Annotated in this window: 53 protein-coding genes and 1 tRNA gene (1 of these 54 only partly in view); 28 read left to right on the top strand and 26 right to left on the bottom strand. The window is 62.7% G+C overall.

Annotation, left to right across the window (positions count from 1 at the left end):
- On the bottom strand, positions 1 to 326 hold the 5' end (the start) of the coding sequence (locus ACFPFW_RS06560) for a diflavin oxidoreductase (RefSeq protein WP_379769930.1). The gene continues 1,429 nt to the left of window position 1, outside the view; the window shows 326 of its 1,755 coding nt (coding positions 1-326); it begins with the start codon at positions 324 to 326; its stop codon lies off the left edge, out of view.
- 209 nt (positions 327 to 535) lie between these two features.
- On the opposite strand from ACFPFW_RS06560, the gene mobB reads away from it, so the two are divergent.
- Positions 536 to 1,060 carry a molybdopterin-guanine dinucleotide biosynthesis protein B gene (gene mobB / locus ACFPFW_RS06565; protein ID WP_114958132.1) on the top strand — a complete coding sequence of 175 codons (525 nt, stop codon included), beginning with the start codon at positions 536 to 538 and terminating at the stop codon, positions 1,058 to 1,060.
- 86 nt (positions 1,061 to 1,146) lie between these two features.
- Positions 1,147 to 2,151 carry a serine hydrolase domain-containing protein gene (locus ACFPFW_RS06570; protein WP_114958133.1) on the top strand — a complete coding sequence of 335 codons (1,005 nt, stop codon included), beginning with the start codon at positions 1,147 to 1,149 and terminating at the stop codon, positions 2,149 to 2,151.
- 6 nt (positions 2,152 to 2,157) lie between these two features.
- Here ACFPFW_RS06570 and mobA read toward each other — a convergent pair whose 3' ends face one another.
- A complete protein-coding gene (gene mobA, locus ACFPFW_RS06575; RefSeq protein ID WP_114958134.1) occupies positions 2,158 to 2,787 on the bottom strand; it encodes a molybdenum cofactor guanylyltransferase MobA in 630 nt (209 codons plus the stop codon).
- A 118-nt stretch (positions 2,788 to 2,905) separates the two neighbouring features.
- On the opposite strand from mobA, the gene ACFPFW_RS06580 reads away from it, so the two are divergent.
- A complete protein-coding gene (locus ACFPFW_RS06580; RefSeq protein WP_162799755.1) occupies positions 2,906 to 3,292 on the top strand; it encodes a response regulator in 387 nt (128 codons plus the stop codon).
- Here ACFPFW_RS06580 and ACFPFW_RS06585 read toward each other — a convergent pair.
- Positions 3,282 to 4,259 (bottom strand): 5-oxoprolinase subunit C family protein, encoded by a 978-nt coding sequence (locus tag ACFPFW_RS06585; protein ID WP_114958136.1) that lies wholly within the window; start codon positions 4,257 to 4,259, stop codon positions 3,282 to 3,284. The genes ACFPFW_RS06580 and ACFPFW_RS06585 overlap by 11 nt on opposite strands.
- The gene (gene pxpB, locus ACFPFW_RS06590) at positions 4,256 to 4,987 is read right to left on the bottom strand and encodes a 5-oxoprolinase subunit PxpB (protein ID WP_379769936.1); all 732 of its coding nucleotides are present in this window, start codon (positions 4,985 to 4,987) and stop codon (positions 4,256 to 4,258) included. Before pxpB ends, ACFPFW_RS06585 begins: the two co-directional genes overlap by 4 nt.
- Before the next feature lie 43 nt (positions 4,988 to 5,030).
- On the opposite strand from pxpB, the gene ACFPFW_RS06595 reads away from it, so the two are divergent.
- Complete coding sequence (locus ACFPFW_RS06595; RefSeq protein ID WP_114958137.1) at positions 5,031 to 5,834, top strand: 5-oxoprolinase subunit PxpA; 804 nt, start codon at positions 5,031 to 5,033, stop codon at positions 5,832 to 5,834.
- On the opposite strand, the gene ACFPFW_RS06600 is transcribed toward ACFPFW_RS06595, so the two are convergent.
- From ACFPFW_RS06600 to cysP, 4 genes are all read right to left on the bottom strand, one after another.
- The gene (locus ACFPFW_RS06600) at positions 5,824 to 6,468 is read right to left on the bottom strand and encodes a lytic transglycosylase domain-containing protein (protein ID WP_379769940.1); all 645 of its coding nucleotides are present in this window, start codon (positions 6,466 to 6,468) and stop codon (positions 5,824 to 5,826) included. The genes ACFPFW_RS06595 and ACFPFW_RS06600 overlap by 11 nt on opposite strands.
- Positions 6,469 to 6,589: 121 nt before the next feature.
- Entirely contained in the window at positions 6,590 to 7,477 is an 888-nt protein-coding gene (cysW, locus tag ACFPFW_RS06605; RefSeq protein ID WP_114958139.1) for a sulfate ABC transporter permease subunit CysW, read from the bottom strand.
- Positions 7,477 to 8,310: a sulfate ABC transporter permease subunit CysT gene (gene cysT, locus ACFPFW_RS06610; protein WP_114958140.1), complete on the bottom strand. Its 834-nt coding sequence runs from the start codon at positions 8,308 to 8,310 to the stop codon at positions 7,477 to 7,479. The genes cysW and cysT overlap by 1 nt, the downstream gene beginning before the upstream one ends.
- Before the next feature lie 177 nt (positions 8,311 to 8,487).
- Positions 8,488 to 9,489, bottom strand: coding sequence for a thiosulfate ABC transporter substrate-binding protein CysP (gene cysP, locus ACFPFW_RS06615; RefSeq protein WP_114958191.1), 1,002 nt, complete (start codon positions 9,487 to 9,489; stop codon positions 8,488 to 8,490).
- Positions 9,490 to 9,668: 179 nt separating this feature from the next.
- Here cysP and ACFPFW_RS06620 point away from each other — a divergent pair, with 179 nt between their 5' ends.
- On the top strand, positions 9,669 to 10,913 hold the full coding sequence (locus ACFPFW_RS06620; RefSeq protein ID WP_114958141.1) for an efflux RND transporter periplasmic adaptor subunit: 1,245 nt from the start codon (positions 9,669 to 9,671) through the stop codon (positions 10,911 to 10,913).
- Complete coding sequence (locus ACFPFW_RS06625; protein WP_114958142.1) at positions 10,910 to 12,880, top strand: MacB family efflux pump subunit; 1,971 nt, start codon at positions 10,910 to 10,912, stop codon at positions 12,878 to 12,880. Before ACFPFW_RS06620 ends, ACFPFW_RS06625 begins: the two co-directional genes overlap by 4 nt.
- Positions 12,881 to 12,885: 5 nt before the next feature.
- On the opposite strand, the gene ACFPFW_RS06630 is transcribed toward ACFPFW_RS06625, so the two are convergent.
- From ACFPFW_RS06630 to ACFPFW_RS06650, 5 genes are all read right to left on the bottom strand, one after another.
- Positions 12,886 to 14,094, bottom strand: coding sequence for an MFS transporter (locus ACFPFW_RS06630; RefSeq protein ID WP_114958143.1), 1,209 nt, complete (start codon positions 14,092 to 14,094; stop codon positions 12,886 to 12,888).
- Positions 14,095 to 14,265: 171 nt separating this feature from the next.
- Positions 14,266 to 14,850 carry a fasciclin domain-containing protein gene (locus ACFPFW_RS06635; protein WP_114958144.1) on the bottom strand — a complete coding sequence of 195 codons (585 nt, stop codon included), beginning with the start codon at positions 14,848 to 14,850 and terminating at the stop codon, positions 14,266 to 14,268.
- A gap of 97 nt (positions 14,851 to 14,947) precedes the next feature.
- Complete coding sequence (locus ACFPFW_RS06640; protein ID WP_162799756.1) at positions 14,948 to 15,682, bottom strand: anti-sigma factor; 735 nt, start codon at positions 15,680 to 15,682, stop codon at positions 14,948 to 14,950.
- Positions 15,679 to 16,245 (bottom strand): sigma-70 family RNA polymerase sigma factor, encoded by a 567-nt coding sequence (locus tag ACFPFW_RS06645; RefSeq protein ID WP_114958146.1) that lies wholly within the window; start codon positions 16,243 to 16,245, stop codon positions 15,679 to 15,681. The genes ACFPFW_RS06640 and ACFPFW_RS06645 overlap by 4 nt, the downstream gene beginning before the upstream one ends.
- 72 nt (positions 16,246 to 16,317) lie before the next feature.
- Entirely contained in the window at positions 16,318 to 16,848 is a 531-nt protein-coding gene (locus ACFPFW_RS06650; protein ID WP_114958147.1) for a GNAT family N-acetyltransferase, read from the bottom strand.
- Positions 16,849 to 16,926: 78 nt separating this feature from the next.
- On the opposite strand from ACFPFW_RS06650, the gene ACFPFW_RS06655 reads away from it, so the two are divergent.
- The 6 genes from ACFPFW_RS06655 to ACFPFW_RS06680 all read left to right on the top strand — a co-directional run bounded on the left by ACFPFW_RS06655 (position 16,927) and on the right by ACFPFW_RS06680 (position 23,435).
- Positions 16,927 to 17,841, top strand: a complete 915-nt coding sequence (locus ACFPFW_RS06655; RefSeq protein ID WP_114958148.1) for a LysR family transcriptional regulator — start codon at positions 16,927 to 16,929, stop codon at positions 17,839 to 17,841.
- 67 nt (positions 17,842 to 17,908) lie between these two features.
- Entirely contained in the window at positions 17,909 to 19,714 is a 1,806-nt protein-coding gene (gene lepA / locus ACFPFW_RS06660) for a translation elongation factor 4 (protein WP_114958149.1), read from the top strand.
- A gap of 43 nt (positions 19,715 to 19,757) precedes the next feature.
- Positions 19,758 to 20,462, top strand: coding sequence for an SDR family oxidoreductase (locus ACFPFW_RS06665; protein ID WP_379770006.1), 705 nt, complete (start codon positions 19,758 to 19,760; stop codon positions 20,460 to 20,462).
- A 40-nt stretch (positions 20,463 to 20,502) separates the two neighbouring features.
- Positions 20,503 to 21,426, top strand: coding sequence for a polyphosphate kinase 2 (ppk2, locus tag ACFPFW_RS06670; RefSeq protein ID WP_379769951.1), 924 nt, complete (start codon positions 20,503 to 20,505; stop codon positions 21,424 to 21,426).
- A 167-nt stretch (positions 21,427 to 21,593) separates the two neighbouring features.
- Positions 21,594 to 22,370: a L,D-transpeptidase gene (locus tag ACFPFW_RS06675; RefSeq protein WP_379769954.1), complete on the top strand. Its 777-nt coding sequence runs from the start codon at positions 21,594 to 21,596 to the stop codon at positions 22,368 to 22,370.
- A 171-nt stretch (positions 22,371 to 22,541) separates the two neighbouring features.
- Positions 22,542 to 23,435, top strand: coding sequence for an alpha/beta fold hydrolase (locus ACFPFW_RS06680; RefSeq protein WP_114958151.1), 894 nt, complete (start codon positions 22,542 to 22,544; stop codon positions 23,433 to 23,435).
- Positions 23,436 to 23,552: 117 nt separating this feature from the next.
- Here ACFPFW_RS06680 and ACFPFW_RS06685 read toward each other — a convergent pair whose 3' ends face one another.
- Positions 23,553 to 25,718, bottom strand: coding sequence for a putative bifunctional diguanylate cyclase/phosphodiesterase (locus tag ACFPFW_RS06685; protein ID WP_162799757.1), 2,166 nt, complete (start codon positions 25,716 to 25,718; stop codon positions 23,553 to 23,555).
- Between the two features lie 364 nt (positions 25,719 to 26,082).
- Between ACFPFW_RS06685 and ACFPFW_RS06690 the strand changes: the two genes are divergently transcribed.
- Together ACFPFW_RS06690 and msrA are read left to right on the top strand one after the other, a co-directional pair.
- Positions 26,083 to 26,403, top strand: coding sequence for a hypothetical protein (locus ACFPFW_RS06690; RefSeq protein WP_114958153.1), 321 nt, complete (start codon positions 26,083 to 26,085; stop codon positions 26,401 to 26,403).
- A 12-nt stretch (positions 26,404 to 26,415) separates the two neighbouring features.
- The gene (gene msrA / locus ACFPFW_RS06695) at positions 26,416 to 27,075 is read left to right on the top strand and encodes a peptide-methionine (S)-S-oxide reductase MsrA (RefSeq protein ID WP_114958154.1); all 660 of its coding nucleotides are present in this window, start codon (positions 26,416 to 26,418) and stop codon (positions 27,073 to 27,075) included.
- Here the strand turns inward: msrA and mepA are convergent.
- The gene (gene mepA / locus ACFPFW_RS06700) at positions 27,012 to 28,079 is read right to left on the bottom strand and encodes a penicillin-insensitive murein endopeptidase (protein ID WP_114958194.1); all 1,068 of its coding nucleotides are present in this window, start codon (positions 28,077 to 28,079) and stop codon (positions 27,012 to 27,014) included. The genes msrA and mepA overlap by 64 nt on opposite strands.
- A gap of 101 nt (positions 28,080 to 28,180) precedes the next feature.
- Between mepA and ACFPFW_RS06705 the strand changes: the two genes are divergently transcribed.
- Positions 28,181 to 29,302, top strand: a complete 1,122-nt coding sequence (locus ACFPFW_RS06705) for a glycosyltransferase family 4 protein (protein WP_114958155.1) — start codon at positions 28,181 to 28,183, stop codon at positions 29,300 to 29,302.
- A gap of 37 nt (positions 29,303 to 29,339) precedes the next feature.
- Positions 29,340 to 31,502, top strand: coding sequence for an amylo-alpha-1,6-glucosidase (locus tag ACFPFW_RS06710; RefSeq protein ID WP_114958156.1), 2,163 nt, complete (start codon positions 29,340 to 29,342; stop codon positions 31,500 to 31,502).
- Here ACFPFW_RS06710 and ACFPFW_RS06715 read toward each other — a convergent pair.
- A complete protein-coding gene (locus ACFPFW_RS06715; RefSeq protein ID WP_114958157.1) occupies positions 31,499 to 32,335 on the bottom strand; it encodes an SDR family oxidoreductase in 837 nt (278 codons plus the stop codon). The two genes, ACFPFW_RS06710 and ACFPFW_RS06715, sit on opposite strands and share 4 nt — an antisense overlap.
- 34 nt (positions 32,336 to 32,369) lie before the next feature.
- Complete coding sequence (locus tag ACFPFW_RS06720; protein WP_114958158.1) at positions 32,370 to 33,464, bottom strand: DNA topoisomerase IB; 1,095 nt, start codon at positions 33,462 to 33,464, stop codon at positions 32,370 to 32,372.
- 140 nt (positions 33,465 to 33,604) lie between these two features.
- On the opposite strand from ACFPFW_RS06720, the gene ACFPFW_RS06725 reads away from it, so the two are divergent.
- The 4 genes from ACFPFW_RS06725 to ACFPFW_RS06740 all read left to right on the top strand — a co-directional run bounded on the left by ACFPFW_RS06725 (position 33,605) and on the right by ACFPFW_RS06740 (position 37,867).
- Positions 33,605 to 33,694 (top strand) — tRNA-Ser (locus ACFPFW_RS06725).
- 336 nt (positions 33,695 to 34,030) lie between these two features.
- Positions 34,031 to 34,891, top strand: coding sequence for a peptidyl-prolyl cis-trans isomerase (locus ACFPFW_RS06730; RefSeq protein ID WP_114958159.1), 861 nt, complete (start codon positions 34,031 to 34,033; stop codon positions 34,889 to 34,891).
- The gene (locus tag ACFPFW_RS06735) at positions 34,888 to 35,883 is read left to right on the top strand and encodes a HupE/UreJ family protein (protein ID WP_114958160.1); all 996 of its coding nucleotides are present in this window, start codon (positions 34,888 to 34,890) and stop codon (positions 35,881 to 35,883) included. The genes ACFPFW_RS06730 and ACFPFW_RS06735 overlap by 4 nt, the downstream gene beginning before the upstream one ends.
- 16 nt (positions 35,884 to 35,899) lie before the next feature.
- Positions 35,900 to 37,867: a DUF3604 domain-containing protein gene (locus ACFPFW_RS06740; RefSeq protein WP_114958161.1), complete on the top strand. Its 1,968-nt coding sequence runs from the start codon at positions 35,900 to 35,902 to the stop codon at positions 37,865 to 37,867.
- Positions 37,868 to 38,924: 1,057 nt separating this feature from the next.
- On the opposite strand, the gene ACFPFW_RS06745 is transcribed toward ACFPFW_RS06740, so the two are convergent.
- Positions 38,925 to 41,009, bottom strand: a complete 2,085-nt coding sequence (locus ACFPFW_RS06745) for a M10 family metallopeptidase C-terminal domain-containing protein (protein WP_114958163.1) — start codon at positions 41,007 to 41,009, stop codon at positions 38,925 to 38,927.
- 188 nt (positions 41,010 to 41,197) lie between these two features.
- Between ACFPFW_RS06745 and ACFPFW_RS06750 the strand changes: the two genes are divergently transcribed.
- Positions 41,198 to 41,983 carry an alpha/beta fold hydrolase gene (locus tag ACFPFW_RS06750; protein WP_114958195.1) on the top strand — a complete coding sequence of 262 codons (786 nt, stop codon included), beginning with the start codon at positions 41,198 to 41,200 and terminating at the stop codon, positions 41,981 to 41,983.
- A complete protein-coding gene (locus tag ACFPFW_RS06755; RefSeq protein WP_379769966.1) occupies positions 41,970 to 43,163 on the top strand; it encodes a PAS domain-containing sensor histidine kinase in 1,194 nt (397 codons plus the stop codon). The genes ACFPFW_RS06750 and ACFPFW_RS06755 overlap by 14 nt, the downstream gene beginning before the upstream one ends.
- Positions 43,164 to 43,283: 120 nt before the next feature.
- Here ACFPFW_RS06755 and ACFPFW_RS06760 read toward each other — a convergent pair whose 3' ends face one another.
- The 4 genes from ACFPFW_RS06760 to ACFPFW_RS06775 form a co-directional block, all read right to left on the bottom strand.
- Positions 43,284 to 44,984, bottom strand: a complete 1,701-nt coding sequence (locus tag ACFPFW_RS06760) for a response regulator (RefSeq protein ID WP_114958165.1) — start codon at positions 44,982 to 44,984, stop codon at positions 43,284 to 43,286.
- Positions 44,981 to 46,471 (bottom strand): ATPase domain-containing protein, encoded by a 1,491-nt coding sequence (locus ACFPFW_RS06765; protein ID WP_114958166.1) that lies wholly within the window; start codon positions 46,469 to 46,471, stop codon positions 44,981 to 44,983. The genes ACFPFW_RS06760 and ACFPFW_RS06765 overlap by 4 nt, the downstream gene beginning before the upstream one ends.
- 173 nt (positions 46,472 to 46,644) lie before the next feature.
- The gene (locus ACFPFW_RS06770; protein ID WP_114958167.1) at positions 46,645 to 46,866 is read right to left on the bottom strand and encodes a glycosyl hydrolase 108 family protein; all 222 of its coding nucleotides are present in this window, start codon (positions 46,864 to 46,866) and stop codon (positions 46,645 to 46,647) included.
- Between the two features lie 956 nt (positions 46,867 to 47,822).
- Positions 47,823 to 48,092, bottom strand: a complete 270-nt coding sequence (locus tag ACFPFW_RS06775) for a hypothetical protein (protein ID WP_114958169.1) — start codon at positions 48,090 to 48,092, stop codon at positions 47,823 to 47,825.
- Positions 48,093 to 49,019: 927 nt separating this feature from the next.
- Between ACFPFW_RS06775 and ACFPFW_RS06780 the strand changes: the two genes are divergently transcribed.
- Positions 49,020 to 49,223: a hypothetical protein gene (locus tag ACFPFW_RS06780; RefSeq protein WP_162799759.1), complete on the top strand. Its 204-nt coding sequence runs from the start codon at positions 49,020 to 49,022 to the stop codon at positions 49,221 to 49,223.
- A gap of 148 nt (positions 49,224 to 49,371) precedes the next feature.
- On the opposite strand, the gene ACFPFW_RS06785 is transcribed toward ACFPFW_RS06780, so the two are convergent.
- The 3 genes from ACFPFW_RS06785 to ACFPFW_RS06795 all read right to left on the bottom strand — a co-directional run bounded on the left by ACFPFW_RS06785 (position 49,372) and on the right by ACFPFW_RS06795 (position 50,257).
- Positions 49,372 to 49,548 (bottom strand): hypothetical protein, encoded by a 177-nt coding sequence (locus tag ACFPFW_RS06785; RefSeq protein ID WP_162799760.1) that lies wholly within the window; start codon positions 49,546 to 49,548, stop codon positions 49,372 to 49,374.
- 131 nt (positions 49,549 to 49,679) lie between these two features.
- A complete protein-coding gene (locus tag ACFPFW_RS06790) occupies positions 49,680 to 50,018 on the bottom strand; it encodes a hypothetical protein (RefSeq protein WP_114958170.1) in 339 nt (112 codons plus the stop codon).
- A gap of 44 nt (positions 50,019 to 50,062) precedes the next feature.
- Complete coding sequence (locus ACFPFW_RS06795) at positions 50,063 to 50,257, bottom strand: hypothetical protein (protein ID WP_114958171.1); 195 nt, start codon at positions 50,255 to 50,257, stop codon at positions 50,063 to 50,065.
- A 152-nt stretch (positions 50,258 to 50,409) separates the two neighbouring features.
- Here ACFPFW_RS06795 and ACFPFW_RS06800 point away from each other — a divergent pair, with 152 nt between their 5' ends.
- From ACFPFW_RS06800 to ACFPFW_RS06820, 5 genes are all read left to right on the top strand, one after another.
- Entirely contained in the window at positions 50,410 to 50,739 is a 330-nt protein-coding gene (locus tag ACFPFW_RS06800; RefSeq protein ID WP_114958172.1) for a hypothetical protein, read from the top strand.
- Positions 50,740 to 51,153: 414 nt separating this feature from the next.
- On the top strand, positions 51,154 to 51,279 hold the full coding sequence (locus ACFPFW_RS06805; RefSeq protein WP_379769975.1) for a hypothetical protein: 126 nt from the start codon (positions 51,154 to 51,156) through the stop codon (positions 51,277 to 51,279).
- An 83-nt stretch (positions 51,280 to 51,362) separates the two neighbouring features.
- Positions 51,363 to 51,566, top strand: coding sequence for a hypothetical protein (locus ACFPFW_RS06810; RefSeq protein WP_114958174.1), 204 nt, complete (start codon positions 51,363 to 51,365; stop codon positions 51,564 to 51,566).
- Between the two features lie 1,061 nt (positions 51,567 to 52,627).
- Entirely contained in the window at positions 52,628 to 53,098 is a 471-nt protein-coding gene (locus tag ACFPFW_RS06815) for an Hsp20 family protein (protein WP_114958176.1), read from the top strand.
- Between the two features lie 80 nt (positions 53,099 to 53,178).
- Positions 53,179 to 53,697 carry an Hsp20/alpha crystallin family protein gene (locus tag ACFPFW_RS06820; protein WP_114958177.1) on the top strand — a complete coding sequence of 173 codons (519 nt, stop codon included), beginning with the start codon at positions 53,179 to 53,181 and terminating at the stop codon, positions 53,695 to 53,697.
- A gap of 1,357 nt (positions 53,698 to 55,054) precedes the next feature.
- On the opposite strand, the gene ACFPFW_RS06825 is transcribed toward ACFPFW_RS06820, so the two are convergent.
- Positions 55,055 to 56,410 (bottom strand): PQQ-dependent sugar dehydrogenase, encoded by a 1,356-nt coding sequence (locus ACFPFW_RS06825; protein ID WP_379769979.1) that lies wholly within the window; start codon positions 56,408 to 56,410, stop codon positions 55,055 to 55,057.
- Positions 56,411 to 56,508 lie beyond the last annotated feature (98 nt).

Consider the following 56,508-nt stretch of genomic DNA (forward strand, 5'->3'; position numbering starts at 1 on the left):
GCCTTGGTCAGGTCGGAAAGCTGGAGGTCGCCGAAGTCGATGACATTCGGCTTGAAGCCCTTCTTGCGCGCGGCCTTGGCGGCGTCGGCGGCGAGCTTCTCGGAATTTCCGGATTCGGTCGCGAACAGGATGGTCAGCGGCTCCGCAGCCTTCGCCGGCGCGGCCGGCTGCGGTGCCGCACCGATGCCCTGCGCGGCATCGAGACCGGTCAGGAAACCTGCCAGCCATGCGCGCTGAAGCGGCGTCGCGGGCGCGATGACGCGATTGAGAATCGCGATCTCATCCTCGCTGAAGGGCGCGGTGTTCGGTATCGACGACAAAATCATCAACCTTAGCTACGACAATCGTCCCCGAAGGGGTGGTCTACATAGACCAGATGGATTGCGTTGTAATCAACAAAATCTGGAAGTTATTTAAGCTTCCGAAGCTCGTCGCTCAAGTGTCATGAGCCGGCTTTCTCCGCAACCCTGATAGGTGCATCGGTCAACGATCTCGCCTATAGAGCCCTGCCCGTTTCGCGGGGCGGAGTGATTTGATGCGATTGATCGGACTGGCGGGCTGGAGCGGCGCGGGAAAGACGACGCTCCTGGAAAAGCTTCTTCCGGAGCTGATCAACAAACGCGGCCTGCGTGTCTCGACGCTGAAGCATGCCCACCACAACTTCGACGTCGACAAGCCGGGCAAGGATTCATGGGTGCATCGCCAGGCCGGTGCGTCTGAGGTCCTGATCGTCTCGGAGAACCGGTTCGCGCTGATGCACGAGCTACGCGGCGCACCGGAGCCGACCCTGCCGGAGCTGGTTGGCAGGCTGTCGCCGGTCGACCTCGTCATCGTCGAGGGCTTCAAGCGCGGCCCGCATCCGAAGATCGAGATCTGGCGCGAGGCTAACGGGCGGCCGTTCCTCCACACGCAGGACCCGACGATCCGCGCCATCGCCGCCGACAAGCCCTTGCCCGATGCACCGATCCCGGTGATCGACCTCGATGATATCGGCATGATCGCGAATGTAATTCTGGCCGAGGCCCGGCCGGTCGAGACGGCGTTCGCGACAGGCTTCTGACCAAACCGGCGTGTCATTAGTCTATGGGGGCCGGACGGCGCCGCGACCGGTCCCATATTCATCGAGCCTTCCGATCCAGGAGCGTCATGAAGCTTCTCGCCGCGCTTCCGCTGATTGCCGCTCTCGCTATCTGTCAACCGGGATCGGCCGAGCCTTGGGAGAATGCCGATCCGGCGCAGGCCGGCTGGTCGATGTCCGACCTCGACGCCGCGAAGCAGCACTTCGAGACGCTCGGCTCGACAGCGATCATGATCGTGCAGGACGGCAAGGCGATTGCGCGCTGGGGCGATGTCGGGCGCAAGGTAAATGCCGCCTCGGTGCGCAAGAGCTTCCTCGGTGCGCTCTACGGTATTGCTGTTTCCAACGGGCAGATCGATCTCGCAAGCACGCTGAGCGATCTCGGCGTGGACGACGTCCCGCCCTCGCTCACGCCCGAGGAGAAGCGGGCGACGGTGCGCGACCTGCTGATGGCGCGCTCGGGCGTCTATCATCGGGCCGCGCACGAGACCGCCGTCATCCGTCGTCACCGGCCGGAACGCGGAAGCCATGCGCCGGGAACGTTCTTTTTCTATAACAACTGGGATTTCAACGCCCTCGGCACGATCTACCGCAAGCAGACCGGCGACGACATCTTCCAGAGCTTCGCGACACGTATCGCACAGCCGATCGGCATGGAGGATTTCGCGCTCGGCGATTGCCGATACGTGTTCGAGAAAGTCTCCGAGCACCCGGCCTACACGTTCCGGATGAGCGCGCGCGACCTCGCCCGGTTCGGCCAGCTCATCCTCGACCGGGGCCAGTGGGCCGGCCAGCAGCTCGTGCCCGCCGACTGGATCACGCAGTCGACAATCACCTATTCCCAGAGCGAGCGGAAGGGCATCGGCTACGGCTATCTCTGGTGGACGCTCGATCCCGCGCGCTGGGGCGACAGCGCGAGCCTTGCGTCCGGCTTCGGCGGCCAGCTCATTGCAGTGCTCCCCGCGAAGCGACTCGTCGTCGTCCAAACGGTCGATCGCAGCGAAAACAAAGATGGCGTCCGGACCTCGCGCTTTCTCCGGCTTCTCAAGGATATCGTCGCCGCGGCGCCGTGAACTGCGTCAGATATCCAACTTCCGGGCCAGCGCATCCGCCTCAGCGATGTCTTCCGGCGTATTGGCATTGAAGAACGGATCGACCGGATCGCTGTCCCAGTGAACGTCGACCGCGCCATGCCGCGCCGTCCACGCACCGACCTTGCGCAGCTCTTCCTCGACCAAGGCATGACGAAGATCGCCGCGCAGATCGACCCGCCACAGAGCGTTGACGGGGTGGTTCCGGCCGTTCGTCTCGGCCTGGGCGATCGGGACGCCGGCCCTTTCGCGCGCTTCATGCAGGCGGGCGACGAGATCGGGCGGAAGGAAGGGCGAGTCCGCCGCGACGCTGACCACCCATTCGATGTCCGGCCGGTTCGCGGCGCACCAGTCCAGCGCGGCGAGAACGCCAGCCAGCGGCCCGGCGAAGCCCGGCACGTCGTCGGGCACGACCGGCAGCCCCGTCGACGCAAACCGCTCGGGATCGCCGTTCGCGTTCAGGATCAGTCCCTCGCATTGCGGCCTGAGCGCCGCGACGGCGCGATCGAGAATGGTTCTGCCGCCGACCGTCCTGAGAGGCTTGTCGCCGCCTCCCATGCGCCGCGCGAGCCCTCCCGCGAGCAACACGCCGAGTGTCTTCGGGTGAGTGGTGTTCATGTCGCATCAATATGTGGCGTTAGGCCATTTAGCTACAAACAGGAATCCAAAGTGGAACTGAATGCCAACTGCACCGTTACGGTTGTCACAGAAGTTTCTTGTGCGGAATTTGGGGCTGATGAACAACACGGCCGTGAACGGACCAAAAATGCGGATCCTGATCGTCGAGGATGAATTCATCGTCGGCCTTCATCTCGAAAGTATTCTCGAGCGTCTCGGACACGACATCATCGGCGTCGTCGCCGACGAGGCCGAGGCGCTTTATCTCGTCTTCAGCGAGCAACCGGACCTGATCATCACCGACATCCATCTTGCGGGCGGCGGTAACGGGCTTCGGGTCGCGCAGGAGGCGCGCGAGAAATACGGCGCGCAGACCGTGGTCATTACCGGCCACCGCGACGGCGGCACCTTCCTGAAGGCCGAGGAGGCCGGGGCGATGGCGTTCTTGCGCAAGCCGTTCGGCCTGACCGAAGTCGAGAACGTCTTCTCGCGCCTCAGCAGCTGAAGCGCGTCCCCTCGCGCACCGTCGCGATCATGCCGACGCGGCGATGGAACAGCCGCTCCGCCTCGCCGAGGGCGTCCACCGCCTCCTCTACTTCGACCCAGGCGAAGCGCACCCGCGAACCCGCCATCAGCCGCCCGGCCGCCGGGACATCCGCCGAAATCACGGTTGCGATCTTTGGATAGCCGCCGGTCGTCTGGCAGTCGGCGAGCAGCAGGATGGGCTGGCCCGAGGGCGGCACCTGCAGCGCGCCCGGCACCGTGCCGTCGGAGAGCATCTCGCCGCTTTCCTTGCGGACCAGTTCGGGACCGCTGAGACGGGCACCCATGCGGTCGAGATCGCGCGTGACCGTGTAGCTCTCACGGACGAGTTCGATCAGCGCGCTCTCGCCGAACATCGGCGCCTGCGGACCCTTCACCATGCGGAGCGTGGGGAATTCGTCGATCAGCGGCGGCTGGATCAGCGTCAGGCACGGGCCAGCGCGTTCCCGATCGCGGGCAGACAGGGCATCGCCGGCCTTGAGTGCGCGCCCCCGGAGCCCGCCGAAACCACCGCGCAGGAAGGTCGAGCGCGAGCCGAGCACCTCGGGCACCGCGACACCGCCCGCGATCGCGAGATAAGCCACGGCCGTGTCGGCGAAGGGCGCGACGCGAACGATGTCGCCCTCGACGAGATCGACCGAGCGCCAGGACGGCCATTCCACGACATCGCCGCCGCGCTCGACGATCAGGGGCGCGGCGGTGCCTGCCAACGCGATGCGCGCCGAGGGAGCGGAAACGCGCAGAACGGGACCCGGCGACCGGCATTCCAGCGCCGCGGCGCCCTCGCCGTTGTCGACCAGGAGATTGGCGAGCCGAAGAGACGTCGCGTCGAGTGCACCGGACAAGGGAACGCCGAGCGCCAGATGGCCACGCCGGCCGAGATCCTGGACGGTGGTCTGCAAACCCGGATCGAGGACTTCGAACGTCAAGCGCCGGCCTCGATGCGTGCGAACTCCATGGCCGTCACCGGGCGGAAGCGGACCCTGTCGCCGGCCGCGAACACCGCCGGCGGATCCGCCGTATGGTCGAAAAGGCGGAGCGGCGTGCGTCCGATCAGCCGCCAGCCGCCGGGAGATTCCAGCGGATAGATCGCGGTCGTCTGGTCGGCGATCGCCACCGAACCGGCCGGAACGCGGGTGCGCGGCGTCTTCAGGCGCGGCAAACGCAACTTCTCGTCGAGATCGCCGAGATAGGCGAAGCCCGGCAGGAAGCCGAGCATGTAGACATGGTACTCGGCGGACGAATGCAGTTCGACGATGCCGGTCGCGCTCAACCCGGTTTCCCGCGTCACCTCGTCGAGGTCCGGCCCCGCCTCGCCGCCGTAGAGCACCGGGATGTCGACGAAACGGCCTGCCGACATGTCGGCATCGTCAAAAACATCAATTCCTGCAATGGCTTCGACGATCTTCGAATGCTCGACGACGAGCGGATCGAAGTGAACCGAAAGCGCCGCGAAAGCCGGAACGACATCCGAAATGCCGGGGATGTTCGCGCTCCGGATCGCCTTCGCCGCGGCGACGACTCGGGCATTCGTCGCGCGGGACATCTCGGTCCCGAACGAGATGGTTAACGCCGCGTCACCAAGCAGGGAAAATTGACCGAAATTTATTTTCACGCGAAGGCTGTAACCCCCTATGCGCGCTAAGCGAACCGTCACACATTATAGGCATAAATGAGGCTGCTTCGTCCTGGGAGGTCGAGTGGCACGTAGGATCGACATAAACGCCGATCTCGGTGAAGGCTACGGCACCGACGAGGCTATGCTCGGTCTGGTGTCCAGCGCCAATATCGCCTGCGGATTCCATGCCGGCGACGCCTATACGATGCGAGCGGTAAGCCGCTGGGCGGCGGAACGAAACGTCGCCGTCGGCGCCCATCCCAGTTTCGACGATCTCGGCGGCTTCGGCCGCACTTTCATACAGATGAGCATGCACGAGCTGGAATCGCTCGTCGCCTATCAGATCGGCAGCATGGCCGAGGCCGCCGCCGACGCCGAAGTGCCGCTCGTCCACGTCAAGGCGCATGGCGCGCTCTACAACGCCGCCGCCCGCGACCTCGATCACGCAATGGCGATTGGCCGCGCGATCAAGGCGGTCGACCGCAATCTGATCTATCTCGGTCTGGCCGGCTCGCGGATGGGGCAAGCAGCCGAGATGCTCGGCCTGCAATTCGCCAGCGAAGCCTTCGCCGATCGTCATTACGGCGATGACGGCACGCTGCTTCTGCGCACCGTCAATGGCTCGGTGATCTCCGACCCGGAAGTCGTGGCCGAACGCGTCACGCGCATGGTTCAGGACAACGAGGTCATTTCCGCCTCCGGCAAGCGGCTCGCGATCAGCTTCGACTCGTTCTGCGTCCATGGCGACGAGCCGACCGCCGTCGTCGTCGCCCGCGCGGTCCGCCGCGCCATCGAGGATGGCGGCTTCGAGGTCGCGCCCCTGGTCGATGCGGTCCGCGACCGCCCAGCGGCGCTGCCAGCGGACGAAGCCCGCTTCACTGCATAATCGTCAGCGACGCCCGGCTGATCTTCGATTCGATTGCCTTGATGCGGCGATTGTGCGCCGTCCAGTTGATGCGGCTTCTTGAACTCCTCGCTCCCGCCGCCGTCTTCACCCGTCCGCCAGCCATGGCAACCGCGGGCGCGCCGAAGGTCGCGACCGGAACCTCGCCACGCACCGAATAACCCTGCTCCGCCAGGATCTGCCGGACCCGGACACAATAGGCGACGGATTTGTGCGAGAACCGTGTCTCGCCGTGCCCGGCGCGGTATTTCATCACCGTCGTGCAGACGTCGCCGCCGGCGAGTCGCCAAGCGCCGGTGAGGTAGGTCACGCCGTAGCGGATGTTCGTGGTAGGAACGCGAAGCTCGGCATTGGTGCCGTAGAAGCCGAGCATGCGCGCGGTCGAGGGCAGGATCTGCATCAGCCCCACCTCGCCGGCGTCACCCGAGGCGAAGATCTGATAACCGCTCTCCACGGTCGCGACCGCGTCGGCGATCTCGGGCGGCATGCCAGATTTGACGGCCTCGGTGCGGACCATCACACGCAGGGCGACAGGATCAGGCTCGGGCGCGACCTCCTGCGCCGCCGCGGGAAGCGTCATGGCGAGCGCGGCGGTGGGTACAAGCAGGAGGCGCATCCACTCATAATGCACGAAACGGTGAGGCGATCCTGTGGCGGTGACTTTCCCCGGACTGCGAAGCGGGAGCGACCTCATCCTGAGCCGCGAGCGAAGCTCGCGTGGACGCTCCGCGTCCGGCTCAGTGCCGCCCGCCGCCCTTTTTCCGCGCCGCCCGGCCGCCCTCGTCGAATCGCTCGATGGCGACCTTCACCAGGATCGTCACCAGCGCCAGCCCGGTCAGCACCGTCGCCGCCGCGAATGCGCCCGCTGAATTATAGTCGTTGTACAGAAGCTCGATCTGCAGCGGCAGCGTATTGGTGACGCCGCGGATATTGCCTGAGACGACAGAGACCGCGCCGAATTCGCCCATGACGCGCGCATTGCAGAGGATGGCGCCATAGAGCAGCGCCCATTTGACGTTCGGCAGCGTCACCGACAGGAACATGCGAAGGCCGGACGCGCCGAGGCTGACCGCCGCCTCCTCGTCGTCCGTTCCCTGCACCTGCATCAGCGGGATCAGCTCGCGCGCGACGAACGGCGCGGTGACGAACAGGCTGGCGAGGAAGATGCCCGGCAGCGCGAACATGATCTTGATGCCCGCCGCGTCGAGCAGCGGACCGAGCAGGCCTTGCGCGCCGTAGACGAAGAGATAGGACACGCCGGCGATGATCGGCGACACCGAGAACGGGATCTCGATCAGAGCAACGAGGAGATTGCGGCCGCGAAAGCGGAACTTCGTCACCGCCCAGGCGGCCGCGATGCCGAACACGACATTGATCGGCACAACGACGAGCGCGGTCACCAGAGTCAGCCAGATCGCATGGAGGGTCTCGGGCGCGAAGAGATTGGCGCCGTATGTCCTGATGCCGACGGCGAGCGCCTGCGAGAAGATGACGACGAGCGGCAGGACGATGACGAAGAAGGTCAGCACCAGCACGCTGCCGAGAATGATCGCGCGCGCCGTCCGGCCCTCGCAGACGCGGGTCGTGGAATGCGTGCTTTGCGGATTAGCGCGGCCGAAGAACATCAGTCCCCCCGCCCGACATAGCGCAGGTGCCAGGCCTGCAGCAGATTGGTGAGGATCAGCATCGCGAAGGCGAGGAGCAGCAAGATCGTCGAGATCGCCGCCGCTGCCGGGTAGTCGTATTCCTCGAGCCGGATGAAGGCGAGGAGCGCCGCGATCTCGGTATAGTTCGGCTGGTTGCCGGCGATGAAGATGACCGCTCCGAACTCACCCAAGGAGCGGGCGAAGGCGAGCGAGCAGCCGGCGAGGAAGGCTGGGAAGATCGCCGGGAAGATGACCGAGCGGAAGATGCGCAGATCCGACGCGCCGAGCGTCAGTGCCGCCTCCTCCACCTCCGGGCCGAGATCCTCCAGCACCGGCTGCACCGAGCGAACCACGAAAGGCAGGCTGGTGAACACCATCGCCGAGGCGATGCCGAGCGGCGTGTAGGCGACGGTGATGCCGAGCGGGTCGAGCCAGCTTCCGAGCCAGCCGTTCTTGGCGAACAGCGCCGTCAGCGCGATGCCGGCCACCGCCGTCGGCAGCGCGAACGGGACGTCGACGAGTGCATCGAGCAGGCGCTTGCCCGGAAAGTCGTAGCGCACGAGCACCCAGGCGAGGCCGAGGCCATAAACGGCGTTGAAGACGGACGCGCCGAGCGCGGCGAGGAGCGTGACGCGGAATGCGGCGACGACGCGCGGGCTGGTGACGATGGCGAAGAACTGGTCCCAGCCGGTGTTCGCGGCTTGCATCAGGAGCGCAGCCAGTGGCAGCAGGACGATCACGCCGAGATAGACGAGCGTGATGCCAAGCGCGAGGCGATAGCCGGGAAGGACGCGACGTGGACGGGAAGACATCGCGTCGGTGATTAGCGGGAGTGGGGCGCGGACGCTAGTGGACTGAAACGCACGTGTCCCGGAAGCGGCATCGCCGCTGTCCGGGACCCATAAGCCCTGTGGCCGATTGAACCGCAAGCGCTGCGGCATATGGATCCGGGCCTTCCGCGCTAGGCGCTCCAGCCGGGATACGCATGCTCACTTCCCGACGAAGACCTGGTCGAGCTTGCCGCCCGAGGCGAAATGGTCCTTCATCACCTTGTCCCAGCCGCCGAAGACGTTCTCGACGGTGAGGAGGCGAACCTCCGGGAACTCGGCCTTGTGCTTCTCGACGACGTTCTTGTCGTTCACGCGATTGGCGAAGCCGGCCAGGATCTCCTGGCCCTCCGGCGAATAGAGGTAGTCGAGATAGGCTTTAGCCAGATCCCTGGTGCCGTGCTTGTCGGCGTATTTGTCGACGACGGCGACCGGGAATTCGGCGAGCAGGCTGACCGGCGGAACGACCGTCGCGACCTTTTCCTTGCCGTACTGCTTCACCACGCCCGAGGTCTCGGCCTCGAAGGTGATCAGGACGTCGCCGATGTCACGCTCGACGAAGGTCGTCGTCGCGGCGCGGCCGCCGGTGTCGAACACCGCGACGTTCGACAGGAACTTCTTGATGAACTCGTCGGCCTTGGCGGTGTCGCCCTCATACTTCCCGAGCGCGTAGGCATAGGCGGCGAGATAGGTGTAGCGGCCATTGCCCGAGGTCTTCGGGTTCGGGAAGACGAGCTTCACGTCGTCACGGACGAGATCGTCCCAGTTCTTGATGTTCTTCGGATTGCCCGCGCGAACCACGAAGGCCGGCAGCGAGTAGTACGGCGAGGCATTGTTCGGGAACGCCTTCTGCCAGTCCTTGGAGACCGCGCCCTTGTCGGCGAGCACCTGGACGTCGGTGACCTGGTTGAAGGTCACGAGATCGGCCTCGAGGCCCTCCAGGATCGCGCGGGCCTGCTTGGACGAGCCTGCGTGCGACTGGTTGACCGTGATGTCCTTGCCGGTCTTCGCCTTCCACACCTTGGCGAATTCGGCGTTCACCGCGACGTAGAGCTCGCGGGAAATGTCGTAGGACACGTTGAGAAGCGTGTTCGCATCCTGCGCGCGGGCAGGAGCGACGAAGATGAGGGACGCGGCGATGGCCGCGAGAACGAGGCGTTTCATCGAAATCTCCAGTCGGTCGGTTCGAATATGCATAGCGGCGTGTGGTTGTAAATAATTATCCGACTTTGAAATGCTATCCGGCTAAATATACATTTTTTGATTGCTATTCGCGTTGCGCAGGGTTGCGCCGCATTCCGCGTATATGTTTCGAGAGCGTCCCGCTCCCGGACCTGAGTTGAATGCCCGTAACCGAAGCTCCGCGTACCGCCGAGACCCGCCCGTCGCTCGATCTCGATTTCAAGGACACGCCCAAAAAGCCGAAGCGCCGAGTGTCGACGCGCGTGGCGGCTCTTGCCGTCCTGCTGCTGACCGGCGCGGCCGGGGCTTATTGGTATTGGGGCGGCTCGGGTCAGGGCACGGCGGCCGCACTGCAAATAGCACAGGCGACGCGGGGCGATATCGTCGACAGCGTTTCGGCGCTCGGCAATCTCCAGCCGCGCGACTATGTCGATCTCGGCGCGCAGGTGTCCGGACAGCTCAAGACGATCCATGTCGATGTCGGCGCCGAGGTGAAATCGGGCGATCTCCTCGCCGAGATCGACCCCGTCGTCCTCAACACCAAGGTCGAGGCCGGCCGCGCCTCGCTCGCCGCGCTGAAGGCGCAGCTCCAGGACAAGGAAGCCCAGCGCGACCTCGCCAACCAGACGCTCGAGCGCCAGCGCAAGCTCGTGGAGACCAGGGCCGTCTCCGAAACGACGTTCGAGAGCGCCGAGGCGACCGCGCGCTCGGCCGCGGCACAGGTCGACATGCTGAAGGCGCAGATCCAGCAGACCGCCGCGACACTGAAAGGGGACGAGGCGACGCTTGGCTATACGAAGATCGTCTCGCCGATGGCCGGCACTGTTGTCTCGATTTCGGCCCGCGAGGGCCAGACCCTGAACGCCAACCAGCAGGCGCCGATCATCCTGCGCGTCGCCGACTTGTCGACCATGACCGTGTGGACGCAGGTCTCGGAGGCCGACGTGCCGAAGCTGAAGCTCGGCATGAAGGCGACGTTCACGACGCTCGGCTCCGGCCAGCAGAGCTGGGAAGGCACGCTCCGTCAGGTGCTGCCGACGCCGGAAATCACGAACAACGTCGTGCTCTACACCGCTCTGTTCGACGTCCAGAACCCGAAGCGTGAACTGATGACGCAGATGACCGCGCAGGTCTTCTTCGTCGTCGCCGAGGCCAAGGGCGTCCTGACGATCCCGACGGCGGCGCTGCGTGAATCCCGGCCCGGCAGCGGCCAATACACGGTCCTGATCAAGGATGGATCGTCCACCGAGCGCCGCCCGGTCGAGGTCGGCGTGAAGACGCGCGTCCTTGCCGAGGTGAAATCCGGACTGAAGGAAGGCGACACCGTCGTGATCGGCTCCTCCAGCCCAACAGGCGCCGGCAATCCGGGCGGCGGCCAGCGTCGTCCGGGGATGATGCGGCTGTGAAGCACGTCGAGCTCCCGTCCGGCTCGGTCGCGACCGGCGAGCCGCTGATCGAACTCAGCGGCATCGTGAAGACCTATGGCGGCGAGGTGCCGGTCGAGGTGCTGCACGGCATTTCGCTGAGCATCTATCCAGGCGAGTTCGTCGCCATCATGGGCGCGTCGGGCTCCGGCAAGTCGACTTTGATGAACATCCTCGGCTGCCTCGACAAGCCGACGCGCGGCACCTACCGCTTCGCCGGCCGCGACGTCTCGGAACTCGGCCGCGACGAGCTCGCACGCCTGCGCCGTGACGAATTCGGCTTCGTTTTCCAAAGCTACAATCTGATCGCCAACGCCACCGCGCTGGAAAATGTCGAGGTTCCGGCGATCTATGCCGGCCTCGACCTCGCGACGCGGGAAAGCCGCGCCACGCACCTTCTCGGCGCGCTCGGCCTCGCCGCACGCACCGGCCACCGGCCGAGCCAGCTGTCGGGCGGCCAGCAGCAGCGCGTCTCGATCGCCCGTGCGCTGATGAACGGCGGCCGGATCATCCTCGCCGACGAGCCCACCGGCGCGCTCGATTCGAAGAGCGGCGCGGAGGTCATGGCGCTGCTGCAATCGCTCGCCGAGCGCGGCCACACGGTGATCCTGATCACCCATGACCGCGAGGTCGCCAAGCACGCCCGCCGCGTCATCGAGATCCACGACGGCAACATCACGTCCGACACGGGTCCAGATCTCGCGGCGGCGAACGCACCTGTCCTGCCGGCATCCGAGCCCGGCCATTCCTCGCTGGCGGCGGACATGGCCGAGGCCGGAAAGATGGCGATCCGGGCGCTCCGGACGAACCTGTTCCGCACCATCCTCACACTGCTCGGCATCATGATCGGCGTGGCGTCGGTCGTGGCCATGCTGGCGGTTGGACAGGGCGCGCAGCGCGAGGTGCTCGCCCGCATCGGCTCAATGGGTTCGAACCTCCTCGTCGTACGTCCCGGCGCGCCGAACGAGCGCGTGCAGGCGGGATCGAGCGTGCTGACGCTCATTCCGGAGGACGGCGACGCCGTCGCCGAACTGCCCAACGTCTCCGCCGCCGTTCCCGAGCGAAGCGGCCAGGTGACTCTCCGCATCGGCAATCGCGACTACCAGACCCAGGCGACCGCGACGACAGTCGACATGCCCGAGACCCGCAACTGGCCGGTCGAGCGCGGCGTCTTCTTTTCGCGCGCCGACCAGGACGGTCGCGCGACGGTCGCGGTCATCGGCCAGACGGCGGCGAAGAATCTCTATGGCGAGGCCGACCCGGTCGGCAGCTTCCTCTTGATCAACAACGTGCCGTTCCAGATCATCGGCCTGATGGGTCCGAAGGGTGCCTCGCAATTCGGCGGCGACCAGGACGACGTCGTCTTCGTGCCAGTGACGACCGGCAGCATGCGCCTGTTCGGCGATCCGAGCGTCCGCAGCCTGACCATCGCCGTCACCGATACGACGCGGATGGACGAGACGCAGGCCGCCGTGACCGGCGTGCTGAAGGAACGGCATGGCAAGGAGGACTTCCAGATCCGCAACATGGCGGCTTTGGTCGAGACCATCTCGTCGACGCAGCGGACGCTCTCGGTCCTGCTCGCCTCCATCGCCGCGATCTCGCTCCTCGTCGGCGGCATCGGCATCATGAACATCATGCTGATGAGCGTGACCGAGCGGACGCGCGAGATCGGCATCCGTATGGCGACGGGCGCGGCGACGCGGAACATCCTGCAGCAGTTCATGACCGAGGCCGTGGTGGTGGCCGCGTTCGGCGGCACGCTCGGCGTCGTGCTCGGCTTTGCGTCCGGCGCAGCGATTGCGATGGCCGGGCTGCCGCTTCAATTCACCGTGCTGCCGGTCGTGGTGGCGTTCGCCTGCGCGGTGATGACGGGCATCGTGTTCGGTTTCATGCCGGCGCTGAAGGCGGCGCGGCTTGATCCTGTCACGGCGCTCGCCTCGGACTAGGTCTATTATTCAGCGGCTTCGGGCAGTCCTTCGCCGCGTCGAGCATCGGCCTTCTCCAGAGCGAACGACACCGCCCAGATCGCCAGCCCCGCAAGTGCGAGAAGCGTGCCAACCCAGCCGGTCGAGGTCAGTCCGTAACCGGCCGTGATCGCCATGCCGCCGAGCCAGGGTCCGAGGGCATTGGCGGTGTTGAAGGCTGAATGGTTGAGCGCCGCTGCGAGCGCCTGCGCGTCGCCGGCGACATCCATGAGCCGGGTCTGCAGGACCGGACCGAGGGCAACTCCGAAGCCGATGCAGAACAGCACGACCATCAGCGCAGCAAGATTGTGGGTCGCGGCGGGATAGATCGCGAGCACCACCGCCGACCAGATCAGCAGCGCCGCCGCCGTCGGCATGAGGGCGCGGTCGGCGAAGCGGGGCATGACGAGACTGCCGATGGTCATGCCGATGCCGAAGACCGCCAGCGCGAACGGCATCGCCTCCGGCGAGGCGTCGGTCACCTGCATCATCGTCGTGGTGAGATAGGTGTAGACGGCGAAAACGCCGCCGAAGCCGATCGCCCCGATCGCGAGCGTCAGCCAGACCTGCGGCCGCTTGAGCGCCGCGAGTTCGCCGAGCGGACTGTGCGCACCCTTGTGATCGCGGTCAGGCACGAAGGCGGCGACGAGAATCGCCGTGAGCGTCGCGATCGCGGCGACGAGGCCGAACGACCAGCGCCAGCCGACATATTGTCCGATCAGACTCGCGACCGGCACGCCGACGATCGTCGCGATGGTCAGGCCGAGAAACATCCGCCCGATCGCCGTCGTACGGCGGCTCTCCTCAACGAGCGAAGCGGCGGTCAACGCCGCGATGCCGAAATAGACGCCGTGAGGCAGACCGCTGAGAAAGCGGAAGACCAGCATCCATTCGACGTTCGGCGCCATTCCCGAGAGTGCATTGAAGATCGCGAATGCGATCATCAGCGCGATCAGAAGCGTTCGGCGGCGCATTCCCGCGGTGAGTACCGCGAGGAGCGGAGCGCCGACGACGACGCCAAGCGCATAGGCGCTGATGACGTGACCGGCCCGCGCGACGTCGATGCCGAATTCACCGGCAAAGTCGGGCAGAAGGCTCATCGTCGCGAATTCGGTGGTGCCGATGGCGAAGCCGCCGAGCGCCAATGCGAAGATGACCAGTCTGGGCGCGGCGGCCGAGGATGTGGAGGTTCTCAAATCGAATTACTGCTGGAACTGTGAATGTTCCAGCAACATAGGGGCCTCGACCGGCTGGAGTGTCCCGGTATGGGCAGGCCTCGGTTGCGCGGGGCGCAGTGCCGGACCGACGCGAAAAGGGCCGCCCGGAAGGGCGACCCTCTCTGCAGACCGGGAAGGAGGGTTGGGAAATCAACCCGGCAGCAGAACCTTGTCGACGACGTGGATGACGCCGTTCGACTGCATGACATCGGCCTGGGTGACGTCCGACTTGCCGCCCTTGGCGTCCGTCAGGACGACCTTCTTGCCGTCCACCATCGCCGTCAGGCTTTCGCCGTTGACCGTCTTGAACACGGCCTTGCCGCCGCCCTTCCTGATCGCCGCCATGATGTCCTCGGCGGTGTGAGTGCCGGCGACCACATGATAGGTGAGCACGCCGCTCAGCATCTTCTTGTGATCGGGCTTCAGCAGGGTCTCGACCGTGCCCTTGGGAAGGCCGTCGAAGGCCTCGTTCGTCGGGGCGAAGACCGTGAACGGGCCTTTGCCAGACAACGTGTCGACCAAGCCGGCCGCCTTCACCGCAGCGACGAGCGTGGTGTGGTCCTTCGACTTGACGGCGTTCTCGATAATATTCTTCGACGGATACATCGGCGCTCCACCGACTTCTACCGTCTTCTCCATCATCATACCTTGCGCGTTAGCGTAATTCGTGATGACGGCGACAGGCGCAAAGAGACATGCTGTAGCAATTGCGCCGAACAGAAGATTCCTGTCCATCCCTGTATACCTCCATATGCATGCCTTCCGCCCTCTCAGAAGACATAGAACATACGGAGCTGGATGAATTACGGATGCAAATCTTCGACAAATTTTGTCAGACGTTGTGCATCGCGCCCTTGGCCACGACCGGGCCTGTCGGCTGACCAGTCGGCGAACCGCCCATCGGCTCGACCGAGATCGCCAGGACGCCGTTCGCCCGCGTCTGGGGCATGACGGTATCGGGCATGGGTAGCGTGACCGGCCCCTTGGCGACGAAGGTGCCGAGCGAGACCGGCGAACCGCCCGCCGGGATGAGCCAGAGCTCGTGGGTATGCTGAGGCGGCGCCGGTGAATCGGCCGCCGGCATCAGCACGATACGTCCGGCCGATTTGTCGACCGTCACCATGAACGCGGAACGGCCGTCTTCGAGGTTCAGCATCGCGACCATGGTCTTCGGCGGTACCAGCGGCGTCGAGAACAGCAGCAAGGCGAGGCATGCGGCGGCGAGACCGCTCGCGGCGAAACCGATTCCGCGCCAGACCGGCAGGCTGTGCCAGAAGCCGTTGCGCGGCGCCGCGCGAAGGGTCGCCACCGGAACGGTGGGCGGGTGGATGTGATCCGCGATGCCGGCCCAGACATGCTCGGGCGGCTTGACCGGCTCGATGCAATCGATCAACGGGGAAAACCGCGTCTCCCAGAACGAGACTTCGTCCGCGAACACCGGATCGTCCCGCAGACGGAGAAGCAGCGCCTCGCGTTCCTCGTCCTGCACCAGCCCGAGAACGAGCTCGGCGGCGAGCGGCCGCTCGATGCCGTCCTCAAACACCGGCTCTGGTGCTTTCGGGCTCATTCTCCGAGACATCCTCTCAGGCTGATCAGGCCGCGCCTGATCCAGCTCTTCATGGTACCGAGCGGCACGCCGCGACGGCGCGCGAGTTCATCATAGGTCGCGCCTTCCAGAAACGCGGTGCGGATCGACGCCTGCTGATCGGCATCGAGCTTGTCCAGACAGTCGTGCAGCGCGCGAACCTGTTCGGCGTTCTCGATATCGGCCAGCGCCGACGGAATGCCGTCCGGCACCTCCTCCGCGATATCCAGCGGAGCCTCAAGCCGGCGCACCTTGTCGGCCCTAACACGGTCGAGCGCCTTGTTGCGCGCCACCGTGACGAGCCAGGTGATCGCGCTCGCCCGGTCCGGGTCGAACGTACCGGCCCGCCGCCAGACCGTGATGTAGGTTTCCTGAAGCACTTCCTCGGCCTCGCTCCTGTCGTCCAAGATACGAAGGCAGACCCCGAAAAGCTTCGCCGAAGTCCGGTCGTAGACGGCGGCGAGCGCCGCACGGTCGCCTTTGCCGACGGCCTTCAGCTGCAAGGCGAGGGAGATACTGGCTTCACTTGGCGAGCGAGAGGTCATCGGTGGCGGACTATAGGGCTCGTTCCGGCCAAGGCGAGACGTGGATTGACCGTAGTCGATCAACTTTCCGTATTAGAGGAATTTGTAGAAGAACGTCGCGGGAGCCAGCACGCCGTCCGGCGTCATCGAATGGTCCGGCATCGTGCCGAGCTCGATCCAGCCGGCGCTCCGATAGAGGTGCTCGCCCGCGCTGCCGGTCGCCGTATCGAGGTGGAGCAGTGTCCGGCCATGCCGCTTCGCAATGGCTTCAGCGGTCGTGAGTAGCCGCTTTCCGAGGCCCCGGCGGCGCGTGCTGGAGTGCACCAGCATCTTCCCGAGCTCGGCTCGGTGCGGCGAGTTCGGCTGATGCGCGAAACTTACGATGATGGTGCCCACCACGCGTCCGGCTTCGCGGGCCACGATAAGGATGCGGCTTTTGTCGGCGATGCCGGGCAACTGGCCGCGCCAGAAGCCTTCGCCCTCCGCCCGGCCGAAGCCGCGCATGAAATTGACCGACGACCCGCTCTCGACCGCGTCGACCAGCACGTCAGCGAGTTCCGACAATGCAGCCTCGGCTTCAGCCACATCAAGCTCAACGATTTCAAGCGTATCGACAGCATTCATTTTTCAGTCTCACATCGGACTTTCCGATGATACACTAACTTCCATAGGGAATACCAAACAGTCCCATAAGATTCTTCAATGGATATCGATCAGCTCCGGACATTCGACCGAATAGTCCGCGACGGCAGTTTCACCAAGGCCGCGGCCCGGCTGAACGTCACCCAGGCGACCGTGTCGATGCGGGTGAAGTCGCTGGAAGACGCGCTCGGCGGAGCGCTCCTTCAACGCGGACGGAAGATCACGCTGACCGAGCGGGGCATCACTTTCCTGCCCTATGCACGTCGGGTGCTGGCGGCGTTGCTCGAGGGCGAGGACGCGCTGCGCGCCGTCGAGCGCGGCCGACTGACGGTTGCCTCATTGCGGAGTCTGGTGACCTGCTTCACCGGCCCGGTCGTCGCCGAATTCGCGGCGGCGCATCCGGGTGTCGAGTTCGATTTCGAGGAAGGCCGCCACCGCGATATCGCCGAATGGCTGCACGACCGCGCGCTCGATCTCGCGGTGATGGGCTGGCCGAATCTCAATCCGCTGCTCGAGACCCTCACCCCGCTCGCGATTTTCCGCGAGCGCGCTTTGCTGGTCGCCAGTCCCGCGATCGCCAAGAGGATCGGACCGGAGCCTACTCTCGACCGGGTGTTCGAGATCGCGCCGCAATTCCTGACCTTCTTTTGGTGGCAGGTGACGCCGGAGCCGATCGTCGAGCTGCGTTTTCGCGCCAAGGCCTCTTCGCAGATGCTGTTCCGGCCCGGCCTGCAACTGATCGAGAAAGGCGCCGCGGTCGGCCATCTGATGGAGCCGACGATCCGGGAAGAACTGGAATCGGGCCGCCTGGTCGATCTTGCGCCGGTCGACATGCCGTCGATCAACCGGGATACCGCGCTCGTCGCCGGCGGCGACATCTCGGGCCGTCCGCTGATTGAGGGACTGGCCGATGCGTTCGTCGCCGGCGCGGCCGAACGCGGCCTGCTCCACCGCGATCTCCGCCCAAGCCGCTGAACAATGGGCCGTTGAACAAGAAGCGTCTCGCCTTGCCGCCCTCCGGAGCGGGTGCTATCCCGCGCCCATGACCGCCGCCCCCATTCCGAATATCCGCAATTTCTCGATCGTCGCGCACATCGACCACGGCAAGTCGACGCTCGCCGACCGGCTGATCCAGCTCACCGGCGGTCTCTCCGAACGCGAGATGACCGAGCAGGTGCTCGACTCGATGGATATCGAGAAGGAGCGCGGCATCACCATCAAGGCGCAGACCGTACGCCTGACCTATCCCGCGAAGGACGGCCAGACCTACATCCTGAACCTGATGGACACGCCCGGCCACGTCGACTTCGCCTACGAAGTCTCGCGCTCGCTGGCAGCGTGCGAAGGATCGCTCCTGGTCGTCGACGCCTCGCAGGGCGTCGAGGCGCAGACGCTCGCCAATGTCTATCATGCGCTCGACGCCAATCATGAGATCGTCCCGGTCCTCAACAAGATCGACCTGCCCGCCGCCGAGCCGGAGCGGGTGAAGGAGCAGATCGAGGAGGTGATCGGCCTCGACGCGTCCGACGCCGTCGAGATTTCGGCCAAGACCGGCCTCGGTATCCCGGACGTGCTGGAGGCGATCGTTACTCGCCTGCCGCCGCCGAAGGGCGACATCGCAGCGCCGCTGAAGGCGCTGCTCGTCGACAGCTGGTACGACGCCTATCTCGGCGTCGTCGTGCTGGTGCGCATCTTCGACGGCACGCTGAAGAAGGGCCAAAGGGTGCGGATGATCGGCACCAACGCGACCTACGAGGTCGACCGGATCGGCGCCTTCACCCCCAAGATGACGAATGTCGAGGTGCTAGGCCCCGGCGAGGTCGGTTTCATCACCGCCTCGATCAAGGAAGTGGCGGACACCCGCGTCGGCGACACCATCACCGACGAGAAGAAGCCGACGCTCGATCCCCTGCCCGGCTTCAAGCCGGCGCAGCCGGTGGTGTTCTGCGGCCTGTTCCCGGTCGACGCGGCGCAGTTCGAGGATCTGCGGGCGGCGATGGGCCGCCTCCGCCTGAACGACGCCAGCTTCAGCTACGAGATGGAATCGTCCGCCGCGCTCGGCTTCGGCTTCCGCTGCGGCTTCCTCGGCCTGCTGCATCTGGAGATCATCCAGGAGCGGCTGGAGCGCGAGTTCAATCTCGACCTGATCGCGACGGCGCCGTCCGTGGTTTACGAGATCACCATGCGCGACGGCAGCCAGATCGACCTGCACAATCCGGCCGACATGCCGGACACGATGCAGATCGAGGAGATCCGGGAGCCGTGGATCCGCGCCACCATCCTCACGCCCGACGAATATCTCGGCGGCGTGCTGAAGCTCTGCCAGGACCGGCGCGGCAACCAGATCGACCTCAACTATGTCGGCAAGCGCGCGATGGTCGTCTACGACCTGCCGCTGAACGAGGTCGTGTTCGACTTCTACGACCGCCTGAAGTCGATCTCGAAGGGCTATGCCTCGTTCGACTACAACATCACCGACCTTCGCGCCGGCGATCTCGTGAAGATGCAGATCCTCGTCAACGAGGAGCCGGTCGACGCGCTCAGCATGCTGGTTCACCGCACCCGCGCCGAGAGCCGCGGACGCGCGATGTGCGAGAAGCTGAAGGAGCTGATCCCGCACCATCTGTTCAAGATCCCGATCCAGGCCGCGATCGGCGGCAAGGTCATCGCCCGCGAGACGATCTCGGCGCTCCGCAAGGACGTGACGGCGAAGTGCTATGGCGGCGACGTCTCGCGCAAGCGCAAGCTCCTCGACAAGCAAAAAGAGGGCAAGAAGCGCATGCGCCAGTTCGGCAAGGTTGAGATCCCGCAGGAGGCGTTCATCGCCGCGCTGAAGATGGAGGATTAGGCTGGCTACTCCCCTCCTCCTCGTCACCGGCGGTTCGCGCGGCATCGGCGCCGCGACGTGCCGGCTCGCGGCGGAACGGGGATATGACGTCGCCATCAATTACGCGCGCGACCGCGAGGCCGCCGAAGGCGTTGCGAAGGACTGCTGGAAGCACGGAGTCCGCGCGGAGATATTCCAGGCCGACGTCGCCCGGGAAGACGACATTGCCCGCCTCTTCCATGAGATCGACGGCTTCGGCCAGCTCACCCATCTCGTCAACAATGCCGGCATTGTCGGCCGGGCGTCCCGCTTCGACGAGGCCGATCCGGTCTCGATCCGCGCGACGGTCGATCTCAATGTTACTGGCGCCATGCTCGTCACCCAGGCGGCACTGAAGCGCATCTCGACCCGACACGACGGGCCGGGCGGCGCGATCGTCAATCTGTCCTCGATCGCGGCGACGCTCGGAGCACCCGGCGAATATGTCTGGTATGCCGCGACCAAGGCAGCGATCGACGCGCTGACGATCGGGCTGGCGAAGGAGGTCGCGGCCGAAGGCGTGCGGGTGAACGCCGTCTCGCCGGGGCTGATCGATACCGGCATCCACGCCTCCGGCGGACAGCCCGACCGCATCGCGAAGCGCGGCCCGCTGCTGCCGATCGGCCGGGCAGGAACGCCGCAAGAAGTCGCCGAGACGATCCTGTTCCTGCTGTCCGACCAGGCCTCTTTCGTCACCGGCTCCAATGTCCGGATCGCGGGCGGGCTCTAAACCATTCATGATGCGATCGTGATTCCAGAGGATTTGTGCCGTGCAAGATGAAGCCAAGGCCCTCGCGGGCGTGATCCCTCATCCGGACGAGAACCCCGGCGTCGACGTGACGATCCAGGGCCACAAGATCGATCTCGACGCGCCGAAACTGCCGAAGGTGATTGAGGAGGCGGCCTTCACGAGCGGCGGCTTTCCCTACGACAAGAAGATGAAGGACGAGGAGTACGACGAGCCGCTCTACGCGCTGCAGATCGAGCTTCTGAAGCTGCAGCGCTGGGCGAACGCGACCGGCTCTCGCATTCTCGTCGTCTTCGAAGGACGTGACTCCGCCGGCAAGGGTGGCGCGATCCAGCGCTTCACCCAGCACCTCAATCCGCGCTCCTGCCATGTCGTGGCGCTTGCCAAGCCGAGCGATGCGGAGCGCGGCCAATGGTATTTCCAGCGCTATGTCGAGAAGCTGCCGACGGCCGGCGAGATCGTCCTGTTCGATCGCTCCTGGTACAACCGTGCCGTCGTCGAGCCGGTGATGGGCTTCTGCAAGCCGGAGCAGACCGACCAGTTCCTGAAGGACGTGCCGACCTTCGAGCGCATGCTGGTCGAAAATGGCATTCATATCCGCAAACTATGGCTGACCGTGGGACGGGAGATGCAGGTCAAGCGCCTGTTCGACCGGCGTCACGACCCGCTGAAGACCTGGAAGCTCTCGGCGATCGACTACAAGGGCCTGCCGCTCTGGGACGAATATACCGAGGCTGCCGAGCGCATGCTGCGGACGACGCATGCGACCGAGGCGCCGTGGACGATCATCCGCGCCAACGACAAGAAGCGCGCCCGGCTGGAGACGATCCGAACCGTTCTGTCCTCGCTCGACTACGACGGCAAGGACCATAAGGCGGTCGGCAAGACGGATACGAAGATCGTCGCCAGCGCCGAGACCGCGCTACGCAAGGATTGGGACATCTGACGCGAGATCATGGTGACCGGCTGTTTACCTTGATCTGGCATCGTGCTCTTCATATCACAGTCGGATTCTGCCTTTTATTCGCCAAAGAATAGCCGCGCGAGCGGCCATTTCGTTGACGACACAGGTTCTCCGGCTCGGTGCGGTGATCTCGGGGGTCCGATCCTGTCATGCGTTTTTCTGTTTCGTCTTTCGGTCGTTCCCTTTCACTCGCAATGGTTGCCGCTGCTGGCCTGGTGCTCGGCGGCTGCGTCGCCGACCGTGCCGGCCCGACGGCCAAGGTCGCGACCTTCGACCAGGGCACGATCGACCGCTACGGCCCGCGCCCGAACGAAAAGTTCGCGCTGCCGGCCTCCGACATCTCCCGTGTGCGGCCACAATATCTGCGCCGCGAGGTCGCCTATAGCGGCAACGAGCGTCCGGGCACGATCGTCGTCGACACCCAGAACCGCTATCTCTTCCTCGTCATGGAGAACGGCCGCGCCATGCGTTACGGCATCGGCGTCGGCAAGGAAGGCCTCTCCTGGGGCGGCGTCGCCACCATCCAGCGCAAGGCGGAATGGCCGCGCTGGACTCCGACGGCGGACATGATTGCCCGCGATCCGGACCGCAACGCCAAATGGGCGGGCGGCATGGACGGCGGCCTCGGCAACCCGCTCGGCCCGCGCGCGATGTATCTCTACCAGAACGGCCGGGACACGCTGTACCGCATCCACGGCACGACCGAGCCGTGGACGATCGGCAGCGCCGTCTCCTCGGGCTGCATCCGCCTGATCAACCAGGACGTGATCGACCTCTACAGCCGCGTCCCGACGGGCACGACGGTGATCGTGCTGCACGACGGCAGCCCGATGGAGCAGGTCCAGCAGGTCGTCGCACAGGTCGGCACGTCGGTGCAGAAGGGCCTGTCCCAGCTCGTCCACTCCCTGCCGAAGCGCGGCCAGTAGCCAGGCTGAAAGCCCCATCGGGAGGCTGCTTTAGGGGATGGCGAGCCGCCATCCGCTTCCCGTGGACCCATTTTCGAATGATCGCGACGCTATAGATGGAGGGACGGATCGCGGAGCCCCGCGCCCGCGAATGAGTTCACGTGTCCAGGAGGAACCAACGAGGAGGTTACGATGGACGCACGTGTACGACACCGTCGCGTCACGATCGGCAATGTCGACACCTTCTACCGCGAGGCAGGACCGGAGGGCGCGCCCGTGGTTCTGCTGCCGCATGGTTACCCCTGCTCATCCTACGAGTTTCGCAACTTCATGCCACGGCTGGCCGATCGCTGGCGGCTGCTGGCGCCGGACTATCCCGGTGCCGGCTACAGCGCGACGCCGGACCACTTCGACTACAGCTTCGACGGCTACGCCGACTTCCTCTACGGCTTCGTGGGGACGCTCGGCGTCGAACGCTTCACCCTCTATCTACACGACTTCGGATCGCCGATCGGCGCACGGCTCGCGATAAAGGCGCCGGAGCGTGTGGTGGCGCTCATCATCCAGAACGGCGACATCCCTTACGAGGATGCTCTGGGACCGAAATACGCCGAAATCGAAAAGACCTGGCAGCTGCCGCCGTCAGAGATGCGGGAGAAACTGGCTGAAGCGGTTACCGAGGAGACCTTCAGGGAGGAGTTCCTAAACGAGGTGAGCCCCGAACTTGCCGAGCGCATTCCTCCCGATCTGTGGAAGCTGCATTGGTCATTGATGACCCCGAAGCGCAAGGAGATCGCGGTCGACCTCATCGCGGGTCTGAAGGAAAACCGCGCCTGGTTCCCGCAACATCGGACCTATCTCAGCGAGCACCGGCCGCCGGCGTTAATCGTGTGGGGACCGCAGGATGGATACATGCCGGAGAAATCGGCGCGCGCCTATCTTCGCGACCTGCCCGACGCCGAGCTCCACCTGCTCAATGGCGGTCACTGGCTGCTGGAGACCAACCTCGACGAGGTGGTCGCGCTCGTTCGCGATTTTCTCGGTCGAGTTCATTATACGGAAGGAGGCATTGACCAATCTCGATAGCAGCCAAGGCCGAAGGAACATCGGCTTCGTGGTCGTTCGGCGTCCCTACCATCTTTGATGGACGCAAAGCCGCCATCGGCCAAGGACCGCGACGGCCGAGCGATTACCCGATCGACCCTAGGCCGCGCTCTTGGCCGGAGGTTTCGGTCGGCGGCGGTTCTCGCGGAGAAGCTCGCTGGCTGCCTCGTTCGGCTGCGCCTTGGCGAACAGCCAGCCCTGCCCCTGGTGGCAGCCCTCGCTGCGGAGATATTCGAGATCGGCGGCGGTCTCGACGCCCTCGGCCGTGATGGTGATGCCGAGGCTCCTGCCAAGCGTGATGATCGCCCGGACGATCGCCTGCGAATCGGAATTCGTGCCGAGGCCCTGCACGAAGGACCGGTCGATCTTGATCTTGTCGAACGGGAACGAGCGCAGATAGCTCAGCGACGAATAGCCGGTACCGAAATCGTCCATCGAGATACGGACGCCGAGCGCGCGCAGCGCATGAAGCGTGGCAAGCACGTTCTCGCTCTTCTCCAGCAGGACGGATTCGGTGATCTCCAGCTCAAGCCTCTTCGGCTCGAGGCCGGTCTCGTTCAGTGCATCCGATACGACCTCGAACAGATTGCCCGAGCGGAACTGGAGAGTCGACAGGTTGACCGCGACCTTGGTGTCGCCGGGCCAAGCGGCGGCATCGCGGCAGGCGCGGGTCAGCACGTGGACGCCGAGCGGCACGACGAGGCCGGTCTCCTCGGCGAGCGGGATGAAGTCGATCGGCGGGATGTTGCCGCGCTCGGGATGGTTCCAGCGCACCAATGCCTCGAAGCCGGCAACGTCGCCCGAGCCGATCTCGATCAACGGCTGGTAATGGACTTCGAGCGTCCCGGCATTGATCGCGGCGCGAAGATCGAGCTCCATGCGACGGCGGGCCTGCAGGCGGGCGTCCATTTCGGCTTCGAAGAAGCAATAGGCGCCGCGGCCCTCGGCTTTGGCCCGGTAGAGCGCCATGTCGGCGGCCTTGAGCAGCCGGTCGCAATCCTCGCCGTCGCTCGGGCCGACCGCGATGCCGATCGAGACGCCGATCGTCATCAGATGACCGTCGATCTCGTAAGGCGCGCTGACGATCTCGATCAGGCGGCCGGCGAGCGAGCCGGCGTCTTCGGGATCGTCGATCCCGGTCTGCAGAACCGCGAATTCGTCGCCGCCCAGGCGGGCGACGGTATCCGTCTCGCGCAGGGCGCCTTTCAGGCGCTGCGCGACGAGGACGAGAAGCCGGTCGCCGATCGGATGGCCGAGCGTGTCGTTGATCGACTTGAAATCGTCGAGGTCGAGGCAGAGCACCGCGGCCGTCTCGTCGCGGCGGATGCGGGTCAGGCACTCTTCCATCTCTTCGCGGAAGAGGACGCGGTTCGGCAGACCGGTCAGCGCGTCGTGATGCGCCATGAAGGCGATCCGCTCTTCGGCGCGCTTCCGCTCGGTGATGTCGACGGCGCCGATGAGTTCCGCCTGGACACCCTCATAGGTCAGCAGGCTGGAATAGACCGCGACGTCGATCGCCTCGCCGTCCGCCTTCCTGTGCCTCCAGGTGAAGCCGACCTCGCGCTTCAGCTTGCCGGGCGGCGTCTCGGCGTCGGTCTCGTCCGGATGACGGAGATCGGCGAGCGTCATCGCCAAGAATTCATCCCGCGAATAGCCGTAGTGCTGGGTCGCGGCATCGTTGACCGCGAGAATGCGGCCCGTCTCGAGCGCGTGCACGTACATCGGTACGGGATTGTTGTCGAAGAGCAGGCGGAAGCTTTCCTCGCGCTGCTTCATCTCGGTGATGTCGACGCGCAGGCCGATGATGCCGCCGTCGGAGGTGCGGCGCTCCTCGATCAGGATCCAGCGGCCGTCGGTCGTCTTCTGCTCGTGGCGGCCGCGCGGATTGTAGAGCCGGTCGAGCCGGTCCTTCAGCCATTCCTCTTCGCGACCGATCGCTTCCGGATACTGGCCACGCGCAACGCCGATCCGGAGCGTATCCTCGAGCTTCACGCCTTCGGCAAAGAGGTCCGACGAGCCCGCATACATTTCGCCGTACTGCTTGTTCCAGAGAACGTAGCGGCCGTCGGAATCCAGGAAGACCACGCCTTGCGGCAGGATGTCGATCGCCGCCCGCAAACGCGCTTCGGCCTGCTTGGCCTGCTGGATCGCCGCCTCGGCTTCGAGGCGCGCATCGAGAAGCGCCGCATCATAACCCGGGTGAGCGGAATGGGAGGCAGTACGGTTATCGTCGGACGGGGACTGGAATTCGGCGTTCATGGGCATTTGCGCTCCTGGACGCCTAGGCTATTGGAGCTATTGGATTAACAGCAGCTTTCCACCATTTTTCTGCTCGAGATTCGAGCCTTCGATAACCATGAATTCTTGGCCGTTATTGACCTCGCGCGTTCGTGATCGACATAAAAACAGCCGGATTTTGGCTGTTTATTCAATATTTCGCCTCCGCTCTGCCTAAAAATGTGACAAATGCTGTTCTTGTGCGCATCACTACTTCACGGTTACCAATGTCTTAAGAAATTGCCGTTTTTAGGCTGGGACAAATCGTTGCCGTTCATCGGTGAACCCGTACCGCGCGCCGCAAATATGGTATTTGGCCGCCCGTCTTCTTATCTAAGGTCGCGAGGCGGCGATGCGGTTTCTGGTCCGGATGATCGGCGTCTTTCTGTTTGCGGCGGCATTTGTCGCGCTGGTCATCGATGGAACACGGTCGATCGCCGGAAATGCGCTCTACCTGTCGAGCCTCGGCGAAAGCGTGAAGCTCGTATGGCCGAACGGCATGGAAGCGATCGAGAACTCGCTGCGCTCCCTGTATGAGAGCCTGTGGGATCCGGCGGGGTCCTGGCTGTTCGCGCAGCCGGCTTTCGTCGTCCTCGGCCTGGCCGGCCTGTTTCTGATGCTGATCGGCCGCCGCAGGCCGAGAGTGGTGAGACCGCTGCCGCGCCGTTACTGAGGAGGGCTGTCCATGTTCTCGTTCTTCAAGCCGGAGATTCCCATGCCGACGGCTGCGTCCGCGCTGCCGGGTCGTCCGGGGGCGCTCCCGACCGCTACCACCCATTTCGTCAATGGCCGCCCGCTCAAGGGCCCCTATCCGGAAGGTCTGCGGACCGCGATCTTCGGCGCCGGGTGCTTCTGGGGCGTCGAGCGCAAGTTCTGGAAGATCCCGGGCGTCTACGTCACCGCGGTCGGCTATGCCGGCGGTTTCACGCCGAATCCGACCTATGAGGAGACCTGCACGGGTCATACCGGCCACACCGAAGCGGTGTTGGTCGTCTTCGACCCGGACGTCGTCTCCTACAAGGAACTGCTGAAGACGTTCTGGGAGGCGCACGACCCGACGCAGGGCAACCGCCAGGGTAACGATGTCGGCACGCAGTATCGCTCCGCGATCTACACGACCACGCCGGAACAGGCGCGGCTCGCCGAGGAGTCGAAGGACGCCTATCAGAAGGCCCTCGGTGCGCATGGCTATGACACCATCACCACCGAGATAGCGCCGGCCGGCGAGTTCTACTTCGCCGAGGACTACCATCAGCAGTACCTGGCGAAGAACCCGAACGGCTATTGCGGCGTCGGCGGGACCGGCGTCTCCTGCCCCGTCGGATCGGGCGTATCGGCGCTCTGATCGTCAGGCACGTCGGATGCGGACGGTTTCGCGCTCACCGGATATAGCGGCGGGCGCTCGGCGGCCTTGTCCGGTGCGTTGACCACCGCGCGACACTCCGCCGGCAGGTCCGATAGCATCATCGGCGGCGGCGGGGGCTGCGGCTTCGTGGGCTTCTCCGGCTTGGGTTTCGGCAACTGCTTCTTCACCCAGCTTTCCAGCGCGGCGTCGCAGCCGTCTCCCGGCGGTACCGGCGCTTGCGGCTTGCAGGTCGCGCTGCCGAGCGGACAGACCATGCGGATGTGCATGTGATAGTTATGGCCCCAATAGGGGCGTACCGTCTGAAGCCAGCCGCGGTCGCCGGTCGCTTCGCGACAGAGCGCCTTCTTGATCGCCGGATTGACGAAGATGCGCTCGACGCCCGGCATCCGGGCGGCAAGCCGGATCACCTTGAGATGCTCCGGCGTCCAGATCTTCGGATCGACGTCCTGCCAGTCCCTGGCGACAAGGCTGACCGCCGAAATATCCTCCCGCTCCTTCGCGGTGAGGAGGCGGTTCGGCATCGGATTGAGCCAGACATCGGCGTCGAGGCCGACCTGATGCGAGGCATGGCCGGTCAGCATGGGCCCGCCGCGCGGCTGAGAGATGTCACCGACCAGAAGGCCAGGCCATTTCGTCTCCTTCGGGACCTTCCTCGCCAGTTCCTCGAGCGTGGAGATGAGACGAGGATGACCCCAATTGCGGTTTCTCGACAGCCGCATGACCTGCCATTGCGGCCCGTTGATCGGCAGCGCCTTGGCGCCGGCGAGACAGCCCTTCGCATAGAAGCCGATAGAACGCGTCGCCATGTCCGCCGGAAGCTTTTCCGAGCCGAAAAGCTGCTTCGCCGGTGTCTTATCGACGTTGAGCGGGCCTGGCGCCGGTAAGGTCGCGGGTTTGGATTCCGGCAGCGGAACGGCGCTTGCACCGCCCAGACCAGCAATAGAGAGTGCCAGCGCGACTACCAGCAACGTCCTGCGTTTCATGACCATGAGCCACCGCATGCAATGCATTGGTCGTCTGGCAGGAACCTCAGCCCGGCCGATGGACTTAATAGCATGATCTTCCGATTTCCCGAGGGGCTCATATGCGCATTGCACAGATCGCGCCGCTCTATGAAAGTTGCCCGCCGCAACTCTACGGTGGAACCGAGCGCGTTGTTTCGTTCCTGACCGAAGAGCTTGTCAAACTGGGCCACGACGTCACCCTGTTCGCTTCCGGTGACAGCAAAACGGCAGCCCGCCTCGTTCCCGGCTCGAAACGCGCTCTGCGCCTCGACACATCAGTCCTCGACCCCCTCGCCCACCACATGGTGTTGATGAACAGGGTCATTCAGGAAGCCGACAATTTCGAGATCCTGCACTTCCACACCGACTACCTCCATTATCCTTTCTTCGCCAATAGTGGCCACCCGATCGTCACCACGCTGCATGGCCGACAGGATCTTCTGGATCTCGTCCCGATCTATCGCGAATTTCCAGACATGCCCCTGGTCTCGATTTCCGACGCCCAGAGGCGGCCGATCTCTCACGCGCATTGGGTGAAGACCGTTCATCACGGCCTGCCGCTCGATCTTCTTCCGGAGGGACCGGGCGATGGGCGCTATCTGGCTTTCGTCGGCCGGATCAGCCCCGAGAAGAGGCTCGACCGGGCGATCATGATCGCCCGTCAGGCAGGGATTCCGCTCAAGGTCGCGGCCAAGATCGATCGCACCGACACCGTCTACTATGAAGACGTGATCAAGCCGCTGCTCGGCGAGGGCGTCGAATTCGTCGGCGAGATCAACGACCAGCAGAAAAAGGACTTTCTCGGTCGCGCCGGCGCGCTGCTCTTCCCGGTCGACTGGCCGGAACCGTTCGGGCTCGTCATGATCGAGGCAATGGCATGCGGCACGCCCGTGCTCGCCTTCCGTTGCGGCTCGGTGCCGGAAGTGATCGACGAGGGTATTACCGGCCTGGTCGTCGACTGCATGGAAGCAGCACATGCGGCGCTGCCGCAGGTGCTGGCTCTCGACCGCCATAACGTGCGCTTGCAATTCGAGAAGCGGTTCTCGGCCGAACGCATGGCCCGCGATTATCTGGCGCTCTACGAGACCATGACGCGTCCGGTGATCACGATGCCCGCGGCTGTCGCGGTTGCGAAAAGAGCTGGCGAGCGCCTAAGCTCGCTCGAGCTTCCTGCAGCCGTGCACGCCGTCGCAAAAGCATGAGTGGCGTGTTCTCCGCAGGTGACGGAGGCGGCTGCGAATGAACGAGACATTGCCTTCGCAATTCTACATTCCGGCGCGCACAACGCTCGACGGCGGTCGGCCGTCGCGGCTGAAGCACAACGACACCTTCGCCGTGCTCGATACCAATGGCGACCTGCTGGCCTGGGAGGGCAATCCCGACGGCCTCTACAATCGCGACACCCGGCATCTTTCGCACTTCGAACTGCGCCTGAACGGCGCACGGCCGATGCGGCTCTCGTCGAACGTCGAGAGCGACAATGCCGCGCTGACCGCCGACCTGACAAATCCCGATTTCTTCGAGGGCGACCGGCTCGCGCTGCCGAAGGATACGATCCATCTCCACCGGCTGAAATTCGTCTGGGACGGGGCGCTGTTCGAAAGGATCGCGATCTTCAATTACGACGACGAGGCGCGCCGCCTGCGGGTCAGCACGACATTCGACTGCGATTTCGCCGATCTTTTCGAGGCGCGCGGACAGCGCCGGCCGGGGCGCGGAGTTCGCTGCGTGGACGTGATCGGCGACGGCACGGTGCGCTTTGCCTATGCCGGGCTCGACCAGGTCGAGCGCACGACCGAACTCGCCTTCTGGCCCATTCCGGACCGCATCGAGCCCAGCTTCGCCTATTACGACATGATCCTCGGCCCGCAGGAGAAGCGGGTGATGTTCGTCCGCATCGCCTGCAATCCGAAGGATCTCGCGAGCTGGGAGGGCAAGGAATATTTCCGCGAATTCGCCTATATGCGCCGCTCGCTGCGACAGGCGAACAACCGTTCGCTCCGGATCGCGAGCACGAACACGCTCGTCCAGAACGTCATTCGCCAATCCATGGCCGACCTGACCATGCTGACGACCGAGACGCCGTATGGCGCCTATCCCTATGCCGGCATTCCCTGGTTCTCGACCGCGTTCGGCCGCGACGGCATCATCACCGCGCTGATGATGCTCTGGGTCGATCCCGGAATGGCCAAGGGCGTGCTGTCGCTCCTTGCGCATACGCAGGCGAAGGTCGCCGACCCGTTCCAGGACGCCGAGCCCGGCAAGATCCTGCACGAAATGCGCTTCGGCGAGATGGCGGCGCTGCGCGAGGTGCCGTTCGGCCTCTATTATGGCAGTGTCGATTCCACCCCGCTCTTCGTCATGCTGGCAGGCGCCTATCTGTCTCGAACCGGCGATGTGGAGACGATCCGCTCGCTCTGGCCGAACATCCAGGCGGCGCTGGGCTGGATCACCAATCACGGCGACGTCGACGACGACGGCTTCGTCGAATACCGCCGCCAGCGCGACACCGGCCTCGTCAATCAGGGCTGGAAGGACTCGGTCGACTCGATCTTCCACACCAATGGCGATTTCGCCGAGGGACCGATCGCGCTCTGCGAGGTGCAGGGATATGTCTACGCCGCATGGCGGGAGGCCGCGGCCATGGCGCGGGCGCTCGGGCATGACAAGAACGCCATCACCTTCGATCGGCGCGCCGAGGACATCCGCAAGGCATTCGAGGAGAAGTTCTGGATCGAGGAGCTCGGCACCTACGCCATCGCACTTGACGGTCAGAAACGGCCATGCGCGGTCGCGAGCTCGAATGCCGGCCACGCCCTCTTCACCGGCATCGTCCATCCGGACCGCGCCAAGCGCGTCGCGGCGCTGCTGATGGAGCCCGAGAGCTTTTCGGGCTGGGGCATCCGCACGATCTCGACCAGCGCGGCGCGCTACAATCCTATGTCCTACCACAACGGCTCGATCTGGCCGCACGACAACGGCCTGATCGCGCTCGGCTTCGCCCGCTACGGCCTGAAGGACGCCGTGCTGAAGGTGTTCAAGGGCCTGATCGAGGCAGCGGGCGAGATCGAGCTCAACCGGCTGCCCGAACTTTTCTGCGGCTTCGGCCGCAAGCAACGTCAGGGCCCTATCGGCTATCCCGTCTCATGCTCGCCACAGGCCTGGGCGGCTGCCACACCGCTGGCGCTCATTCAGGCCAGTCTCGGGCTGACGCTGGAACACTCGACCGGCGATGTACGGCTGAACCTGCCGGTGCTGCCGGACTTCATCGACAAGCTCTGCCTGCACAACGTCACTCTCGGCGAGGGTGGTTGCGACCTTCTCGTCAGCCGTCACGGCACCGACGTCGCCGTGACGGTACTGGACCGGCGCGGCGACATCCGAGTGATCGAAATACACTAAATCGGCGTGCCGCCGTTCACGTGGATGACCTGACCGGTGATGTAGGAGCTTTCCTCGGTCGCCAGGAACAGGAAACAGGACGCCACCTCGTTCGGCTGACCGGGTCGACCAAGGGGGGTGTTCTTGCCGAACTCCGCCACCTTATCCTTGTCGAAGCTTGCCGGAATGAGCGGCGTCCAGATCGGACCCGGGGCGACGGCGTTGACGCGGATGCCCTTCTTGGCGAGTTGCTGCGACAGCGCGCGGGTGAAGGCGACGGCGGCGCCGCGCGTCGATGAATAGTCGACGAGCACCTCGTTGCCCCGGAAGGCGGTGATCGACGCCGTGTTGATGATCGTCGATCCCTTGCCGAGATGCTTCAGCGCCTCGCGGGTGACGAACAGATAGCTGAAGATATTGGTCCGGAACGTCCGCTCGATCTGATCCGGATCGATCTCGGAGAAGTCCTCGACCACGTGCTGCTCGGCGCAATTGTTGACGAGGATGTCGAGCCGGCCGAAGGCGTTGATCGTCTCGCGCATGACCTTGGCGGCCGCGTCGGGGAATCCCAGATCGGCCGAGATCGCATGCGCCCGGCTTCCGCGCCCCTCGATCAGCTTCCTGGTTTCGTCGGCATCCTTGCGTTCGTCGAGATAGACGAAAGCAATGTCAGCTCCCTCCTCGGCGAAGGCGACAGCCGTCGCGCGGCCGATCCCGCTATCTCCTCCAGTGATGAGCGCGACCTTGCCTTTGAGCCGGCCGGTGCCTTTCAGGCGCGGTTCGTAATCCGGGCGCGGATTCATCAGGTGTTCGTGGCCCGGCTGGTCGTCTTGCTTCTGTGCTGGCATCGACATCGCAGTTCTCCCTTCGAGGGTCGAACAGCAGGCCTCAGCTTTTGTTCCGGCCGTCCAGCCTATCCTGCAGCAGGGCAAGCACCGGCCATTCTTCGGGCTTCAGCCCATGCGGCCGACGGCGCCCGTGAACGGCGGATTTGAGATCATCCGTGAGTGTGCCTTCCAGATAGGCCTCGATGACGGCCGGGTGGACATAGCAGCGGCGGGAAATCGCACGCGTATTCACCAGCCGTTCCGCAACCCGGTCGATCGCCGCGTTCAGTTTCCGCGTCGCCTCCGTCTTGGTCGAGAAGCCGCCGAGATCGACCAGAGCATGCGCGGCGGTCACGGTGCCGGCCCAGGTCCGGAAATGCTTGGCGCTGAAACCCGACCCGCCGATCTCGCGGATATAGTCGTTGACGTCGTGCGAGGCGACCGAATGCGGCTCGCCGTCGCCGTTCATGTACTGGAACAGGTTCTGGCCCGGCATTTCCTGGCACTGGCGGATGATGCGGGCGATGCGCCGGTCGCGCACGGTGAGCTTCCAGCTCTTGCCGCTCTTGCCCTTGAACGAGAACAGCAGCCGCTCGCTGCCGGCCTCGACATGCTTGTTGCGAAGCGTCGTCAGCCCGAAGCTCTTATTGGCCTCGGCATATTTCTCATTGCCGATACGGATCAGGGTCGTGTCCAGCAGGTGGACGACCGTTCCCAGCACCTTCTCGCGGCAGAGACCGCGCAGCGCCATGTCGTCGTCGATCCGCCGGCGCATTTTCGGCAGCATCTCGGCGAACTCGATCAGCCGCTCGTATTTCGTCTCGTCGCGGATCTCGTGCCATTTCGGGTGGTAGCGGTATTGCTTGCGGCCCTTGGCGTCACGCCCCGTCGCCTGGATGTGGCCGCTGGCCTTGGGGCAGATCCAGACATCGACATATGCCGGCGGGATCGCGAGGCTGCGGATGCGCTCGAGCGTCTTTTCGTCCCGCAACAGATCGCCGTTCGGCCCGTAATAGGCGAAGCGCAGGCCGGATTTCTTTCGGGTGATGCCCGGATTCTCGTCTGTCACATAGACGAGGCCGGCATTCTCGGCGGAGAGAGCGGGATCATGGGCCGGGCAGGCATCGTCATCCGGAACGAGCAAAGCGTCGGCCATCACCACTCCCACATGAACTCGCGTGGATAAACTCGCCCGGAGGGCAAGAGGTTCAGTTCGCGGACAGCGTGGCATCACAGCCAAGTTGCGAAGCGGGAGCCGGGCGTTTATAGCGGCACCTCCGCTCGCAAGAGCGGTCCGGAGGGGTGGCCGAGTGGTTGAAGGCGCACGCCTGGAAAGTGTGTATACGGGAAACCGTATCGGGGGTTCGAATCCCCCTCCCTCCGCCAGACATTAAGCTATTGTTATAGCTATTCTTTCTGACCTTATGCTTGGTTCCTAAGCCTCGGAAATGTCGCTTGCTTTGGCATAGTCCAAAGTCTCCGCTCCCCCTCCGGACTTCATTTTTGCGCGCAAATCGGCGGCCGATCTAACTGGATTCTTCGGAGGGCACGCACCCACTACGGTTTCGAGTTTGCCGCGATGCAGATCGCCCGCCCACGCTCCATCGCGCGGAGCAATTCCTCTCGCGGAAACCGCTGAAGTTGCGTAAGTTACACTCTACATCCGACGCGGCAGTAGAGTTCGATGGTGAGTCCTCGTCCAACGCCAACGGAGGATGCCGGGTGAAACTCCTCCAAGAACCGCTCGTCCATTTCGTCGCCGCAGGCACGGTCCTGTTCGCCGTTTATAGTTGGCTCAACAAAGATAGCGTCGAAATTGCGGGAGTGCCGCCGGTCCGGATCGGTGAGGGCGAACTGAGGTGGGTCGAGGAAACCTGGAGCAGGCAATGGCTCCGGTCGCCTTCAAAAGAAGAGCTGTCTGGGTTTGTTGCCGAACTCGTCAATGAAGAGCTCCTTGCCCGCGAGGCGCTCGAAATGGGGCTCGACAAGGATGACACGATTATCCGCCGTCGACTGGCGCAGAAGCTTAAGTTCATCGTCGACGACACTGCACGGCTCGGCGAGCCGACGGATGATGTGTTGCGTGCCTACTACGAGAAGAATTTGGCGCGCTTCACACATGGCGCAACGGTGTCGTTCGTCCACGCGTTCTTCAACACCGGAACCCGTTCAAATGCGGAAGGTGACGCGAGAGCGATATTAAAGGCTGGGCCCAGTCCTAATGCAGGAGATCGGTTTCTGCTCGGCAATGGATTTCCCAATGCCGATGCGCAGGCGGTATCGAACGTCTTTGGTCCGGACTTCGCACGAGAGCTCTTCAGAGCGGTCCCTGGAACATGGTCGGGACCGATCAAGTCCGCCTACGGCTATCATCTTGCGCTGATCGACAGAAAGAACGAGGCGGCGCAACTCCCGTTCAACGAGGTGCGCGACAAAGTGGTCGCGGCATGGCGCGTTGAGAAACAGGACGAGGCTTACGCCGCCTATATCGCGCGGCTTCGCGAGAAGTATGGCGTCGAATTTGACCAGAGCGTGAAGGCATTGCTCGACGACACGCCCGCCAAAAGCTTGGTGGCGAAATGAAATTCCTCTCGCATTTCCCTTTCCTCTGTCTTCTGCTGATGGCAGCGATGGCGAGCACGGCGGCTCATGAAGTGCGTCCGGCCCTGCTCGACATCCGCGAGGAAGCGCCAGGCGAATTTAGCATTCTCTTCAAGACGCCGATGCAGGGCGATGCCCGACTGTCATTGCGCGCAACGTTTTCCGGCAGAAATGAAGCTCTGACACCGATGGTCGAGCGTCCGACCGGAGACGCCATGGTGCAGTCCTGGCAGCTGCGGGCGATTGAGCCGCTGGCCGGGCAGCGCGTACTAATCGATGGGCTGCAGAGTACGATGACGGAAGCCCTGGTGCGTGCCGAATTTCAGAATGGAAATGTCTGGACCGGGCGACTGACACCGGCGGTGCCGTCGGCGACAATCCCGGAAGCGCAGAGCAAATGGGAAGTGATCGCGGCCTACTTACGAAGCGGCGTCGAGCACATTCTGTTCGGTTTCGACCATCTGCTGTTCGTGACAGCGCTGATGATGATCGTTCGGGACTGGCGCATTCTGGTGAAGACGATCACCGCCTTCACCGTCGCACATTCGATAACGCTGACGCTCGCCAGCCTTAAGATAGCCAGTCTGCCATCGGCCCCTGTCGAGGGCGTCATCGCGCTCAGTATACTGCTAGTCGCCACCGAAATCGCGCGCAAGGAACGCGGCCAAACAAGTCTGACGGTTCGGTGGCCGTGGGCTGTCGCCTTCGCCTTCGGACTGCTGCACGGCTTCGGATTTGCTGGCGCGCTAGCCGATGTCGGGCTACCGGGCGGCGATATTCCACTGGCCCTGTTCTCATTCAATCTCGGCGTCGAGATCGGGCAGCTAATCTACATCGCTGCGGTTCTTTTCATTGTCGCGATGATCCGCCGCGTCGTTACCGTTCCGCGCCAGGCCGTCACCGCCGTGGCGTACGGCATCGGTACAATGGCAGCGTTCTGGACCATCGAAAGGCTGACCAACGCGTTCTTGTAACTACGGAGGAAGCGTCATGAGCACCTGCATTCGCAGACTTAAGGCATTTTTGTCGCGCAAGACGGTTCTCATCGGCGTTTTCGCCGCTTTTGCCCTTCCTGCCGGAGCGCAAGAAGCCGCCGGCAGCGATATCGGCACGCTGGACAAGGCTGAGGCCGAGAAGCTCTTTCCAACGCAGCGTCCATACTCGCCGTATGCAGGACGGAACTTTCCGACGCGTCCGTTCTTCGGCGACACCCACCTCCATACATCGTTCTCGATGGATGCTGGCGCGTTCGGCGCCAAAATCGATCCGCGTGACGCCTATCGCCTGGCCAAGGGCCAGGAACTAACGGCTTCGTCAGGACAACCCGTGAAATTGTCGCGGCCGCTCGATTTCCTGGTTGTCGCCGATCATTCCGACAACATGGGCTTTTTCCCCGATCTTCTCAAAGGCAAGCCCGCGCTGCTCGCCGATCCTCTCGGCCGCAAATGGTACAACATGATGCAGAACGGCCAGGGTGCCGCGGCTGCGGTCGACATCATCACTTCGTTCGGTGCGGGCAAGTTCAAGGGACCAATCCTCTACACGCCGGATAGCGACGCCTACCGCTCCGCTTGGCACGAGACAATCGACGCCGCAGAGGAAGCCAACGACCCGGGACGGTTCACCGCCTTCATCGGATACGAGTGGACGTCGAACACGGGCGGTAACAACCTGCATCGCAACGTCATCTTCCGGGATAATGGCACTCTCGCGCGTCAGGTCGTGCCCTACACCGTCCTCCCGCCGGGAAGCGACAATCCGCGCGATCTGTGGAAATGGATGGCGGCCTACGAAGAGAAGACCGGCGGCCACGTGCTGGCCATCTCGCACAATGGAAATCTCTCGAACGGGCGCATGTTCCCGGTCATCGAGCCCGGAGTGAACAAGCCGATCGACCGCGAATATGCCGAAACACGCGCGCGCTGGGAGCGTCTTTACGAGGCGACGCAGATCAAGGGCGATAGCGAGACGCATCCCTTCCTGTCGCCGAACGACGAATTCGCGAATTTCGAGCGCTGGGACAAGGGCAATCTCGACCTGACCGAAGCCAAGAAACCGGAGATGCTGGAATTCGAACATGCCCGGGCGGCACTCAAGAACGGACTGAAGCTTGAAGCGCGGCTCGGCGTCAATCCTTACAAGTTCGGTATGATCGGCTCGACGGACGCCCATACTGGCCTAACCGCGGTGGAAGAGGAGAATTTCTTCGGCAAGACATCGAGCACCGAACCTTCCGCTGAGCGGCTGACCGCCACCTTCGTGAAGAGGGGCGACCTCGCCATCATGGACTGGCAGCAGACCGCATCGGGCTATGCCGCCGTCTGGGCCACGGAAAATACACGCGCGAGCCTGTTCGATGCGATGGAGCGCCGCGAGACCTATGCGACCACCGGACCCCGCATGGCGGTGCGCCTATTCGGCGGTTGGGACTTCACCGCCGCCGACGCCAACAGCCGCAGCCCCGCGATTGCGGGCTACATGAAGGGCGTGCCGATGGGGGGAGATCTTGGTCCCGCTCCCTCCGCCAGTAAGTCTCCAACCTTCCTCGTGGCAGCGCTGAAGGATCCGATCGGCGCCAATCTCGATCGCTACCAGATCATAAAGGGATGGCTCGACGCCGCAGGCGTGCTTCGTGAAAAGGTCTACGACGTTGCGTGGTCAGGCGAGCGCAAGCCCGGCACGAATGGCAAAGTGCCCGCGGTCGGAACGACGGTCGATGTCGCGAATGCAATCTGGACCAACACAATCGGATCGCCGGAGCTTATCGGGGTATGGACCGACCCGGAGTTCGACCCCTCTCAGCGGGCGTTTTACTACGGCCGCGTTCTCGAAATCCCGACGCCGCGCTGGACGGCCTATGATGCCAAATACTTTGGCGTGCGGCCGCCGGAAGGCGCGGTGATGGAAATGCAGGAGCGCGCCTACACGTCGCCGATCTGGTATGCGCCGAACGGTTGATTGCGACCGTATCGATAGCAGAGCCAGTTGAGTGTCGCTGAGTGTCATGACCCGTTCTCCTGTCTCGACGGCTCATGCCGTAACCGTGACAGGCCCCGGACCGGATCAGGCGGGGCGCCGACCGGTCGACCCGGTCGGTATCAGCAATGCTTGTGGAGACGGATGCCAGTCCTTTCTGACGCATCCCTATGATCGGCCGATGTAGCGGCTGCCTGGATTCCGACGTACGGCATGGCATGCAGTGAGCGCTGTCGACTTTTGATCGGAAAGTTTGTCGCATCCTCGCATTGGAACGATTCCAGCCTCTCGCGCCTGATTCGCGCGGCGTGGGAGACTCCTAAATGGCAAAGCAAATCAGATTGAAGGGACCGAAAGCGAAGATAATTGGCGCACAGATACCCAATGATCTGAGCATTGCCATTGATGTATGGATCGAGCAGCACCCAGATCCGAAGCCGAGCCGATCGGATGTACTCCGCGAAGCCTTGTGCCGACTGATCTTGCCGGAGCCTCGCTCAATCGAAGCCCCGCCGGAGGACGTTCGCTGGGAGCGTGGCGAATCGAGCCCAAGATGGCGCTGAAACCTCCAAACCCGATCGATCAAGCTCGCCGTTTCGAAAGGGCCCTGAGGAAGACGTCAGAGGGCAGATGGTCGACGATTCAATCTCCAAGGAGAGCGGGCGCGACAGGCGCTATTGCTCTCGCAGTTGCCATCGGGAGCGCAGTCACCGCCATATGGTTGATCGCCCTTGCGCCTTTCTAATTAGATGATCTGATCCTCCGAGCCGCAATTGGTCACTTTGCTGGCTTTTCCGATGGGGCGGGTCGCGGAATCGGCCCGGAGTGACGAGCTCTTGGTGGGGTAACGAGCCGAAAGCGGATTGGCGCGGACTTCCAATCCCATGGAACACCGAGCCGCTCGACGCACGTTGTGAACATTGTCTGACCGTCGGAATTCATTACCTCGAAAACGGAAGCGGGTTCCCCGAGCTTCCCGCACTCATGCCAGCGGTCGAAATGCATCCACTCGCCAGTCATGGCTCCCTCCGAAGTGGGCTCAGAGATAGAAGTCGGTCACTACTAACGGTGTTATGGAAGAGACGTTTATTTCGAAGTCCGCCAATCCGTCGCCATTCGTATCCCCGGACAGGACTCCGTCGACAAAGTGCAATTGCCCTGCCCTGCCCGTAAATGCGGCGTCGCCGAGATAAGTGAAAGCCTGATCTCGGCGAGCACTGATATTCGCGTCGATGCTGCGGAGATCGATCTTGTCGAGGCCCGACGTGAAATCGCTGACGGTATCGCGACCGGACTGCAGGGAGTCACCTATCGACCTAAACTGAAAAATGTCTGATCCGGCCCCACCGCTGAGGTGGTCAGCGCCGAAGCCTCCGTACAGCGTATCGTTGCCACTGCCGCCACTCAGGACATCATTCCCCAGGCCCCCGTCGAGAAAATCGAAACCATCGCCTCCGAGCAGACTGTCGATTCCGCTCCGGCCAAACAGGGTGTCATTGCTGCTACCCCCGTCCAACGTGTTTGCGCTGTCATTGCCAGACAAGACATCGGAAAAACTGCTGCCGGTCAGGTTCTCAATGCTCACATATTGATCGCCCCTGGCATCTTGGGTGTTGTACTTCGGATGAAGCAGGTCGGCGTTGACGCCGCGGGCGGCCGTCTCATAGCTAGCGGTGTCGGTCCCTGCTCCCCCATCAAGTCGATCGCTTCCCGCGCCGCCGAAAAGCAGGTCATCGCCACCGAACCCGTTAAGCTTGTCATTGCCAGCGCGCCCATCGAGTACGTCATTCCCCAGGCCGCCGTTGAGGATGTTTGCGGCGCCATCGCCCGTAAGAGTCAATGTGGTCGTGGGCGTTTGGTCCACGGTCGAGGGAGTGCCAGCGAGCAGGTCCGCAAACGAAAGCGTCTTGTCCGCGAACTGAAAGAATTCGATGCTCCAAGTTTTATCGACACCGTCGGGGATGCTCCCCCGCAAATCGGAGATCTGAAGCCATCCGTCAGCCAGTTGGCTGCAGCTGTACAGAGTTGAAAGTCCACTGAAGCAGGCCGTGTCAGTCCCCAGACCGCCGTCCAGAATGTCAGCGCCAGCCCCTCCAGTTAATTTGTCATCGCCTGCGCCACCATTCAGTGAGTTGGCGGCTTGATTGCCAATGATCGTATCGTGCCCAGAACCACCGACCGCGTTCTCGATCAAGGAGCGCGCATCGCCATCATGCTGGAGCGCATTGGCGATATTTCCCGCCGCTAGCTTGGAGCCGTCCCACTTCAGTTTGGCGAGTTGCGCACTGGATGTGGTGGTCCATTCGCCGGGACGAAGATCTAGTTTTAGATTGGTCGTATAGGCAGACAGATCGTAGGTATCGACGCCGCCGCCATCCCAAATCGTCTGGAATATTCGATTGGACACGGGCACGCCTTGCCCGACTCCGTCGATAAACATCTCTCCCGTCGTGGCACTCCAACGGTAGGTCGTGCTGTCGCTCAGCGTGTTGAAGTTGGCACCGTACATGTGCTGCAAGGCGGCGATGTCATACATCATCAAAGACTGGGCATAGCCACCCGTCTCGTTGGTGTAGCCTCCCGTCGTGGAGGCACCCACGTATGATCGGTAGCTCATGATCGTGTACTCCATCGAGTCACGATCCTGCGGCATCACATAATGCTCATGCGCATGCTCGAGGCCTAGCGAGTGCCCGATTTCGTGGAGAAAGGTGGCATTCGCATAATTGCCCTTCGCGGGGTTGCTGTACCAACCTGAAGACTTGTTGAACCATGCGTCGCCGCCTTCGGCCGCTGTCGAGGGCAGGTACGCCCAAGCTGTGCTGGGATCGTTCGACATGGCGAAACGCAGATCGGCATGCTGCGTCGCGCTCTCCGCCTTTTCGGCGAATGTGATATTCGCGACGGAGCTGAACATTGTCAGGGCAGAGCGGACCGTGGCCTGCTGAGTGCTGTTCAGAGCTGCGAATTGGTTAAGGGGTTCACCCTCCCCGTAATTGGTCCCGTAGTAGGATGCGCTGGTCGGAAAGCTGTAGGTAAGTGTGCTGACCGCCCACTTTACATCCCCTAGCACTCCATCAATGTACGCGTTACCGGTAGGGGAAAGGTTTGCGACGGCTGGCATCAAGCAATTCCGTTGGATCAACTGAGCTCGACCTTGAGCGCAGAATGCTGCCGTACTGTTTTAAGAATAGTTCAAATGCGGAATTTCGAACTTAACGTCGATCGCCTCGTGTGTCGGCGGCACTGCGGTGCGAATTTGGCTTTCCGCACGCTTGCCCAAAGGCGATAGTGTTCATGTTAGGAGGCCGATTGTCTGTAGCCGATCGAAACAACGTGCGCGTTCGCGGTAGCGGGAAGCCCATGATCTTCGCGCACGGATTCGGCTGTGACCAGAACATGTGGCGGTTCGTTGCTCCTGCTTTCGAGGATCGATTTCAAACAATCCTCTTCGACCACGTTGGCGCCGGGAAATCCGATCTCAAGGCTTACGACCCGGCGAAATACTCGACGCTCTCTGGTTACGCCGAAGACGTGGTCGAACTCGGCCTGGAGCTCGGGCTGCGGGACGCCATTTTTGTCGGTCACTCCGTCAGTGCGATGATCGGAGCGCTCGCGTCGATCGAAGCACCCGGCATGTTTGAGAGCTTGGTGATGGTAGGACCTTCCGCGCGCTATATCGACGATCATGATTACGTCGGCGGTTTCAGCGCGGAACAGATCGAAGAGCTTCTCGAATCCTTAACCGATAATCACATGGGTTGGTCCGCCGCGATGGCTCCGGCCATCATGGGAAACCCGGATCGTCCAGAGCTCGGCGACGAGTTGATCAACAGCTTCTGCCGGACTGATCCGGAAATAGCGAAAGCGTTCGCTCGGGTAACGTTCACGTCGGACAACCGAGGAGACCTCCAGAGGGTGACGGCCCGCACCCTCGTCCTTCAGTGCAGCGAGGACATCATAGCGTCGAAAGAGGTGGGGGAGTTCGTTCACAATCAGATTCCGAATAGCCGCTTCGTGGTGCTGAACGCGACCGGGCATTGTCCCAATCTAAGCGCCCCGGCCGAGGTCGTGGCGGCAATCAATGCGTTTGTCTGATCTCATGCGCGATCCTGATGCCGCAGAGGACCTGGAAGATCTATATGAGAACGCGCCTTGCGGTTATCTCTCGCTCGGGACCGACGCTCGGATCGTGAAGGCGAACCGGACGCTGGCGACGTGGACCGGGTTCACGCCAGATGAACTCGTCGGAAAACGGTTCCATGATCTTCTGAACGTCGCCGGCCGGATTTTTTATGAAACCCATTTCGCCCCGCTCCTGCGGATGCAGGGATTTTTCCATGAAGTCGCGCTCGATCTTCAGACCGCAGACGGCGGGCGGCTGCCGGTCCTCGCAAATGCCGTCGAACGACGCGATCCCGACGGCGCTCTGATCTTCACTCGCGTAACTATTTTCCAAGCGGTGGTGCGGCGCCGTCATGAACGGGAGCTTGAGGAAAGGCTTCATGCGGAAAGAACGCTAGGCGAGCTGCGAGAACAGTTCATCGCTGTTCTCGGGCACGATCTTCGTAATCCTTTGGCCGCCATCTCAAGCGGCCTTCGGATACTGGCCCAAGAGGAGCAGACCGCGAAATCCAAAAAGGTGATTGGGCTCATGCAAGGCAGCGCCCTGCGCATGTTCGGCTTGATCGACAACGTGCTAGATTTTGCCCGCGGTCGTTTGGGAGGGGGGATCACCCTGCGGCTCAGCCATGAAGCGCTCGGCCCTGTCCTGGAACACGTCGTCGAAGAGCTACAAACCGCCTATCCCGAACGAGCGGTCGAGAAGGCGATTGTCATCACGCAGCAGGTCCTCTGCGATCAAGCGCGGATCGCTCAGCTTGCCTCCAATCTTCTTGGCAACGCATTCACGCACGGAGCGGCTGAGCTACCCGTGAAAATAGCGGCGACCACGGAGGATGGGATGTTCAAACTCTGCGTCAGCAACGCCGGCCCTCCAATTCCGCCGGAGGCGATGAAGCAACTGTTCCAGCCGTTTCAACGAGGCGACCGTAGTAGTGAGGGACTCGGTCTGGGCCTTCACATCGCTTCGGAAATCGCGAAAGCGCACGATGGATCCCTGACGGTGCGTTCCGATGCGAATGAAACCTGCTTCACGTTCGAAATGCCGTTAACAGCGATGGCTGAACGCCAGGACGGACGGGACGGTTTTGTACGCTCCTCGGCAACCTCTGGAGCCCCCAGTAGCGGCACCCCTCAGGGTACCTCTGGCGCGTGAGCATCCTGCTGCATCGATGTTCTGCGTGTCGTGGCCGAAAGCCTCCTCTAAGGTGTGAATCGACATTCGAACAAAAGACGAACAAATAAAGCTGGAGTCGACCGGCGATGCGGAGTTTTCTCATTTCTGGAGACGGACGACATTTCCAGCAGATGACCCTGCTCCGATTGCTTTCCGAAGCTTGGCGTTGAGCTCCTGCTCGACAAACGGCTTGTGAATGATGCGGTCTTCGGGGGCTTCGGTGAGGGCGCCAGCATCTGCGTAACCGGTGGCGAAGACGATTGGCAAATCTGGGCGGCGCGATCTGATCTCGGCGGCAACCTCCGCTCCGTTCATGCCCGGCATCGCGAAATCCAGAAGAACGACGTCTAGATCCGGAGTGCCTATGGCTTCGAGCGCAGCGCCCCCACTACCGGCTTCAGTTACTCTGTAGCCGAGATCCCGGAGAATGCTCGCGGTCACCTCTCTTACGGCGCTATCATCGTCGACCACGAGCACTAATTCATTCGCTGCCTGAATGGAAATTTCGTCTCGCGCCGCGGTTGCTTCGGCCCGGGACGTCGACCGAGGCAAGTATACCTTGACGGAGGTTCCTTCTCCCAAGCGGCTGTCAAGTTTCACGCCTCCTCCAGATTGCTTGGCCAGTCCGTAGACCTGGCTCAACCCTAACCCGGATCCCCTACCCACCTCTTTGGTGGTGAAGAACGGTTCGAACGCCTTCTCGATGACTTCGGGAGACATCCCGGTGCCGGTGTCGTTTACGGCGACCATCACGTAATCGCCTGACCGCGGTTCCTCAGGTCGCCGCGGCGGCCCTAACGAGACATTCGCCGTCTCGACTGTCAGCGCGCCGCCGACCGCCATTGCATCACGGGCGTTGATGGCGAGGTTGAGAATAACGAGTTCGATCTGCGTAGGATCGATTAATGCCGGCCAAAGATTACTCGCCAGGACCGTCTCGATCCGGACGCTTCCACCCATAGTGCTTTGGAGAAGGTCACGCATGCTCGAAACGGTTTCATTCAGATCGACCGGTTTCGGCTCGAGTTTTTGTCGTCTGGAGAACGCGAGCATCTGTGAGGTTAATTTTGCGCCGCGCTCTGCCGCCTCGGCCATCATGGTCAACCGCCGCACCATCTTGGGCTCGGTCGCTGCCTTCTGCATCTGACGGACGTTGCCGAGGATTACAGTGAGGAGATTGTTGAAGTCGTGAGCAACGCCGGACGTCAGCTGCCCGACTGCTTCCAATCGCTGCGACTGGCGAAGCGCCAGTTCTATCTGTTGTCGTTCGTTGATTTGGGTGGCCAGTTGGCGGTTGGCTGCTTCCAGCTCCGCGGTGCGCTCCCGCACGCGGTCTTCCAACAGGCTCTCGGCCCGGCGGATCTGCTCGATGCGTTCGCGCGCCTCGTACTGACGTCGCCGCGCTCGGAGGGCCGACCGGATCGTTGTTACTAACGTAGTTGGATGAAAGGGTCGCTCAAGAAAGCTGACATTGCCCAAGGCGAGTGTGAGACGTTTGGCGTCCGGGTTTCGCTCAATCCCGGCCCCTCGAAGAGCAAGGATGAGGAACGGAAAGTCGGACCATGGTGGTTGGTCGCTTATCCAACCGGCAAGCGCGCCCAGGTCGGCCGTCAGAAGCGCCTCTTCGGCGATGACAGCCGCGCCGGCTCCTTTCGCCAGAGTGGCGCAAAGACCTTCAATGTCTGCACAAATGGTGCCCGGAATATGCGCGTCGCGAAGGATAGAACTGGCGACCAGCGCATCGCGCCCGCCCGGGGCGAGAATGAGGACTTGCTCGGAACTCTCGCCACCCTGGCTCATGATCTAGGATCGCCCAGAATGGCGCCTTTATTGTCCACGAACTCAGGGACGCCCCGAAGGACTCCCTGAAACTGAGTCAGGGGCTCTCCGATCGTCAACCCTCGTTCGTCGATGGTGAATTCGCGAATGGTTTTTTCGTGCCGACCCGCCCGTTTTTTGATTACCGAGACAGCCCGCCTGACCTCACCACGGGCCTCGAAATACCGGAGCAGCAAAACGGTATCGGCGAGATAAGTGACGTCGACAGGAGCTTTCATGTCTCCAACGAGACCATGCTGGGCGACGGTGAGAAATGTCGTTGCGCCTTGGCGGTTCAAGTACTGCAGCAATTCATGGATATGCAGGACCAGGAAACGCTCATCCGGCATCGCAGCCTGGTAGCCGTTCAAACTATCGACTACGATCGTCCTGATTTTCTTTGTATCGACAGTGGCCCTAACGCGGGCGCTGAACTCTCCCGGAGAAAGCTCGGCTGCGTCAACCGTTACGACGGTCAGACTCCCGGCATCTCTCATCGCTTCGATATCAAGCCCGAGAGGCTTCGCTCGATCGATCAGCAGTCCCAACTCTTCGTCGAAGACGAAAAGCGCCGCCTTCTCACCCCGTGCGATGGCGGCGAAAGCGAAGCAGAGCGTAAACAGCGACTTTCCGGTGCCTGCGGGACCGAGAACGAGAGTACTGGAACCTCTCTCGATGCCCCCTCCTAAAAGAGCATCGAGGCCAGGCATCCCGCTCGACCGGGGCGCGCGATCAAACAGGGTTCGATGTTCGGCTGCCACCAAACGCGGATAGACTTCTAACCCACCGGTCTTGATCGTAAAATCGTGATAACCGCCACGGAATTTGCGGCTCCGATATTTGACGATCCGAACTCGACGGCGCTCTGCGCCATAGTCCTGCAGCAGCTCCTCTAACCGGATTACACCATGGGCGACGGAATGCACGGTCTTGTCATTGGTATCGGTTGTCAGATCGTCCAGCAGGATCACGGTGCAACGAACCTTGGAGAAATAGTGCTTCAATGCGAGCACCTGTCGGCGGTACCGAAGCGAGCTCTGAGCAAGCAGTCTGATTTCTGATAGGCTGTCGATGACCACGCGGGCGGGTTTGTGCTCTTCCACCGCCTGAAAGACCATCCGGGTCGTTTCGCCAAGCTCCAGGTCCGACGAGTAAAGAAGGCTCTGTTGGTGTTGCTCGTCCAGGAGGCTTTCTGGAGGAATCAGCTCGAAGATGTCGACGCCATCTAGAGACCAGCCGTGGGATTTCGCGCCGGCTCGCAACTCTTCCTCGGTCTCTGATAGCGAGATGTAGAGGCAGCGCTCTCCGTGCTTAGCTCCCTGTATCAGAAAGCTGAGGGCGGTGGTCGTTTTCCCTGTGCCGGGGCTGCCCTCTAAAAGGTACAGGCGGTCTCTCTCAAATCCGCCGCCCAGAATGTCATCCATTCCTTCAATGCCGGTCCCGGCTTGTGCTTGGTCCGATCCCGTCAAGTTTCACTCCCGTACCATCTATGAGCGCACTGGCATCGTTTTGATCGTCGGCTGGCAACGGCCACTAAATCCAGAAATGCACGGGAAAGTTCCTATGCAGACTTCCAGAAGCTACCGCCGACTGCATCCGTTCCGCTGATCGCATGCAGTCGCCGGCGGCCCGCAACGTGCGGTCAGGTTGCAGAGGCTTGCAACCGGATTGGTTGCCCCGTGAGCAGCGTTGGCCAAGGACGTGATTGGCGCTCAGTCACCTGAGTTGAGCATGGAGGTGGAGGTGGATGTGTACATACATGAACACCTCGATCCAAAGGATGGTCCCCCCAGACGGTACGAGGACAGACGCGCGTCGTGATGCCCTTGTTCGTCGCTCCGCCGGGATCGGCCGGACGCTTCACGTATCCTCATGAACCAGCAATAGCTCGATAGCCTTGGTCGTAGTTTTCGCGCATCAGTGCGCTCCCTTCTGACATGAAAAAGCCGCCTTGGGAGGAGCGGCGGGAACGAATTCCAGACATGCTGAGTTGAAGCCCGAAATGGGGGGCCTAATGACTGTCTATCTACCTGTTGGTGTTGCGCTTTTCGCAGGTACGGCGTTCGCCGCCGCCTTCGCGGTCTTTATCTGTGCTCTGAGCTGATCCAGACCGCCTGCTCTTCTTGCCCCCCGGCCGGAGCAGGCAGTCGGGCCGTCACGCTGTCTCTGCAGGGCGTGACGGCCCGTTCAAATTCAACTTCCATTAACTCTTTGAGGGCAAGTCAGCGGCGGAGGTGAAACATGCACTCACGCCTGTTTTTCGTAACGACCACGCTCTTCAGCCTCGCCGTTCCGGTCCTCTGCCGCTGGCTTCAGCTCATCTAGCTCAAGTGTTGGACTTCTCGATCGAGAGAACCCCGCATCGTCGCCGGGCGAGGTCCTCCCCTAAGCGTCGATGGCCGGCGGCCGTCACATCGCGGCCTGACGTGACAGTGGGAAGAGGAGCGCCGTCGCGCCCATGCCGAGTTTGGTCTCTACGGGTTCCAGCCAGGTCAAGTAATCCATTTCCGACACGGAATGGTCCGTTCATCGAACCAGAGACGCCGTAAAACCTCCCCAAACCCTTGCAACCACGAGAACGCTGCAAGGAGATCGGAATGGGGAAGGAGAAGATCATTGGAGCCCAGCTACCGGCCGACCTCAGCATTGCGATCGACATCTACATTTCACAACAGCCCGATCCAAAGCCAACACGCTCCGATGTACTTCGGGAGGCGCTGCTGCGCATGATTGGGCCTACCGGATCAGTGATCCGAGGATCTTCCCCGAAGGTGCATTGGGAGCGCGGCACCAAAAGCCCAAAGTGGCGGTAACGCTCGCCTACGTTTCATCCAAAGCATTCAGGTTCAAGAATACCTGGAGCGCCATCCTCACAACTTCCGCACGTGTCGGCTTTGGATCGGGCTGTTGGCTGATCCACTCGTCGACGAGGGCATCCATTTCACGCGTAATTTCAGCAGAGACGGATAATTCATCCTGAGCGACGGCCAAGGCTGCTTGATCTCTGTCAGCAGGGATTTTTGTTCGCTGATTCATAGACATATTCTGATCAAGGAAAGGCGGCTGAAAAGAGTCAAAGTGCGGCTGCATATAAAGAAAGCCCCGCGCCGGCGCGCATTCATCTGAGCTTGCGGACCCTCAACAACACTGCATCCGACGAGGGCCGTCACGTTTGCTGCATCAGGCCTGGCGGTCATTTTGCATTAACGCGTTGCGCGAAATTCATATCGATGCAAGGTTCGGTTGCCTTGCTTCCCTCAAACCGCTTTGGCGTCCAACGCCGGTCCGTTGAGAGCGAGCTCCCTGAGTCCTGCACATGGCGACGACATGAAATCTAGCCGCGCTCTATTCGCCTGCTTAATGGCGGCGACGGCATCTTTTCCGGGTGGGGCCATCGCGGCCGACGAGCGGCAGATTTCGTGGTGCGACTCCCGCCCTTTCGCGCTTGTCTAAAGCGCCAATGCTGGCAACCGCAAATTTGGTCGGAGTGCCAGCGCTCGTGCTTCAAGCAGTTCTGCTGCTCACTCAATGAACCAGGCATTTGCTGGCCTGGAAACCGACCGCCGGTCGGCCGTGGATCCTAAGCCCCGCTGCGGCGAATCGGGCGGCTACCTGTAATTGTTCTAATTTACGTCAATCTTGCCTGATGCAAGGTTGGGTTGCCTGCTGACCGCCTGCAAGCCGATGCAGGCAGAGCCGCCACGCCTTGACCCGCACTCCGGGCGTGGCGGCTCTTGAAGCGCCAGCAACGACACCGTCCACATCCGGCCAACCATTTCGGCCGACCTTAGCGAGGTCCCAGGAAGGGACGACCCGCCGGCCGCTCCCCCAGCCTGGCCGGCATTCGCCGTGTCGCGTCTGCATGAGGACCACGGTTTAAGGCCGTCACCTGTGGCTAGGTGGCGGCCCGTTTTAGATGAACCATGGCTGAACGACAGCCTCAGAAGCAGTTCATTCCGCTCCGACTAATTTCGCCATGAGAGTGGTGATTGCCGCGAACGCGGCTCCGGAGGCGAGATGCGCGCGATCCTGAAGCAATTGCTCGAAGAGGGTGTGATCGACAGCTATGACATTGCTGACGAGGAAGAACGCCTGACCGTCACGATCGAGACCCGACATGCTGCCAGCCTAGTGCGCAGCCGTTTTCGCGCTGCCCAGGGAGACCAAGCGGCAGAGACCGCAGTGGTGTTCATTCACCGAACACCTGCGCCCGTGGCGTAGTAGCCTAGCCACGGTTTGACTGTCGAGCTGCAGTGGCTGCCACGACTCCCGCGCTACCGAGGCGATTGTCTAACCGCCGATTATGCCGACGGCGAGTTGAAGCCAAATCAGAAAAAATGTCGCCAAGACCACGAGTTGGTCCTCTCCATCACGCCGCGATAGGCTTCCGGATGATCTCTATCAGGCGCCGGCGGCTATTGCCGTGCTCCTTGATCAATCGACGCGCGCGAGCCGCCGGGATGCCTTCGCTCTGGACGAGGTCGATGACCTCGACGCTGTCGTCCTGATACTCTGTCTCCTGATGAGTTCGAACGTCTGTGGGCATGGGGATTTTCTCCTTTGCCCCAATAATCCAAACGGAACGGTGTTGTTCCCTCTATCCGTGGAGGAACCATTCCGCGTATCTGACGATGTAGCGGGATGCACGCGCTCCTGAAGTCCATACGCCAGTTCTTGTCAGTGCCGGTCATAATCGGCCTGGTGCTCTTGCTGATCTTCGCGCCGCTCGTCGCTGCCCACTTCGCTTCGTAACCGCGAGGATAACTGCGTGTCGCGGAACCGTCTTCCCTCGGATTTGGCGAAGTCTGCGAGAGCTTCGCGGTCCGCGTCGTCCAGATCCGACCAATCCGCCGTTTTCGTCGGGTTCATCTGTTCTGAGACTGCTCGTTTCGATTTCCAGAATTCCTGGGCAGCCCGCTTGACCCCGGCGGCTCCGGCGTCGAAGGCGGCGCGAGGATGTTTCCGGACCAAGGTCGTTAGCGCGTGAATGGCGGCGCGTTTCCAGACGGTGTTCATGTCGTCTAGACGCGTGTGACGCCCGTCCTGTTCCCGGCCCCAGGCTATGCCAGCCGCAGTACCACCCAGCCAGCCGCGACGACGAATGAAATTTGCAGCACCATCGCGAGCCCGATCGCCGTTCCCCTGAACAGAGCGCCGGCGCCATCACACAGCGCCCGGAGGAAGGGGCTGTGCACGAAGCGGGGAGTGTCTGCGATCGAGTAAGGAGAGATGATTTTCTGTTGGAGCTTCATCATTCACCGAGCGTTCGTCAGGTGCGGTGAACTATGAATGAGGGCCTGAGTTCCCTAGGCGCGGGCAGCCGACCGGGTCTCCAGGTTCGAGCGACTGAACTTTGTCCGAGCAATGGTCGTTAGTGTCGATCAGCTACGACCAAAGGAGAAGACGCATGGCGAACAAGAATCGCGTGCCGAAGAAAATTGCAGGGTTCAAAGTCCCGAAGCAGATCCGGAAATCACCCGTCGTGAAGGCATTGATCGGCAGCGAAATGGGACGTCAGGTCATCGGCAACGCCCTGATCGCCGGCGCGACCGCAGCCGCCGGCGCTCTTGCGGCTTCGCAGACCGACCGCATGGGCCGGGGCGCAAAGAAGTCCGGACGGGTGTTCGCCAACGCCGCGGACGATGCACTGTCCGCCATCAAGGGCGTGATCGCCGAGGCAACTCAGTCGCTGGTGCCAAGCGGTCGTAAGCGGGACGACCGTCGCGTCACACACTGACTGAACCCAACCGCTACGAGCACTCTTCCCCGGTTGTTCCAGGGCGCGTCTCCGCTCGAAACTGGCCAGAGGCGAACGACCCGTCGACGACATCCGTTGTCTCACTGAACTCCGGGCACTGTCCCGCGGTTCGCTTCGGGGCCTCGTCGATGCCATAACCTCGGCGGGGCTTCCGCCCCTAAGGGGTGGTCAGGAATAATCCTGATCGGCTTGGGCGCTGCAATTTCCTGGAAGTCAGCCCTGACCTAGCAACGCATTCTCATCGTCGAAGACGAACCGTGATTGCCCATTTGCTCGGACTGGATCTTGGAGAGTTTGGCTTTGAGGTTCTTGTCGCCCATGCGGGGAAAGCTGCGATCGAGGAACTGAATTCGGATCAAGGGCGCATTCGCGCCTTGGTGACCGATATCCGGCTTGGACAAGGGAAAACGCTGGGACGTCGCGAAGCCCGCGCGCGACCTGCGCGGAGACCTGCCGGTCATCTACATCACCGGCGATGGGGGCGGCGGGCGTGAAGGTTCAGGAACGACCGCGTCGTAGAAGGTCGGATTGATCGCCGAAAGCTTTCGGCTGGAACCTGGGCCCGGTCGGCAATGTTCGGACCTCCTGAATAGGAGGACCTCATGGCTCACTGGATCAAGGCGAAGACCACCACGGGCTCCGAGATCACTATCAATCTCGACAAAGTGGTGTTCATGATCAAGGTGAAATCCGGTCAGAAGAACGCGAGCCAAATTCAATACGGGTCGGATAACGGCCAAATGCTCGGCGCAAATATCGTCATGGGATCGCCAGAGGAACTATTGGCTCTGCCCCGCGTAGCGTAAAGCAGCCCCTTTTTCAGATCGGAACCAGCTTGGCAGATCGCAGAGAGCTATACCGGAGCCCCAATGGAGACGCCTGGTTTCTTGGTCGCGATCCCTCCGATGGCAGAGCGGTCGTTATCCACGAGGCAAACCGACCATCGGGCGGACAGGTAACTTTGATCGACTTACGGGATTTTTTGGGATGGGGCAGCGGGCCCGAGCAGCAAGCTTTATTGCGCTTGATAGCGACGCTGGTAGACGTTCCTCCGTATTCCGGAACCGACGATTTTCTTCCGGAGGACGTCACCTAGCGCCGGATCGAAGCCGCGAGAAATGCTCCTCGCTGGCCGCACTGCCGCAAACAATGCGTTCCTCGGGGACCCACTTGCGGCAATGACCACCGTCTCGTGACCGTTTCCCGTCGAGCGATACCGGCAGGCGACAACCCGGAGAGTTCATGATCGATGAAAGCGGAGTTCAAAGCTTGCCTATGGCGCAGATGCGGCGGCTTTCGCTTCGTCAATCGCACCGAGTACTGACACCACATCCCTCGCAGTTAGCGTTTGGCCCTCCCTAGCGGGGCGACGCGATACGGTACGAGAGATTTCCCATCGATATTGAGCCAGACCGTTGAATGTGATCGTACACGAGTGATCGGCACGAGCGGGCGAGGCACGGGTTTTCTGAGATGCGGTCCCCTGGGGAGATCCGCGTCGATATCGCGTGCAGCCTCGATCAACAGGTCTTGGTATCGGGCGGACGGCTCAGTTCGTGCGGGAAGCCTATGTGACGAACACAAGGTGACTGCCATCGTTGGGGAACTCGCATGACAAAGGCCACTCACCTGGATCGCAGCCGGCCCATGCCGAATCTTTGACGCAATAAGGCAGCCTACCCTGACTCAGACAAGGACCCTGGTTGCTGCAGCAAAATTTTGTGCGCACCAGCGAATCCATGCCCTTGAAGGGTCTTAGGAGCTGACTAAATCGAATTCCGCCGGTCGCCAAACGGGACCGGAAGTCAGGAGGCGCCAGGCCCTTGGCGCCTTCTCTGATCCATGTTGCTCAATGGAGGATGTGGCTATGAGAACCGTACTCGATTTCACGCCTTTGTATCGGTCGAGCGTGGGCTTCGATCGGATGCTCGATCTGCTCGACAATGCGAGCCGGGTCGCTTCAGTGGACAATTGGCCGCCCTACGACATCGCCAAGATAGGTGACGCCGATTACCGCATCACGATGGCGGTGGCCGGGTTCGCACAGGATGAACTAACCGTCACGCAGGAGGGTAACAACCTGCTCGTCGGCGGTGCCAAGACAGGCGACGATTCAGGCGAATACCTGCATCGCGGCATTGCCGGCCGAACCTTCCAGCGCCGCTTCGAACTGGCGGACCATGTGAAGGTCGTGGACGCCAACCTGACGAATGGCTTGCTCACGATCGACCTGAAGCGTGAGATCCCCGAGGAAATGAAACCGCGCCAGATCGAGATCGGCCAGGCTTCCTCGCCCGCGCAGGTATCGCAGATCGATCAGGGTCAGAAAGCCGCCTGATCGACGAGTCACAGGCCTCCGCGGCGCCGGCTCGCGACGTCGCGGAGGAGCCGATGTTCTGGAACGACAGGAGATTGAGGATGAATGTCCGTGATCTGATCCCCTGGGGCCGGAGCAACCATCAGGCCCCGACAATCTACCGCGACAGCCCAACGCTGTTTCGCGACGACGAACACCCGTTTCTTTCGCTGCACCGTGAAATGAATCGGCTATTCGACGACGTTTTCCGCAGCTTCGGGTCTCTGTCCCCGCTCGCCGGTTCGCCGGCCATCAATCTCGGCTGGCCGAACGTGGAAGTGAACGAGACGGACAAGGAGTTGCGCGTGATCGCCGAGCTGCCCGGCTTGGACGAGAACGATGTCGAAGTGCTGCTCGACGATGGCATCCTGACGCTGCGCGGCGAAAGGCGATCGGAAACGGAGGACCGCGACCGCCAGTTCTCCGAGCGGTTTTACGGCCGCTTCGAGCGCCGTATCCCCGTCGGGGAGATCGAAGAGAGCCAGGTGAACGCACGGTTCAAAAACGGCGTTCTGACCGTCATGCTGCCCAAGTCCAAGCGGGCGCAATCGCAGGTCAAGCGCATCGAGATCAAGCACTGACGACGTGGGGCGGAGCAAGCCGCCCCACCGGCATCACGAACCTGATCCAAAATGGGGACTGCCATGTTGCTATGCGTGAGATGCCCTTTCTGCAGCTATCGGTCGGCGATTGAGGAAGACGATCTTGCTCATCTCGGTGCGACGCCGCGCACGCCCGTTGCCAGCCTGTTGAGCAAGCTCCACTGCGAGGCGTGCGGTGGACGGCCGGTTCAAGTCCGTTGGGACGATGACGATGATGGCCTTGCCTTTGTCGCGCAGCGCGCCGCGTCCTTGAAGGGACCCGGCGGCAGGGCTGACGGCGGCAGGGCGATCAGCTGACAGGCGAAGCTCCGCCGGCCATCGGCGGAGCTTCAGCCGAGGCGATGACCCGCGGTTCCTGCTCTCCGCCTTCGGCCTCCCAGCGCCGTTGGTGAAGCGATCGAATGAGGCCGAACGCGGAAGAGCGTTGCGCTTTGAGGGCTGATCTCAGAGCGAGGCTCCGTCGTTCAAATTCAGAGGTGGACAGGCTCTGGACGTTCACGGCGTCGGGGAGGATTGGTCTGCCTCACCCGTTAGTCGATCCACGATGATACCTTGGGCGTACGCCGACACAGAGGTGAAGGCCACGAGCGCGGTCGAAAGAATGAACTGACGCATGACGAAGTCCTTCTCCCTGCTAATTCGGGTTTGGATGGATCGTTCCGTACAATCGTCGCTCGCGCTTGTGGATCTCCTTGTCTCCTCAGCCGTCATCGATTCTACTCTTCATCCGCGAAGCCAAATCATGGTCCGTCGCCACCATGTCCGCAGCGCGATCCATCGATCCACCAACCAATCGACGACCCGTGCGGTTGGCCTCCTGAGGAACGGAACGTCCTGCGCGATTAGCAGAAGACCGATCGGCAGGAACTCGATTCCGACGACGGGAAGAAACCAGACCGCCGCTGCCGCTATGCACAGAACGCCGAGTGGAATTCGAACCCATCGCCATTTATCGCTGCGCAATGTGCGAAGCCTTCCGGAGAGCCAGTCCGGCAATTCGCCGTCGAGCCGGGCGAATGCACAGTCGAGCAGCCTCCGATCTTGATCAGCGCGCTTGGCCGGACCGACGGCGCGCGGGTCAGTCGGTGCGCCGCGGCGGATTGGGGTTCTCGTCGGGATTAGGCTCCGGCGTTTCGTCCGGCGGATAAGGCGGAGGCGGATCTTCGTAGGGCGGCGGAGTTTCTCCGGGAAGCGGCGGAAACGGCTCCGGAGTCGGAGGCGGCTGCTCAGGCGGGGGATTAGGAATAGTTGTTGGTTCCGGTGGCGTGATCGACATGATGATCTCCTCGCAGTGGTCCTGGTCGGGAGAAGCCTTGGGTGGGGGCGCATGGGTGGATCACTCGTTGGCCTTGGCCCCGGAGACGCTGGCTTGAGCGCGTTCCGGCGCCACCCGCCAGACCGAGTTGCCGACGTCGTCTGCAACGAGAAGGGCGCCCGCTTTGTCCAGAGCAACGCCGACGGGTCGGCCCAGCGCGGTGTCGTCTTCGCCGATAAAGCCGGTCAGAACGTCCTTCGGCGGTCCGGATGGCTTTCCATTCGTGAATGGCACGAAGATCACCTTGTAGCCGCTCCGCGGATTGCGGTTCCAGGAGCCGTGCTGTCCGACGAATGCGCCGCCCGCATACTCCGCCGGAAACAGGCTGCCAGTGTTGAAGGTGAGGCCGAGAGATGCGGTGTGGGTGCCTAGGGCGTAATCCGGCTTGATTGCCTTGGCGACAAGATCCGGCCGCGGAGGATCAACCCGCACATCTACGTTCTGGCCGAAGTAGGAGTACGGCCATCCGTAGAAGCCGCCGTCCTGAACGCTCGTCATGTAGTCGGGCACCAGATCGCTTCCGATCTCGTCGCGCTCGTTGACTGCGACCCATAGCGCTCCCGTAGTGGGCTCCCACGCCAGGCCGTTGGGATTGCGGAGGCCGGACGCGAACAGACGCGCCTCTCCCGTGGCGCGATCGATCTCGAGCACGGCCGCGCGGTTGGTCTCGGCCTCCATCCCGTTCTCGGCGACGTTGCTGTTCGAACCGACTGTCGCGTAGAGCTTCGAGCCGTCGCGCGAGGCGATCAGGTCCTTCGTCCAGTGGTGGTTGATCGTCCCGGCGGGAAGGTCGGCGATCTTCACGCCCGGAGCTTTGATCTCGGTGTCGCCTTCGTTGTAGGGAAAGCGGACAACCGCGTCGGTATTGGCGACATAGAATTCGTTGCCGACAAGCGCCATGCCGAAGGGTGAATTGAGCCCTTGAAGGAAGGCTGCGCGCGTCTCCGCACGGCCATCGCCGTCGGCGTCGCGCAGAAGAGAAATGCGGTTCGCGCTTGGATTTCCCGAACCCGCTCTCTTCATGACCATTCCCATTATCCAGCCCCTGATGCCTTTCCGGTCATCGGGCCTTGGCGGGGCGTCGGTCTCGGTGACGAGGACGTCTCCATTCGGAAGCGTCAGGACGGTGCGTGGATGGGTCAGCCCGGTGGCGAAGGCCGTCACCGTCAAACCGGCGGCAGGCTTGGGTTGAGTTCCCTCCGGCCAGCCCCTTGCTTCCGCGATATGAACCGTCGGGATTAGCGTCGAGTTCGGCTCAGGCAGAGTAGGATTGGGGCCGAAGGACTGTTCCTCGGGAATCTTCGACTGATCGCCGCACGCCGCGAGCGGAGCGACAAGCATGGCAAGAACAGTCAGGCGTGCGGTGGTCTCGATCATCGCGTTCAACACTCATCCGAGAGCCAGAAATGTATTGGTCAACGATAGGACAAGGCTGCGGTTCCCGTTGCGCGCCGGTGCTGGCTACGAGCGATGAT

The sequence above is a fragment of the Flaviflagellibacter deserti genome (assembly GCF_042652085.1).
GTDB lineage: Bacteria > Pseudomonadota > Alphaproteobacteria > Rhizobiales > Methylopilaceae > Flaviflagellibacter > Flaviflagellibacter deserti.

Excerpts from the sequence above, each read along its gene's own strand:
- cysW (WP_114958139.1), bottom strand. The coding sequence starts at position 7,477 with ATGTTCTTCGGCCGCGCTAATCCGCAAAGCACGCATTCCACGACCCGC.
- ACFPFW_RS06715 (WP_114958157.1), bottom strand. The coding sequence starts at position 32,335 with ATGTCGATGCCAGCACAGAAGCAAGACGACCAGCCGGGCCACGAACAC.
- ACFPFW_RS06810 (WP_114958174.1), top strand. The coding sequence starts at position 51,363 with ATGGCTCACTGGATCAAGGCGAAGACCACCACGGGCTCCGAGATCACT.
- ACFPFW_RS06755 (WP_379769966.1), top strand. The coding sequence starts at position 41,970 with ATGCGTTTGTCTGATCTCATGCGCGATCCTGATGCCGCAGAGGACCTG.
- ACFPFW_RS06580 (WP_162799755.1), top strand. The coding sequence starts at position 2,906 with ATGAACAACACGGCCGTGAACGGACCAAAAATGCGGATCCTGATCGTC.
- mobA (WP_114958134.1), bottom strand. The coding sequence starts at position 2,787 with ATGAACACCACTCACCCGAAGACACTCGGCGTGTTGCTCGCGGGAGGG.
- ACFPFW_RS06790 (WP_114958170.1), bottom strand. The coding sequence starts at position 50,018 with ATGAACACCGTCTGGAAACGCGCCGCCATTCACGCGCTAACGACCTTG.
- ACFPFW_RS06740 (WP_114958161.1), top strand. The coding sequence starts at position 35,900 with ATGAGCACCTGCATTCGCAGACTTAAGGCATTTTTGTCGCGCAAGACG.
- ACFPFW_RS06680 (WP_114958151.1), top strand. The coding sequence starts at position 22,542 with ATGGACGCACGTGTACGACACCGTCGCGTCACGATCGGCAATGTCGAC.
- msrA (WP_114958154.1), top strand. The coding sequence starts at position 26,416 with ATGTTCTCGTTCTTCAAGCCGGAGATTCCCATGCCGACGGCTGCGTCC.
- ACFPFW_RS06720 (WP_114958158.1), bottom strand. The coding sequence starts at position 33,464 with ATGGCCGACGCTTTGCTCGTTCCGGATGACGATGCCTGCCCGGCCCAT.
- lepA (WP_114958149.1), top strand. The coding sequence starts at position 17,909 with ATGACCGCCGCCCCCATTCCGAATATCCGCAATTTCTCGATCGTCGCG.
- ACFPFW_RS06825 (WP_379769979.1), bottom strand. The coding sequence starts at position 56,410 with ATGATCGAGACCACCGCACGCCTGACTGTTCTTGCCATGCTTGTCGCT.
- ACFPFW_RS06800 (WP_114958172.1), top strand. The coding sequence starts at position 50,410 with ATGGCGAACAAGAATCGCGTGCCGAAGAAAATTGCAGGGTTCAAAGTC.
- mobB (WP_114958132.1), top strand. The coding sequence starts at position 536 with ATGCGATTGATCGGACTGGCGGGCTGGAGCGGCGCGGGAAAGACGACG.
- ACFPFW_RS06775 (WP_114958169.1), bottom strand. The coding sequence starts at position 48,092 with ATGCAGCCGCACTTTGACTCTTTTCAGCCGCCTTTCCTTGATCAGAAT.
- ACFPFW_RS06785 (WP_162799760.1), bottom strand. The coding sequence starts at position 49,548 with ATGCCCACAGACGTTCGAACTCATCAGGAGACAGAGTATCAGGACGAC.
- ACFPFW_RS06685 (WP_162799757.1), bottom strand. The coding sequence starts at position 25,718 with ATGCCCATGAACGCCGAATTCCAGTCCCCGTCCGACGATAACCGTACT.
- ACFPFW_RS06650 (WP_114958147.1), bottom strand. The coding sequence starts at position 16,848 with ATGAATGCTGTCGATACGCTTGAAATCGTTGAGCTTGATGTGGCTGAA.
- cysP (WP_114958191.1), bottom strand. The coding sequence starts at position 9,489 with ATGAAACGCCTCGTTCTCGCGGCCATCGCCGCGTCCCTCATCTTCGTC.
- ACFPFW_RS06640 (WP_162799756.1), bottom strand. The coding sequence starts at position 15,682 with ATGAGCCCGAAAGCACCAGAGCCGGTGTTTGAGGACGGCATCGAGCGG.
- ACFPFW_RS06815 (WP_114958176.1), top strand. The coding sequence starts at position 52,628 with ATGAGAACCGTACTCGATTTCACGCCTTTGTATCGGTCGAGCGTGGGC.
- ACFPFW_RS06745 (WP_114958163.1), bottom strand. The coding sequence starts at position 41,009 with ATGCCAGCCGTCGCAAACCTTTCCCCTACCGGTAACGCGTACATTGAT.
- cysT (WP_114958140.1), bottom strand. The coding sequence starts at position 8,310 with ATGTCTTCCCGTCCACGTCGCGTCCTTCCCGGCTATCGCCTCGCGCTT.
- ACFPFW_RS06655 (WP_114958148.1), top strand. The coding sequence starts at position 16,927 with ATGGATATCGATCAGCTCCGGACATTCGACCGAATAGTCCGCGACGGC.
- ACFPFW_RS06675 (WP_379769954.1), top strand. The coding sequence starts at position 21,594 with ATGCGTTTTTCTGTTTCGTCTTTCGGTCGTTCCCTTTCACTCGCAATG.
- ACFPFW_RS06780 (WP_162799759.1), top strand. The coding sequence starts at position 49,020 with ATGCGCGCGATCCTGAAGCAATTGCTCGAAGAGGGTGTGATCGACAGC.
- ACFPFW_RS06645 (WP_114958146.1), bottom strand. The coding sequence starts at position 16,245 with ATGACCTCTCGCTCGCCAAGTGAAGCCAGTATCTCCCTCGCCTTGCAG.
- ACFPFW_RS06795 (WP_114958171.1), bottom strand. The coding sequence starts at position 50,257 with ATGATGAAGCTCCAACAGAAAATCATCTCTCCTTACTCGATCGCAGAC.
- ACFPFW_RS06600 (WP_379769940.1), bottom strand. The coding sequence starts at position 6,468 with ATGCGCCTCCTGCTTGTACCCACCGCCGCGCTCGCCATGACGCTTCCC.
- ACFPFW_RS06690 (WP_114958153.1), top strand. The coding sequence starts at position 26,083 with ATGCGGTTTCTGGTCCGGATGATCGGCGTCTTTCTGTTTGCGGCGGCA.
- ACFPFW_RS06710 (WP_114958156.1), top strand. The coding sequence starts at position 29,340 with ATGAACGAGACATTGCCTTCGCAATTCTACATTCCGGCGCGCACAACG.
- ACFPFW_RS06620 (WP_114958141.1), top strand. The coding sequence starts at position 9,669 with ATGCCCGTAACCGAAGCTCCGCGTACCGCCGAGACCCGCCCGTCGCTC.
- ACFPFW_RS06820 (WP_114958177.1), top strand. The coding sequence starts at position 53,179 with ATGAATGTCCGTGATCTGATCCCCTGGGGCCGGAGCAACCATCAGGCC.
- ACFPFW_RS06570 (WP_114958133.1), top strand. The coding sequence starts at position 1,147 with ATGAAGCTTCTCGCCGCGCTTCCGCTGATTGCCGCTCTCGCTATCTGT.
- ACFPFW_RS06705 (WP_114958155.1), top strand. The coding sequence starts at position 28,181 with ATGCGCATTGCACAGATCGCGCCGCTCTATGAAAGTTGCCCGCCGCAA.
- mepA (WP_114958194.1), bottom strand. The coding sequence starts at position 28,079 with ATGAAACGCAGGACGTTGCTGGTAGTCGCGCTGGCACTCTCTATTGCT.
- ACFPFW_RS06760 (WP_114958165.1), bottom strand. The coding sequence starts at position 44,984 with ATGAGCCAGGGTGGCGAGAGTTCCGAGCAAGTCCTCATTCTCGCCCCG.
- ACFPFW_RS06735 (WP_114958160.1), top strand. The coding sequence starts at position 34,888 with ATGAAATTCCTCTCGCATTTCCCTTTCCTCTGTCTTCTGCTGATGGCA.
- ACFPFW_RS06635 (WP_114958144.1), bottom strand. The coding sequence starts at position 14,850 with ATGGACAGGAATCTTCTGTTCGGCGCAATTGCTACAGCATGTCTCTTT.